Below are 48,413 nucleotides of genomic sequence, written 5' to 3'. Positions count from 1 at the left end.
GTAGATACCATCTCTCATTTTAAGCTTCAAGGTCGTATTTAACTTTCTTGGAGCTTAAACGCTTCTTGGTTTTTTATTACACCAAAACATATATGAATGAGCTTTCGCATATTTGCACACACAGCTTGCATCGGTGTTTTACCATTATTTATTAACGTTAACTTATGTCGTTTTATTGTTTTATTCCATTGCCCTGCAACAATGGCCGCCATATAAAGTTTACATCGAATTCTGGCTGGCCCAAGTTTACTGATTGATGTTCGCCCTTTTAATTTACCCGATTCATTATGCCGTGGAATTAATCCACAATAAGCCGCCGCTTCTTTGGCTTTATTAAATTTTTTAGCCGCAAATAAATACGTCAGCTCTCTCGATAATACGGGCCCTATGCCAGGGATAGACTCAAGTAGTTTCCTGTTTCTTTTTAAATCAGGTTCATTATCTATGTGGTTATCAATGTCAGATTTAAGCTGTTTAATTTCGTCATCTAAAAACGCGATAGTTACTTTTATCGATTGGCAAACACGCGCGGAAACGTTGCTGAATTCACTTGCTTCTAATCGGTTAGCTTCTCGTTGTCGGTTACTCTCAAGCGCATCTAAACGACGGATAAGGGCTTTAAGCTCTCTAACTTCTAATGCATCAGGTTGCCAATAACTAACGACTGCGTGCTTAGCACAGCCGTAATGAGCAAGCATCGTTGCATCAGATTTGTCTGTTTTATGAATTATGTTTAAAGCGTCTGCATACTTTTTAGCTTTACCGGGATTCGCTAAAATAATATTAAAGCCTTGCTCGTGTAAAAAATACATCAGTGCTTCATGATAAACACCCGTTGGTTCGAGGGTGATAACGAGCTCATTAGCAGCGCTTTTAGTTGTATTTAAAAGCCATTTTTCTATTGCTAAAAAGTCTTGATGCTTGTTTTTAAAGACTTTTGTTTTAATTTTGTTTGTAAGCTGGTCTCTCAACCACGATAAATCAATCTTCTCTTTACTAATATCAATGCCGATAAACATCATCTCTACTTACTCCCCTTGTACATACAGCATCTACTTAAAAAAAGTGTGCTTGGATACCATTCAGTTTGTGAGAATAGAAAGTCAGGGCTTTATCTACGGCGCAGTATTAAATACTAGGCGTAAAGGCAAGCTCACTGACTTCGATGTGATAAATGATAGCTAATCATTAATCAATGAGAGATACAAGGTGTGAAGCTTGCTCACGTTAAAAGCGTCAGCTTTTGGTTTCTTAACGCCACATGTAATAACAGGCACAAGCCCCTCAAAAACCTATTTTCCACACTCTTTACACTCTAAATCTTTAATCACTTTAAAGTGCTGTTGTTTTAAAGTAAGCGCATCAAAGGTTATAAACACAGCCCCCTCTGCATGCCCCAGCAATAAGTTGAGCGTGAGTTGCGCCTGCATAGAGCCAATTACACCCAGTAGCGGGCTGATAACCCCTGCGTTACTGCAATTTATAACGGGTGTAGCTTCGCCCTCTGAAAAAACACAGCCATAACACGGGCTATTACTTTGCCTAAAGTCAAAGCCCATTAACTGCCCTTTAGTTGCGAGTGCAGCACCAGAAATTAACGGTGTTTTATTAGCAATACAATAACGATTTACACTATAGCGAGTACTAAAGTTATCAGAGCAATCAAGTACTATGTCAGCCCCTTTTAGCATGTAGGCTGCATTACTCTCATCTAATTTTTTACAATGCGTTACTATATTTATTTGATTATTAAGACTCGCTAATACTTTACCCGCTGCGGCGACCTTGTTTTGCCCCAAGTGGTTTATTTTATAAAGCACTTGGCGCTGTAAATTTGAAAGTTCTACCTCATCATCGTCAATTAAAATAAGCGTTCCAATACCCGCCGCAGTTAAATACAAAAGTACTGGGCTACCTAACCCGCCTGCCCCAACAACCGCAACCGTTGAAGTTTTAAGCGTTAATTGCCCTTCAAGCCCTACTTCTTCAAGCAATAAATGGCGGCTGTATCGTAGGGTTTCTTTATCGCTTAGCTCATTCACTTTTACTGACCATATTAAGATTAGCCTTGTTAGTATTACCCTTGTTAGTATTAATGTGCACTGCTTATGGCCACTTGCAGAGCGCTTATGGCCTCTACGTAATTATCAGCCTCGGTAATCGCACGCACTACGGCAGCACTGCCTACGCCGGTTTTAGCTACCTGCTCAGCACGGCTTAAATCTATACCGCCTATTGCTACTGTTGGGTAACTTTGCATAAGTGGTACAAACTTAATCAGCTTTTCAAGACCTTGTATTTGACCTGTCATGTCTTTTGTTGTGGTTGGGTAAATAGCACCAAATGCCATGTAACTAGGGCGATAATTATGCGCACGCAGCATTTCATAAAAACCATGAGTCGAAAGCCCAAGCCTTAACCCTGCCTCTTTAATAGCGGCTAAATTAGCAATGTCTAAATCCTCTTGCCCTAAATGCACACCATATGCACCGTGCTTAATAGCTAACTGCCAGTAGTCGTTTATGAATACCTGTGCGTTGTATTGCTTTCCCAGCTCAACGGCTTGCTTAATGAGCCCATCAAGCTCATCTTGGGTTTTATTCTTAACGCGCAGCTGAGCTGTTTTAATGCCTTGTTGTAAGCACTTTTCTAGCCAATCGGTACTATCTACAACTGCATATAAGCCAAGCGATTTACTTTCGCACGTTGCAAAATCAGCAGCCATATTAAAATCAAGCGGCACATCAAAATCGAGTTCATCGCCAAGCCAGCTACCTGGCTCAATCACTTGTGGGTAATCTGCTAAATTAGTGGGGAATGAAGTCTGAGCAACCGGTCCAATTCCCTCGCCGTAGCGTACAGACTGTTTTAACCCTTGGTTTATATATGCTTTAGCTAAAATAAAGGCATCTTTTAATGGGTAGTCTTTAGCTAAACACGCAGCAATTACCGAAGCCATGCTACATCCGGTGCCGTGGTTATGCGGTGTTTGTATTTTTTGATTGCCAAGCCAATACTCTTCACCATTTTGCGTAAAATTATTTACACAATAATCAATACAATAGCCGCTTGGGTAATCCCAATGCCCGCCTTTAATAACAACGGCTTTTGCACCCCAGCTTAATAGCTTATTAGCCGCTTCTTTTATTGCAGCTGGGCCAATTAAATACACACCGGTTAATAACTGTGTTTCGTGGGTGTTTGGGGTTATTACATCCACCAGCGGCAGTAAACATTCTTTAATTGCGCTTACCGTATCTTCTTCTGTTAGTAAGTCACCGCTTGAGGCAATAGCAACAGGGTCATATACAATAACGGGAGGCACTGGCCACTTAGCTTTATAGTGACTTATATGTTCGCTGATCAACTGAATTTGCTGCACGTTGGCTAACATACCAATTTTAATCACTTTGGCTTTCATGTCTTTTTCAAGCGCTAGTAACTGCGATTCAATAATATCGGTAGACACTGCATTAATAGCTTCTACACCTAAACTATTTTGCGCAGTAAGCGCCGTAATTGCCGTGCAACCATGCACACCAAAACTTTGCATTGCTTTTATATCAGCTTGAATGCCTGCACCGCCGCCCGAATCAGAGCCAGCAATGGTCCATACTACGTTATTCATATTTTTTCCTTACTGCTGATGCCAAAATGGCATCCCCATTGTTGGGGTTGATGGGGCTGCAACGTCTTTTTCCGGCATCGCTTTTGCTTTGTATGCAAAGCGCCCCGCTTCAACTGCGGCTTTAAATGCGCGGCTCATGGTAATTGGGCAACCCGCCCCTGCAATGGCTGAATTTAATAATACCGCATCATACCCCATTTCGAGTGCTTGGCAGGCATGCGATGGCAAACCTAAACCTGCATCTACTATTAGTGTGGTATCGGGTAAGCGCTCTCGAATAGTTTTTAAGTTATAGCTATTTAACAAGCCTTTGCCTGTACCTATTGGTGCTCCCCACGGCATAAGAACCTCACACCCTAGCTCATTTAAGCGCTGGCAAAGTACTAAGTCATCGGTACAATAAGGCAGTACTTTAAAACCATCATTAATTAATATTTTTGTCGCTTCAAGTAACGCAAAAGGGTCAGGCTGTAAATTGTAATCATCGCCAATCAGCTCTAGCTTTATCCAATCGGTGGCAAATACCTCTCGGCACATTTTTGCAAGCGTTATGGCTTCTTTAACACTGTGGCACCCGGCGGTATTAGGCAGTATTTTTAAGCCTGTATTTTTTATTAACTGCCAAAAGTCATCACCTGCTGTTGCACTTTGCTGACGCCTAAGCGATACGGTTACAATTTCAGCACCAGAGGCGACTATCGATTGGGTCATAATATCAGGCGACGGATAAAGCGCAGAGCCTATTAATAAACGGCTATTTACTTGCTCACCATAAATAGTTAAACAGTCTTTAGTTTGCATGAGCTTTATCCGCCTTGAATGGGTGACAGCAACTCAACACTGTCGCCTTCATTAAGTACATAGTTACTGTGCTGACTTTGTGGAATAAATTCGCTATTAACAGCAACAGCAAAAGGCGCGGCTGCACCAAAACTTTGAAGTACCTCAACGAGCGCTTTGTTATTAACATTAAGTAGCTCGCCATTAATTGTAATGTTCATTTTATTCTCACTCTATTCGTGAAACTGCTTGTGCCACTAATGCCGGCGCCAACATATAACCATGTCGATATAAGCCGTTAATGCTAATTACATTACCAACTTGTGATACTTCTGGGCGGTTATCGCTAAATGCGGGGCGTAATCCGGTTTGAATATTAAGTAGTCGTGCTTCGGCAAACCCGCTATGTACGGTATAAGCGGCTGAAAGTAATTCAAGGGTTGAGCGCACTGTTGCCGCGCCGCTGTCTTGAGATTCGATTTCGGTCGCACCAATTACATATTCATTATTGGGTTTAGGCGCTATATAAATTGGATAACGCGGGTGCATTAAACGCACTGGTCGCGTTAAACTTACCTCTGGTGCGTATAACCTTGCTACTTCGCCGCGCACACCTCTAAGCGGTTTATCAACTTGAGTATTTTTAGCACCAAGCCCACGGCAATCAATAATGTAATCGAATGGTCGATTATTTATTTTGTTGTCGCTAATGGTTACGCGCTGATTAAATACAAACTTTACTTTGCGTTTGTTGAGCTGTGCAAAGCTGGCTTTATAAAATGCTTGGTTATCTATTTGCCCCTCGCAGGGTAAAAATAAGCCTTGATTAAAGCGCCCTGCAAGTTCAGGTTCAAGCTTTGTAATTTGTTGAGCATTTATATGTTCGGCAGTGTGATCAGCTAGCGGTTTTATACGCTGTGCAAAGCTTTGTAAATCGCCTTTGTCCTGTTGGTGCGCAATGACCAAAGTGCCTTGCTGCTGAAAAAAAACGTCACTTTCAAGTTCAGCAATAATACCCGGCCAGCGCTTCATTGAATCAAGGCCCATTAATGCTAAGTCAGCCTCGCATAATACCGACTCAGCCAGCGGTGCCAGCATAGCTGCAGCCACTTTACCGGCGCTATTTGGGGTTTGCTCATCGTCAGCTTCAAACACCGTTACATGATGCAACTTACTTAGCTCAAGGGCAGCTAAGCGCCCAGCTAAACCAAAACCCACCACAGCAATGTTATAAAACATAAAACCTCCAAAGCAGTTATTAGTAGGTGCGAATTCACTCGCACTTCTTCAACTTTTAAAGAAGCGAGGTATAAAACCTCACCTACGTCTGCATCTAACTTTTAGCTATACCGCTTTGTGGTAAATCTCTGAGCCTGTTTGCTTAAACTCAGCTGATTTAGCTTTCATTTCGGCTTCTACATCAACCATTTTGATTTCAATAGCCTCGCCAGCATCATTTGGATCAATACCGCGTGTTTCTAAATCTTTAGCGTAATCGCGTACTTCTTGGCTAATTTTCATAGAGCAAAATTTAGGACCACACATGGAGCAAAAGTGAGCTACTTTGCCTGATTCTTGCGGCAAGGTTTCATCGTGATATTCACGAGCACGGTCAGGGTCTAAACCAATATTAAATTGGTCATGCCATCTAAACTCAAAGCGTGCTTTTGATAAGGCGTTATCGCGCTCTTGCGCGCCTGGGTGCCCTTTTGCTAAATCAGCGGCATGCGCTGCAATTTTGTAGGTAATTAAGCCTTCTTTAACATCTTCTTTATTTGGCAGACCTAAATGCTCTTTAGGTGTTACATAACACAGCATTGCACAGCCGTACCATGCTATTTGAGCCGCCCCAATACCCGAGGTAATATGGTCATACCCTGGTGCAATATCAGTCGTTAGCGGGCCTAATGTATAAAATGGCGCTTCGTCGCAATGCTTTAATTGCTCGTCCATATTGGCTTTAATCATGTGCATTGGTACATGACCAGGGCCTTCAATAAATACCTGTACATCGTGCTTCCACGCAATTTTAGTCAGTTCACCTAATGTGCGTAGCTCACTAAACTGCGCTTCATCGTTAGCATCAGCAATCGAACCAGGGCGAAGTCCATCACCAAGTGAAAAACACACATCGTATTGTTTTAAAATTTCGCAAATGTCTTCAAAGTGCGTGTATAAAAAATTTTCTTTATGATGCGCCAAACACCACTTAGCCATAATTGAGCCACCGCGCGACACAATGCCGGTCACGCGTTTAGCCGTCATTGGTACATAACGAAGTAATACACCGGCGTGAATAGTAAAGTAATCAACGCCCTGCTCGGCTTGCTCTATAAGCGTATCGCGGAAAATTTCCCACGTTAAATCCTCAGCCACACCGTTTACTTTTTCAAGCGCTTGATAAATCGGTACTGTGCCAATAGGGACAGGCGAGTTACGTACAACCCATTCGCGCGTTTCGTGAATGTAGCGTCCCGTTGATAAGTCCATCACGGTGTCTGCACCCCAGCGGGTAGACCACACCATTTTTTCTACTTCTTCTTCAATAGATGAGCTAACCGATGAGTTACCAATGTTGGCGTTAACTTTAACTAAAAAGTTACGCCCTACAATCATAGGTTCGGTTTCTGGGTGGTTTATATTATTTGGTAAAATAGCGCGACCACGGGCTATTTCGTCGCGTACAAATTCTGGGGTAATAAATTCAGGAATACTCGCACCAAACGACTCGCCTTTATGCTGAGCGGCTAGTAATTCTTTACGAATTTCTGCACGCCCCATATTTTCGCGAACGGCTACGTATTCCATTTCAGGAGTAATAATCCCTTGGCGTGCGTAGTGCATTTGCGTTACGTTTTTACCCGCGATACCACGGCGAATTTTTGGAAGGTGATCAAACCGAATATGATCCAGTCCTTCATCTGCCATGCGCTGCTGCGAAAACTGCGACGTCACTGATTCTAAAACCTCAGTGTCACTACGGCTTTCAATCCATTGCTCACGAAATTTTGGTAAGCCTTTGCGTACATCAAGTTCAAAATTAGGATCTGTATAAGGACCCGACGTATCGTAAACACGTAGCGGATCATTTGACTCATAAACAGGGTTTTCATCTGTGCCGCCAATAAACGTATCACTTAATGTGATTTCACGCATACCAACGCGCACGCCAGGTTGAGTACCTTCAACGTATACTTTATGAGAATTTGGGAACGGTTGACCCGTTAAGTTATAAATATATTCAGACGCGGCAGCACGAGTTTCTCGGCGTGACGCTTTATTTGTAGTATTTGACATGACTTGCCTCATTGCTTAAGGGTTGTCTTGTCAGATATTCCGAGGAATAGAGAAAGATCGTAAAGTAGCGTACATGCTACTTTGCAGCCTAAAAAAACAAAATCACTTTATTGTGCGCATAAAAAAAGACGCACAAGCGTCCTGATTTAGGCAGCTTGTTCCCTACGCAGGTATTAACCTGATCAGGTTCACGGATCCCGCTTTCGCGATCTCAGCCACAAACTAATTACTTAGCTTTGGCACTCCGACAAGTATTGATATATAAATTCTGTTCGTTGATTTGAAGGTATTACCCAACAAATCTGCACTGAGTGTACGTCAGTTAAAAACTGCCCGCAAGGGGCTGTTTTTCAAAAACTTAAAATTATTTAGGGATAAACACAAATGTTTGCTCGCCTTGCATGACTAATTGCTGGTCTTGCATTTTAAGCTCGGCACCTTGCTTTAAGGCTTGTAATAACTGCTGCTCAAACTCATCAAGGTCTTCGCCGCACGACTTGCGCGTCATTCCTAGTTTACTTACGGTAAGGTTACTTTCTTCAAGCGAGCCCTCACCAAAAAATTTGTTACAGCCAGCAAAACCGTTTACTTGCAGTGCTTCAATAAAACTCATTGATGCATTAAACGAAGGTGGAATTGCTAAACCATCAACACGTGATAATTGCCATTGGGTGTATTTAAGCTGCTCACTGGTAACCGTCCCTGTTGATGCGCAACCAACACATAAACCGACTATAAGCATCGGTATTGCTGCTAATTTCATGCTACTACTAACTAATTGTCTAATTAATATAATTGTAACAATATTTATGCCCTTTATCCGTTAAAAATGCATGTTTTAAATGTAAATTTTTGTTCTATGATAGTTTAAAAGTTATACAATTAAGCACTAAGTTGTAGTTTTGAATACGTTATCTATTTGCTCTGGTAAAAACGGCCTACCTTTTTCATTAACGGACGTTCCTATAACCAGTGCATTGAGCATTACTTTTTCATCGCTTTTACGTATAACCGTTTGCTTAAACGCAAATTTTAAACGACTAATACGCTGCGGCTCTACAGCCACATAAAATTCATCCCCAGGTAATAGTGAATGTTTATAGTCCATTTCGCTGCGCATCACGACTAGGTTAATTTTATCTTTCGCTAATTGAGCAAAATCAATACCGTGTGCGGACAAAAATTCATGGCGAGCATGCTCTAAATAATTAAAATAAACACTGTTATTTACGATACCTTGTAAGTCACATTCGTAATCACGTACTTTGAAGTCAACTTTAAAGGTCATATTAGTAATCCTGATTATTTAACGTATAATTGCCGCGTTTATAGCACATGTGTTTAAATAATTGCTACCATACGAGTCCCTAAAATGGAGTTAAGTAACCCAATGAACTTACGTTTGTCTTTAATTACTGCCGCACTTTTACCGCTGCTTGGTGCACCAATTGCAGCTAACGCTGATGATAGCGACCTAGAAAGAATTGTTGTAACCGGCGATTTTCAGCGCGAAAACATTCAAACTTTAAGCGCGAGTGCGAGCTTATTCAGCGAAGATGAAATTAATCAACGTGGTGCAAGTTACTTAGACGAAATGTTAGGCAGTGCCGCCAATGTAAATTTTGCATCTGGTGCGTCGCGTGGTCGTTACATCCAAATTCGTGGCGTGGGACTTCGCTCACAATTTGTAGACCCTATTAATCCATCTGTAGGCTTAGTAATTGATGGCATTAACTATTCTGGACTTGGTGGCAGCTCATTATTATTTGATATAGACCAAGTAGAAATTTATCGTGGCCCACAAGGTACACGCTTTGGCGCAGACGGTATGGCCGGTATGATCCAAATGGGTTCAGCTAAAGCCACGAGCGATCCAAGTTTAAAATTACAAGTAGGTGCTGGCACATACAACACACGTGAAGCAGGCATTGCAGCAAGCACAGGCTTAACAGATGACACTAGCGCACGCGTTAGCTACTTTCGCAGAAAGTCAGACGGTTACGTAGATAACTTGTATTTAAATGACGAAACACAAAATCAAGACGAACAAGTAGCCCGCTTTAAAATAAACAGTCAGCTTACAAAGCATTTAAATACTGAGTTAAACCTTCACTATATTGATATAAACAACGGTTACGATGCATTTACGCTTGATAACAGCCGCAATAGTGTTGCCGATGAGCCAGGGCAAGATAATCAAGAAAGCTACGCAATCGGTGTTAATAATACTTACACGGGTTTTGACGCTTTTGATGTAAATCTAAACCTCTCGGCTATCGATACCGAATTACTTTACAGCTTTGACGAAGACTGGGTATGTAACGATACAAGTGAGCCAAAGTTATGTGCTGCAGGCTTACACCCTGATGGATACAGCTCAACCGATCTTTACAGCCGCGATCGCGACGATCAGTCTGTAGATTTACAGTTTAACTCTAAAACAGGTAACTGGGTTGCGGGTATTTATTACCAAAACCGTGACGTTGACTTAGAGCGCCAATACACATGGCTAGCAAGCCCATTTTCTTCAACTTACGAAACGAGTAACGTTGCAGTATATGGTCAAGTAGCTACTCCAATTGGTCCTAAAACAACATTAATTACAGGTTTACGTGTAGAGCAATACCAAGGCGACTACACCGATAGCAATGGCTTTATACAAGACACTGACGACGTAATGGTTGGCGGTAAAATAGCGCTAGAGTATCAAGTAATTGATCGTACGATGATCTACACCAGTATCACGCGTGGCTACAAAGCTGGCGGTATTAACTCAGAAGCACTAGCTAAAGCGAAAGATGAAGGCTTAAACCTAAGCGCTGATTTTTTCCAGCAACACACCAGTTTCGACCCTGAATATTTATGGAGCGGCGAATTTGGTGTTAAAGGCTCATCGCTTGATGACAAATTTACACTTCGCTTAGCTGCATTTTACATGCACCGCGACGATATTCAGTTAAAAGCATGGCAAGTAGAAGGCCAGCAATTTACCGGTTATGTTGATAACGCAAGCTCTGGTAGCAACTACGGACTAGAAGTTGAGGGAAGTTACCAACTAACTGATAATCTATTTTTAACGGGTAGTGCTGGTTACTTAAACACTGAAATAGACGACTTTGTAACACAATCAGGCTTAAATCAAGACGGTCGTGAGCAAGCGCAGTCACCTAAATACCAGTATGCGTTTACTGCACGTTACAACTTTACTAACGCATTTTACGGCATGGTGGGTATTGAAGGTAAAGACGATTACTACTTCTCTGATAGCCACAACTCACAAGCACCAAGCAGCAACTTAGTTAATTTAAGCTTTGGCTACGAAGCAGACATGTGGGCAGTTCGCGCATGGGCTCGTAACGTGTTTGATGAAACGCTCCCTACACGTGGCTTTGAGTTTGGTAACGATCCGCAAGATGGTTACCAAACGCATACCTATACACAACTCGGTGAGCCTCGTGTAGCAGGTGTTACGTTTACGCTTAATCTGTAAGGCATAATAGTTGGCTTTCAACTAAAAGCTTTCAGCAAGCAATAAAAAACACCGCGTTTAAATTAAACGCGGTGTTTTTATATAAGAAGTAAAAATTTGTTGTAGACGTAGAGCTTGCTCACGTGAGAAGCGAAGCTTCTGATTATTTAGAGTTAAGTATAATCGACATATAATCAAACAACTTTTTAAAGCTTCGCTTTCACGCGCCAGCAAGCTGTCCGCCTAAAGAGAATTCATAGCACCGAGTTCAATTTTATGGCTGTGTTGTAGGCGTCGAGCTTGCTCACGTGAGAAGCGAAGCTTCTTATTACTTTAAACTAACCAAATAAAAAGCCCTTAAAGCTTCGCTTTAACGCGCCAGCAAGCTGCACGCCTACAGGCTAAGCATCACGCTCTTTGCACATCAAATAAGTAACAATAAAACATGTGGTAGACGTCGAGCTTGCTCACGTGAGAAGCGCTGCTTCTAATTACTTTAAACTAACCAAATAAAAAGACCTTAAAGCTTCGCTTTAACGCGCCAGCAAGCTGAACGCCTACAGAGAATTCATAGCACCGAGTTCAATTTTATGGCTGTGTTGTAGCCGTCGAGCTTTCTCACGTGAGAAGCGAAGCTTCTTATTACTTTAAACTAACCAAATAAAAAGACCTTAAAGCTTCGCTTTAACGCGCCAGCAAGCTCTGCACCTGCAGGCCAAGCATTACGCTATTTGCACATCAAACGCTATTACGTCTTTAATTTTCTCTTTGTTTGTTGCAAGCATTATCAACCTATCAATCCCCAAAGCAACACCAGCGCACTGTGGTAATCCATGCTCCAGCGCTTTAATTAAACGTGTATCCATTGGTACTTGCTTTAAACCGTTTTCAGCGCGGTATGCATTATCTTCATTGAAACGTTTAGCTTGCTCACTAGCATTTGTCAGTTCGTTGAAGCCGTTAGCCAATTCCATATTTTTGTAATAAAGCTCAAAGCGCCCTGCTACTCGCTCATCGTGTTCACAAATTTGAGCAAGTGCCGCTTGAGAAGCTGGAAAATGATACACAAAACATGGCTTAGCCTGCCCTATTGTTGGCTCTACTTTCATACAAAATAATAATTGCAGTAAGGTATCTTTATGCGTTTCATTTTGGGCTATATCAGCAAACCCCTGCTCACAAGCAAGCTGCCTTAATTGCTCTATATTTGCGGTTAGCGGGTCAAGTCCGAGTGCTTGTTCAAACGCTTCTTGATAAGTAAGTCTAGTTGCAGGCTCGACACCTAAAACAAGCTGCATAAGCTCATCCATTTCATCCATAAGTGCAAATTCATCAAAGCCTGGGCGATACCATTCCAGCATAGTAAATTCAGGATTGTGATGACTACCCGCTTCTTCATTTCTAAATGCTTTACAAAGCTGAAAAATAGCGCCTGAGCCTGCTGCTAACAAGCGTTTCATGGCAAACTCTGGAGATGTTTGTAAAAATAAAGGAAGCCCACCAGCATGCCCTGGACCTACAAATGTGGTATTAAAACTAGCTAAGTGCACATCGGTTACACTGGCAGCACTTAAGCTTGGCGTTTCTACTTCTAAAACATCACGTGCATAAAAAAATTCACGAATGCGACGTAATATCGCTGCGCGTTGTTTTAGTGTTTCAATGCTTGCGCTTGGGGCCCAAAGATCTGCTGACATATTTTCTCCAAAAAAAATCCCAGCGTAAGCTGGGATTTTATAAACAATGTTAAAGCTTACTTAACACGGCTTACGTATTCACCGTTACGGGTGTCTACTTTAATTACTTCGCCAATTTGTACGAACAATGGAACTCGTACTACAGCACCTGTGCTAAGCGTTGCTGGTTTACCACCAGTACCCGCTGTATCGCCTTTAAGGCCAGGATCTGTTTCAGTGATCTCAAGCTCAACAAAGTTAGGTGGTGTAACAGCAATAGGGCTGCCATTCCATAATGTAATTGTGCATAAATCATTTTCAACTAACCATTTTACTGAATCGCCTAGTGCTTTTTCGTCAGCAGCAATTTGCTCAAATGTTTCGTTGTTCATGAAATGCCAAAATTCGCCATCTGTATATAGATACGCTAAATCAGTATCCATTACATCAGCACCTTCAACTGATTCACCCGATTTAAAGGTTTTTTCAAGCACCTTACCAGAGATAAGTTTACGGATACGAACACGGTTAAACGCCTGGCCTTTACCAGGTTTTACCATTTCATTTTCTAAGATACTGCAAGGCTCGCCGTCCATCATAATTTTTAGGCCGCCCTTGAACTCGTTGGTGCTATAATTCGCCATCGTTTCCTCTATTTATATTTTTTCGAGTAATCTACATGCCAATGATACAAAGAAATGAAGCAAATTTGCATAAAAACTGGCAAAAAGAATTAGCAAATGTAGTTACCTGCCCAAAAACCTTGCTTGAAATGGTCGGTTTATCGAGCCAAGTCCATGAAAACGACCTAAAAGCCCGTAGTTTATTTCCGGTACGTGTGCCTATCCCTTTTATAAAAAAAATACGCAAAGGCGATCCAAACGATCCTCTTTTGCTACAAGTTATGCCACGCCATCAAGAATTTTTGACTAAATCGGGTTTTAATAAAGATCCTCTACTTGAGCAAGATAACGACCAACCAGGCCTTTTACATAAGTATAAATCACGTGTTTTAGTGATGTTTAAAACCGGCTGTGCTGTAAATTGTCGTTACTGCTTTAGAAGGCATTTTCCGTATCAAGAAAACCAGCTTAATAAAAAAAGCCTGCTAGAAACACTGAGCTACATAAAATCAGATGCCAATATAAACGAAGTGATTTTAAGTGGTGGCGATCCACTCATGGCCAAGGACGATGCAATAAGCTGGTTTTTAGATGAACTTGAGCAATTACCACAAATTAAACGAATGCGAATTCATAGCCGTTTACCAGTAGTTATACCTGCGCGAGTGACCGATGAGTTATGTGAACGATTAGCAAAATCGCCATTAAAAATTATTTTTATTAATCACATAAACCACGCAAACGAAATAGACGCTGATTTTAAAGCCGCTATGCAAAAGCTTAAACAAGCAAACGTAGCGCTTCTAAACCAAGCTGTAATTTTAAAAGATGTGAATGATACGCTCGATGCACAAATAAATTTAAGCGAAGCGTTATTTGACGCAGACGTATTACCGTATTATTTGTATTTGCTAGATAAAGTTGAAGGGGCCAGCCACTTTGATATTAATGAAGCGCAAGCAATTGAAATAATGGCAGAGCTATTAAAAGCTCTGCCTGGATTTTTAGTGCCTAAATTAGTAAGAGAAATCGGTGGTCAAAAAAGTAAAACACCTATCGACCTTAAGCTAATTTAAAGCAGCATTTAAACATATATATTTACGTTGTTACCCAGTGATGCAGTCGCCGATTTAGCCGGTGTTTGCGCACTTGACGATTGCGCTGCACCTTCAATAAGTGCAAGCGCCGCAGCGCCATCAGCTAATTGCTGTTTTTTAGACAAAGCAGCAGTGTAAAGCTCACTGCCTTGGCCTGAACCAGACATAGCTGGTAAATTTCCACCTGATATATTCATAATTATAAGCCTTAATCAACCTGACTTTTAAATGTAATCCACGTATTATGTCGGCCATGCAGCACAAAGCTTTAGGAAAACCATGGATTCTATTATTGAACAACTCAACACTAACTTAAAAATTGTTTATCGTCAGGCACTTGATGCCGATAAAAAATTAGACGAATTACAACAACAAGGCCATGGCAAATTTAAAGCCTTATTTGCACAAGATGCCGGTTTTAGCTTTGAAGCTAAACGTTTTAAGCCTTATGTTCTTGATGTAGCCGCTGACGTAGAAAGCTTATCTAACGATGGTTTTGATGAAGAAAAGCTTAAAACAACCGTTATTAAGTTACAGCAAATACTAACGCTGTTAGCTACTTTTAAGTAATATAATCAGCTTAAAAAAATGCCGCTATTTAGCGGCATTACTATTTTAAGTTAATCTAAACTTGGTAATATTTGTTCACCAAACCACTCTGTTAGTAAGCGTTTTTCGTAATAGAATGATTCGTCGCGGCCCATTTTAATTTTATCCATAAAGCCCATATCTTTAAGCTCCACATCAGTATCTTTACTTAGAACTGTACCGTCTTTATCGGTTAACGAATAATCTAGCTTAATGCGTGGAAAATAAATGGGTTTCACTACACGAATTTCATCCATACCGCCATAACGCACATCACCCGCTAAATCTAAATCAGTAAACTCTACGTTTAATTTATAATCTTTTGGCAATTGTTCGGCTAGTTTAGCCATATGCTTTTCGAAACTTGCTGCCACACTTTTGTGATATGAGCTCTTAGTTTGATTTGACGCTCGCACATCACGATAATCATTAAAGTCATGCCATTTAACAACAGACTCGCCCGCATGGGCAAGTGCAGGCAATGCGATACACATTGTTGCTGCTATTTTTTTAACTAAATTCATATCTTTCTCCAAAGAGGTAGACCAATCACAAAGGTGTAGATTGGAATAAACCTAGCATTAGCTATTACTAAACCCAGTTTAGCACTTGTTTATTAACTATAACTTAATCTTACGTATAAAGTGTTACTTATAGCGAGCGAAATGTAATCAAAATTATTAATATTAATTCATATAAATATCATGATTTACTGTAAATAATAAAAGTCACAGATAAAGCATGTAAACCATCTCAATTTATGGTGAAATTAGCTTAATTGATAAAAGGTACCCACGGAGCTTTCATGACTATTTTAGTAACCGGTGGCGCAGGCTATATTGGCTCGCACACTGTTTTAGAACTTTTACAGCAAGGTAACGATGTTGTTGTTATTGATAATTTAAGTAACTCATCACAAGAATCACTTGCGCGCGTAAAGAATATTACAGGCAAAGAAGCCACTTTTTACCAAGGCGATATTCTCGATAAACCCTTTTTAGATTCAGTATTTGCAAAACACACAGTTGATAGTGTTATACATTTTGCGGGTTTAAAATCAGTGGGCGAGTCGGTTGCAAAGCCTGTTGAGTACTATCAAAACAATGTACAAGGTACGCTTACGCTTGTTGATGCAATGCGCGACGCAGGCGTATTTAAGTTAGTATTTAGCTCGTCAGCCACGGTATACGGCGACCCTGCAAGCTTACCAATTAAAGAAGACTTCCCTGTAGGTGGTACTACTAACCCTTACGGCACATCTAAGTTAATGGTTGAGATGATGCTACAAGATATCGCTAAATCAGATGAGCGCTTTGCGTTTGCTATTTTGCGTTACTTTAACCCAGTGGGTGCACATGAGTCGGGCTTAATTGGTGAAGATCCTAATGGTATCCCAAATAACCTTTTACCGTTTATCGCACAAGTAGCGGTAGGTAAATTAAAGCAACTCGCTGTATTTGGTGATGACTACGACACAGTTGATGGCACAGGCGTGCGCGACTACATCCACGTTGTAGATTTAGCTATTGGGCATTTAAAAGCGCTTAATAAAATTGCCAGCAGTACGGGTGCATTAGTTTATAACCTAGGTACTGGTAACGGGTATTCTGTACTACAAATGGTTAATGCATTTATCAAAGCAAGCGATCAGGCCGTTCCCTATCAGGTTTCGCCTCGCCGCCCTGGTGATATTGCAGCGTGTTATGCCGCACCAGAAAAAGCACTTAATGAACTTGGTTGGGAAGCAGTACGCGGTATAGACGAAATGATGCAAGATACGTGGCGTTGGCAGTCAAATAACCCAAATGGTTATAAAGGTTAATTAAAAAAAGCTTCGCCCTTAAAATAAGTCCGCGGTATCGAGCCGCGCATACCGAGTATCTTAAACACCGAATTCAATTTGTGGCTGCGTCGTAGGAGTAGAGCTTGCTCACGCGAAAAGCGCAGCTTTTAATATTCAAACTGATTGTTACCTACTTTTGGCTCTCTAAAGCGCAGCGCCCTCTTAATCTCTTTGTGAATAAATCACTTAAAATCTTATTTACAAAGAGAACTAAAAGAGGAGTAAATGAGAAGACACCAAAGCATATAAATTACGAGCTTCGCTAGTCACGCTAGCAAGCTGGGCGTCTACAAGTAATTTAACCACAGCGTTAAATTTTGACTGTAGGCATGAAGCTTGCTCACGCGAAAAGCGCAGCTTTTAATTATTAAAACTGATTGTTACCTACTTTTTGGCTTCTCTAAAGCACAGCGCCCTCTTAACCTCTTTGTGAATAAATCACTTAAAATCTTATTTCACAAAGAGGAGTAAATGAGAAGAGACCAAAGCATATAAATTACGAGCTTCGCTCGTCACGCTAGCAAGCTGGGCGTCTACAAGTAATTTAACCACAGCGTTAAATTTTGACTGTAGGCATGAAGCTTGCTCACGCGAAAAGCGCAGCTTTTAATTACTTATATTTAGTTACTTATATCTAATATCTAATATCTAACAACAACTATTTTTTATGTCTGCGCCCACTGTCTTAGCAAGTTATGATAAACCCCTGTTAATTGAATAATCTCTGGGCTATCTTCTACTTTGCTGCGCAAACTTTGAATCGACATATCTAAATCAAATAACAAACCACGTTTTTCGTCGCTGTTTACCATGCTCTGTAACCAAAAGAATGAGGCTAATCTACGCCCACTCGTTACAGGCATTACACGATGTAAACTCGTTGAAGGGTACAACACCATACTACCTGCTGGCAGCTTTACACTATGTGAGCCATAAGTGTCTTCAATAACAAGTTCACCGCCCTCATAATCTTCGGGGTCATTAATAAATAAGGTCATTGATACATCTGTACGGATTTTTACTGGCGTGCCCGGCACTTGTCTAATCGCATTATCTACATGCACACCAAACGATTGCCCACCTTGATAACAGTTAAAAAGCGGAGGGAAAATTTTTGCAGGAAGCGCCGCCGACATAAACAAATTACTGCGCGCAAGTGCTGCCATTATAATGTCGCCAAGCTCTTGGCATTCAGGGCTATTTTCAGGTAGCTGTAAGTTATTTTTTGCTTTGGTTGATTGATGCCCTGCGGTAATACTGCCATCGGCCCACTGGGCTTTAAGCAAAACCTCATGACAATAAGCCACTTCTTCTTTCGTTAATAGCTCTGGAATTTTAACTAGCATGTGCGCCCTCTCACATTTTCATCAAATAATTAAGGGCAGAGTTAACTCTGCCCTTTTATGCCGTACTTATTTTACTCTTAGAAAGAATAGCTCGCTGTTAAACTAAACTTACGACCATCACCTGGTACAAAGTGTCCACCACCTAACTGATCCACGTAATCTTTATCACCTAAGTTTTCACCATTAAACTGCAGGCTCAAATCTTTTGATATGTCATATGCAACCATCAGGTCAAAAATAGTATAACCTGGCGCACGAGAGCGTGTTGACGTAGTGCCGTTGTAACGCTCACCTACATATTGCGCACCTAAACCAAACGATAACTTATCCGACATATCGTATGTAGTCCAAACACTTGCGCTATTTTTAGGTGTACGTGCAAGCTCGTTACCAATTTGAGTTGCGTCGTCGCCTAATGCTTTAGTTACTTCGCTATCTTGGTAAGTGTATGAAGCAATTACAGTCCACTCTTTAGTAATTAGGCCAGTTGCTGAAAGCTCTAAGCCTTGTACGCGCTGTTCACCACCGAGTATTTCGTCACTTGAGCTATCTGCAAATGGGTCATCAGTACGGGCATTGGTTTTTTCAGTACGGAAAAGTGCAGCATTAGTTTGCAGGCGACCATCCATTAGGCTCCATTTAGTTCCTAATTCATAACTGCGGCTTTCTTCTGCGTCTAAATCAGCTGCATTTGAACGCGTAGATACCGTTAGCCCTTCAGCCGATGGGTTAAATGAATTACCTGCGCCTAAATATACACTGCCATTTTCTGCTGGTTTATAAACTACTGCTGCATTCCAGCTAAATAAATCGTCACTTGTAGAAATTAAAGCACTTGGGTTAGCGTAATCGTTATGGTAATCCGTAGTAAAGCTATCAAAGCGAATTCCGCCCGTAACTTCCCATTGCTTGTTAAGTGTTACTGTATCAAATGCATAAATAGCTTGGTTTTTAGCTTTAGCTTCAATGCTCGTACCGTCACGGCCATACACACCCGTAAATGCAATTGTTGCGTCAGGGTTGTATAAGTCGTTGCGTATTCCATCTTCAATTAGGTTATCAGGTGTAGTTGCAACAAAGTTATGACGTGTAAACGTTTCATTTGCAAGTTCAGCACCCACTACAACATCATGAGTAAAGCCAGCAAACTCATAGTTACCAATTAAATCAACTTGAAGTGCAGCAAGTGAATTTTCTGTATCACGTGTTTTTTCATCTGCAAAGGTAATATCAGTGTCTGTTGTAACCGAGAAATAACGCGGTGCAGTTGTTACTGACTCACGCTTAACTTTACCTAAACGACCTTGCACACGTAATGTAGTATTTTGAGAAAAATCATACTCATAACGAGCTGTTGTTGAGTAGGCTTCAATATCTTCGTAATCACGGTAAATATTACCGTAAAAGTTATCAAAATCGACAGGAGAAGGTGAGCGCGCGCTATCTGCAAGTTCAGCTACAGGCGTATCGCTGTAAACCCACGGAATGCCGTAATCTGGTAAATTATCTTGGCGTTGATACTCTAGGTTTAAATCAAAACGGCTGTTTGTACCAAGTCCTGTTGCAAATGCAAACGCAACAGCATTTGTTTCATTTTCAACATGGTCGCGACCTGCAACATCACCTTTATCAGTAAGAAGGTTTATACGTAGCGCGCTTGTATCGTTTACTTGAATGTTAGTATCAAAACGACCACGGTAATCGTTTTCTGTGCCTAAACGTAGCGAAACGTCGTTAAAGTTGTCTAACTTCGCCTTTTTACTTTCTAAATTAACACTACCACCTGTTGCACCACGACCAGAAACTGCTGAGCCTGGGCCTTTTGCAACTTCAACGGCTTCAATGTTGTAAATATCACGTGTGTAACCTGCAACATCGCGAATACCATCAACAAAAATATCATTTGTTGCACTAAAACCACGAATCGACATGCTATCGCCAGTAGGTGAGCCACCCTCACCTGCAGCTAAAGAAATACCTGAAACATTACGTAAAGCATCACGTAGGCTATCTACGTTTCTATCTTTCATTACCGCTTGGTTAATTACCGTTACAGTTTTAGCTGTATCGAGTAGCGGTTGAGTGTATTTATGCGACGTTGATTTTTCTACAACATAGCTAGACTCAGTTTTAGTTTCTGCTTTGGTTACCGATAGTTCTTGAACATCCTGTGCACTTGCCCAAGTTGAAAGCGTAGCTGTAACAACCGCTGCAATTGGCTTCACGTACGCATTTCCTTTATTCGATGGCTTACTCATGGTTACTCCGTAGTTTTTATTAAGCACTTAACTATTGTTAATTTAAGGTACATATTTAATTTCGGCGAAATCCTACCACTCAAACAACGCAATGTAAACGATAACTGTTATCAATTGCATTGTCATGTGAATTCCTATATTGTATACACACTCAAAAATTAACAGTAATTACGTCCTTGTAATTACTTGTCGTAACTTTCAGGATTGTTGTTAAGTAATGCGAAGCTTAATTAAACCAATTAGCGTAGTTATCGCGCTTTGTAGCACCATGGCAGTAAAAGCCGACACAGTTAGTGAGCTAGAACAACTCGTTAATAAATGGCTACAAATAGAAAATCAAAACACAGAATTAAATACTCATTGGCTTGAACAAAAAAGCAGCATGGAGCAAACCTTAACGCTTCTTAATGCTGAGCAGCAGCAACTTAGCGAGCTTAATCAGCGAAGAAAAAAAAGCACCAGTGAGCTTACCCAAAAACGCGAACAGCTTGTTACTCAGCAATCAGAACTTGAAAATGATCAACAGCAATTGAACGACCAACTAGCACGTATTTCTGGGCAATTACTTTCATTACAAGTGCAATTACCTCCGCCACTTTTAAGTAGTTGGAAAAACACTGGTGATTTAAGCGACTCACAACTCAGTACAACTGACAAATTACAAACAGCGCTAAAAATGCTGACCCTACTTAATGATTTTCAACAACGTATTTCAATTCACGAAATGGCTATTAAACACCCTGACGGGCAAGAAGTGTGGGTAAAGCAGCTTTACTTAGGTGCAGCTCAAGCATGGTTTGTAAGTGAAGATTTAAGTTACGTAGGTATTGGTTTTCCAAGTGACTTAGGTTGGCAGTGGGAATTTGACCCAAGTATTAATGCTGAGCAAGTTGCACTGGGTATTGCTGTACAGCAAAAAAAGCGCGCTGCTGATTGGGTAACACTCCCAATATTAAGTTATGTAAATAAAAACCAGCAAGGGGCTAAATAATGGCTACTAACAGCATAATTGCAGCATTTAGCGCCACAGTGTTACTTTTTAGTGCAAATATTTCTTTTGCAGCTAGCAGTGATGATGCTAAACAAAGTATTTTAAGTGATATTAAAACAGCGCAACGTACTCTAAATAAAACTCAAAATAGTATTTCAAAAGAGCAAGCTACCCTTGCAAAGCAAATTTTTACCAAGCAGCAATCGCTCAGTAAATTACGCGCGCAAGCAGCCGTTAATCGCCGCCTAGCTGACGAAAATACGTTAAGCCTCGATCAGTTACAAACCCGATTAGACACTTGGCAACAGCAGCAGCAATACCAATTAAACTTACTTAGCCGTTTTGTGCGCCAAAATACCAGCAATAGTGCTAGCAGTAACGAGTCGATTAATAATCAGAACGAGTTATTAAGCCGCGTTATATCGCAAATTAATAATCAAGAACAGGCACTTTACCCACACTTTAATAAGCAATCGATTGTGCTCAGTAATGGCGAATTAAGCCAAGCTAATACCCTTCAAGTAGGTCCTGTTGCATGGTTTAGTACGCAAACACCTAAACTTATGGGCTTATTAAATTTGGATGATGAATCTAATGCATTAAAAGTAGCGTTAGTGCAATCAACAAGTAACGATAACCCACTCGATAATACTTTAAATCAAAATGGTGCAGGCTCAACATTACTTACTTTTGATCCTAGTTTAACGCACTTAGTCACGAGCCAAGCTCAACAAGAAAGTCCGCTTGAACACTTAGAAAAAGGCGGCTTATGGGCTATCCCTATTATTTTGTTTGCCTGCTTTGCACTAACTATTGCGCTATTAAAAGCCGCACAACTACTGCGTTTAAGTAAAATTAAAATGCACTCTCAAATGCAATTACAGCAATTTTTTAAAGCTGAAAATAGCAGTGAATTTGCAGGCATGCAGCAGCAGTTATTTAACTTAACGCTGCAAAGCGAAAAAGGCCAAGTACGAGACGATCAATTATTTAATCAGTTAATTCACGATAAGCATAAACTCGATAACTTTATTGGCGCTATTGCCGTTACAGCTGCGGTAGCTCCACTACTTGGCTTGTTAGGTACTGTTAGCGGCATGATCGAAACATTTAAAATGATGACCTTGTTTGGCTCAGGCGACCCAGAAGTTGTATCGGGCGGTATCGCACAAGCACTTATAACAACTGAATTGGGTTTAGTCGTGGCCATACCTGCTCTGGTATTAAATGCACTGCTATCGCGTAAAGCAAAAGCGTATTACAGCCAACTAGAAGGCTTTGGATTACAGCTTAGTCAACTAGAAAAAGGAGAAACCAATGTTTGAGAAAATCGTTAGTAACCCTATTTGCTGGTGTATTCTTTTACTCGCTTTATTTGTATACCAGCTAATTTTTCATGACCTACTGCACCTTAAACAATACCAAGCGCAGCGCAAAGGTTATTGGCAAGAAGTTAGCTCTATTTTAACAGCAGCGCTTCCGCTACTTGGTTTATTAGGCACCATTGTTGGTTTGCTTGATACATTTAAAGTAATGGCGCTGGGCCATAACGAGTTAATGAGTGACGCCATTGGTGATGCATTACTAACAACTCAATTGGGCCTTGTGTGCGCTATTCCTGCGTGGTTAATGCAAGCATATTTAGCGTATTCTCAGCGTAATCCTAAATTACATACATTAAGTAAGCAGTTAGGGTAACACTATGCAATCACGTTTAAAGCACAAGCTAGAGCAAGAAGCGGGGCAACATATTGATATGTCGCCACTACTTGATGTGGTATTTATATTGCTAATATTTTTTATTGTTACAACCGTATTTGTACGCGAAAGCGGCGTTGAAGTTGATAAACCACAAGCCGTATCGGCCAGTCGTCTTGAGCAGCAAGTTATATTTTTAGCAATAACCGACTCTCAACAAGTATTTTTTGATGGTAGCCAAATTGGTGTTGCTGGCGTGCGTAGTAGTGTCGAGCAAATGTTAAAACAGCAACAACGCCCTGTGGTTATTCAAGCTGATAAAACAGTACCTACTGAGTTACTTGTTCAAGTAATTGACGAAGCAAAGCTGGCAGGCGCGGCGCAAGTTAACTTAGCGACCAAGCAATAATATGCACACGATTAACCCGCTTCAAAAAACAAAAAACAATCGCCATCCACTTTTTGCATTTGGCCTTAGCTTAATTGTACTTAGCGCTGCATTACTGCTTTTATGGCTTGGGCAACTTGCAGAGCATCATATAAAAGACAAAGTAGTTGTGCGCGAAATTGCCATGGTGGCACTGCCACCACCTCCTCCACCATCAATATCGCAACAGCAAACAAGTGAGCCAATGCAAAGCTTATCGGTAGAAGGTGCAGGCGCGTCTATTCAAGCCGTAAAAATTAAGATCACCAGCAATTTAAGTATTGTAAAACCCGATACACCCAACGTAAAAGTAAACGCGCCACAATGGCAATCAATGAGTGTAAATTGGGATGCATTTAGCTTAAATCAACTCGATGGTCTCCCAACTTTGCTTACTCCTGTTAAGGCCGTTTTACCAAAAAGCTTAACCCGTCGAGGTGTTGATGTATTTACTGTAAAACTCGATGTATTTATTGATGAAAGTGGCAAGTTAAGTTTAATTGAGGTAGTACAAAATCCATACCCTGAACTTAAACCAGCTATCGACAAAATTATTAAACAAAGCCGCTTTAGTGCACCTAAAAAAGAAGGTGAAACCGTACGCGCTCGCTTTATTTGGCCAATCGAATTTAAACCTTAAGCCTATTAAAATGAAAAACATGAACGTAATTAAAACGCTAAAACCATTAACTCGCGCAGTTATCACTACTTTAATGTGCTCACTCCCTTTATTAGGTGTAAGTAGCGTGCATGCAAGCGCCGTGAGTACACCATTAAAAAGTGCGCCACTAAAAGTAACTTTATCGCCTAGCGATCCAACATGGCAGTTAGCTATAAATAATAAATTATTAGGCCCTACAGAGGTTCTTATTGAACCGACCGAGCGCGGTTTTGCTCGCCAAGTGCAACCACTATTACAAGCCGGTAATTACAGTGAAGTCGCTGCGCTATTTAAAGGCCGTGATATAAATCAAGATAGCACTGCTTTAAACTTATTACGTGCACAAGTACTGCTTTCAACAAAGGACTTTAATAACGCTGAACTAGCTTACCTAGCGTGTTTAAAAGCTTCACCTGATTTAGTAAAAGCACATCAAGGTTTAAGCCTTTTATACATGCAACAAGCAAAGTATGCCAAAGCACAAACGCACCTAGTTCACAGTATTGAACTTGGCCAAGCTGACGCACAAAGTTATGCGCAACTTGCTTATATACACGTGCAGCACAGCCAACCTTGGAGCGCAGTAGCGGCGTACCGCCAGGCGCTAATGCTAGCGCCTGAAACAAGCCAATACCAACAAGGGCTATTGTATGCGTTAATTGAATCGGGTGATTTAAATCAGGCAAATGCATTATTAAAAGAATTACTTAATAAAAGCCCTGATAAAGCTGAACTTTGGCTACAACGTGCACAAATAGCATTACAGCTTGATCACAAAAATCAGGCGCTTGCTGCTATTGAAGTGGCCTTAAAACTTAACCCTAAAGATACCAGCAACCAGCTTTTAGCAGCCCAGTTGCATTTAAGTGAAGGCAGCACTGAACGCGCTGTTAGTTTATTAAAGCAAGGTTTAAAACACGCAAATAAAAAACAGCAAATTGAGGTTATTAATACCACGATGCAAACGCTAGCTTGGCTTGTATCGGAGCAAAAATGGAATTTAGCTAAAGAGCTAATAGGCAGCGCAAAAAGATTAACTAAGCAGCTACCCCGTGATGAACAAGCTCAATTTTCTGTATACAGTGCACAACTTGCTATGCAGCAAGGTAATACTACGCGCGCTCTTAACAGCTTAAATAACGCACTTAAAATAAGCCCGAATTTAGGTGATGCCCTACTTAGTTTAGCGAGTATTTATCGCAGTAAAAATCAGCTTACCCAAGCTAAACTTATGTATGTTCGTGCACAAGCCCTACCTGATTATCAACTATCGGCATGGCTTGGGTTATCGCAAATAGCGATTGATTCTAAAGACTATTCGAGTGCGCTCAAGCATCTTAGAAGAGCATTACAAGCAAACCCGGAGCGCCAAGACTTAATTACTAATATTCGCGCCCTTGAGAATATAGTACGCCAAGAAGGATAAGTTTAACGCCGTGGTTACATTTACTTGTAGACGCAGCGCTTGCTGGCGTGACGAGCAAAGCTCGTAATTTCTATATGCAATAAGATCTTAAGTGATTTGTTCACAAAGAGGCTAAAAAGAAGCTCACGCTTCAACGTGAGCAAGCTCGTTTACAATATATACTAAAGCGTTACCAATTTTGCATTTCGACTATGCGCGATTGCGTGCGTGCATATTCAAAGCTCAGTTTTTTACCTTTATACAAATGTTCAATGTCGGTTTGCGCATTTATTACCAGCAATTTATGGCAATCGTAAAACTCATCTACTAAGGCAATAAAGCGCCGCGCTTCGTCGTCAAAGATGTGCTCATCAAGCGTTTGTTTTTCGCGTTGATAACTATCTTCTATACCGTGAACAATAACTTTACCCGTTGCTTTAACACCCATTTGCGGCACGTTCGATACATATAACACATCAAATTGCGTTGCTAAAAACATATAATCGTTAGCACTGCGCGGGCCTGAGCATAGCGCCATAAAATCAATCATCAAGGCGTTATCTGCTTTTAATAAATAAGGTAAAATGCGGCCATGTACACTAATTGTATTTTTATATGTTACCTCTGCATAAGAAACTAAAAACTCATTTTCAAAATCGTGATTTGATAAATTAATAAAATAGTGACGACTATTTTTACCGTATCTAAAGCGGTGATCGTCCTCCCCCGCCACGCTAATTATATGGCAGTGACTATTAATTAAATCGATAGTAGGTAAAAATCGCGCTCGTTGCAGGCCGTTGTAATAAAGCTGCTCTGGCTTTGCGTTCGATGTGGCCACCAGCACAACACCTTGTTCAAACAACGCATTGAACAATCTCGCCATGATCATAGCATCGCCAATGTCGCTCACAAAAAACTCGTCAAAACACAGTACACGAATGTTTTTAGCCCACTGTTTTGCAATTAGGATTAGTGGATTTTTTTGACCTTGTAGCTGCGAAAGTTGGGCATGCACTTGCGCTATAAAATGATGAAAATGCAGCCGCTGCTTTTGCTCAGTAGGTAGGTTTTTATAAAATAAATCCATCAACATAGACTTACCTCGTCCTACGGGTCCATATAAATAAACGCCTTTTATTAAGGGCGCTTTTTGCCACCATGATGTGTGAGCTTGAAGTTGCTCGGTTAGCGTATTTAAAGCTTCCACTGCATTTTGCTGCGCAGCATCAAAACACAGTTCACCCGTGTCTACTTTTGCTTGGTAAAGGCTTAAAATTTGTGTGCTGTGCACTGTCATGGTATTTCACTATCGGCTATAATCGCGCCCATTGTAGCCGACTAAAAATGTGAACCAAAATGAAATTCCCTTGCCGCTTAGATAAGTTTATTAGCCACTTAGCTGAAATACCGCGCACGCAAGCCCGCGCGAGTATTAAGCGAAAAGAAGTAAGCGTTAATGGCGAAGTAATCACATCACATAATTTTCAGCTAGCCCAGCAAGATGAAGTACTGCACCAAGGTACGCCTTTGGTATTTTTAGGTAAGCGCTATTACATGCTAAATAAACCTGTTGGCTATGTATGTGCTAACAGTGACGAGCTACATAAAACTGTTTTTGACTTACTTGATGAGCCAAATATGAGCGACTTTCACGTGGCAGGTCGCCTTGATATAGATACTACAGGGTTAGTTATTATTACTAATGATGGCGATTGGTCACATAAAATCACGTCACCTAAAAGCAATAAATTTAAAACCTACCTAGTCGAAACTCAAGAGCCTATTACCGATGAAGCACTTGAGCAATTACGAACAGGTGTCATGCTGCATAACGAAAAAGATTTAACCCGCCCCGCTATAGCTGAGAGACTTGCTAATTACGGACTGCGTTTATCAATAAGTGAAGGTAAGTATCATCAAGTTAAGCGTATGCTTTACGCGGTAGACAACAAAGTAGTTGAGCTACATCGCGAGCAAATTGCGGGAGTTACCCTAGATGAAAACTTGGCTAGCGGTGAATATCGACTATTAACAACTCAAGAAATTAAGCTATAAAAGCGCTTTAAAGGAGCCTAAGTTTGGATATACTAGGGCGTGTTGAACTTTGTGGATTGAAATTTGTTCAATCTAGGGGCGATTTAATCGCGGCGCGAGGTTTGTAACCTAGTGGGCTAAGTAAAAATCGAGCAACAAAGAGTTAATCGCCCCTAGAAAGAACCCAAAGGGCAGAGCATGTTTGGCATTTATGCTGCGTTATCGCCTAATTATGGGGAATAACCACACTACATAGGCTCTGCCTTGCCTAAAAACCAAACATACTACTGCAAATTCAACCACCAACGTTCAACACGCCCTAACTAAAACAATATAGCCAAACTTTTACTTGAGCCTGTTGGCTTGCCCTACTAAAATAGCGCTCTTCAAAATCACTAAGGTCGGCCGTGTTAGTTAACTACAATCCCCCTATGAATCCGTATTTAACAATACTTTTCCAAGATGACGACTTACTTATCGTTAATAAGCCAAGTGAGTTATTAACTGTTCCAGGTAAAGATCCTAAACATGCCGACAGCTTAATTAATCGCGTTAATCGTGTTTTTCCAACAGCGAGAATAGTACACCGCTTAGATATGGCGACTTCTGGCATACTCTGTCTTGCCATGAATAAAGCCGCGCACAGACATTTAAGTATGCAGTTTCAAGAGCGCGAAACAGCCAAACGTTATATAGCACGTGTATACGGACAACTTGAAGCTGAAACAGGCTCAGTAGATTTACCCCTTATTTGTGATTGGCCTAATCGCCCTAAGCAAATGGTTGATCACGACAGAGGTAAACCTTCGCTTACGCATTTTAAAATACTTGAGCGTGAAGAAAATGCAACCCGTGTAGAGCTAACCCCTATCACTGGTCGCTCGCATCAACTACGTGTGCATATGTTAAGTCTGGGTCATCCTATTTTAGGTGATAGACTTTACGCCCATAAAGAGGCACTTGCTGCCGCTCCTCGCTTACAATTACATGCACAAATGCTGCAGTTGAAGCACCCAACCACTGAGCAAGTACTTACTTTTGAAGCCGAGCCTGAATTTTAACTGGCTCAAATACTTCGTAAATTATTAAACTTTTAGATAACTTTGCCGATACCTAACTAATTGTCATTAGTTAGGTGCGTTATGCTATTTTCACGGTTTTTAAAAGGTGCTTTTTATATACAGCTCAGCTGTGCGCTACTTTTAGCTAACCCTATCAGCGCGGCGGAACATATTGCCCCACCTAGCCTATCAAGTATTGAAAAGAGCGACATTGAGCGACTTCTTCCAAGCGATGAAATAAAACCAATATTAGCGGGTGAAACAGAATTTTTAAGTCTTTATAGCGAATATATGAGCGCTGATTTTAGAGGAGTAGTATTACTTATACCCGACTGGCACTCTACCCCAACCAACAACTCAGGCATGAACTACTTGCGTAAAGAGCTTAATAATTTAGGTTACAGTACCTACGCAATGACAGTGCCCGACATTGATTGGCAAACTAGTAAAATGGCAAAAACAACGCCCAGCGAAACCGAAGCTGCGCCTAGTAAAGCCGAGGAACCTGCATCACCCGACACAACAGCAAACGCCCAATCGCAGCCTGCAAAAGTAAAAGGAGAACCTCATTACGTAAATGCAATTGAAAAAGTAACCGATGACATACTTGATAACTACAAAATAAATCTCATCTCTCGTTTTAATGCGCTGTATCAAACCGCTATGGAAGATTCGAGTAATATAGTGGTTATAGCACAAGGCACGAGTGCGGGTGTGTTGTTGGAGTACTATGCAGATTTTCCAGATGAGAGACTGGATGCGTTTATAAGTTTAAGCAGTTATCTACCTAATACCAAGCGTAACGAAAGCTTGAGCCAAACGGCATCACTTGTTGCACCCGCCTTGCTTGATATTTACTACGCAAATGACAGCACAGACATTTTAATGAGCCTTAAAAATCGTCAGCGCTGGGTTAACCGAAATGCAAAATTTGATTACCGCCAACGCCAATTGTTTGGCCTGCGCGATCAACCCGATCAACACGCACGCCTAACAAAAGAAATAGACGGTTTTTTACGCCGACTTTTTTAAATACTCATAAGCAGCTTGAATATCTTGGCTCTTTTTAACAGCCAGTTCCATCATGTGTTTTGGTAGGCCTTGCGACACTAACTTATCAGGGTGGTGTTGCGACATAAGTTTACGGTACGCTACTTTTATATCACGCTGCGTTGCATCGCTATTTAAACCTAATAACGCCAATGCTTGCGCACGGTTCATGTTATTATTTGGCGGTACATGGTGCCCAGAACCTTCACGGTAACTACTACTTTGACCTTGGTTTTGTTGCTGCTGATTAAATTGCTGCTGTTGCTTTCTAAAGTTAAACTCTGCTTGGTAGCGCTTTAATACAAATGCAAAACGTGTTTTAGAAATACCTAACTGTTTACTTACTTCTGCTAATAGCTGCTTTTCTTGTTCGGCTAATACCCCGTCAGAAAATGCCATTTGAATTTGTATTTCTAAAAACAACTGTATTAGATCGTTTCGTTTAGCAAAGCGTTCTTTAAAATCGTGTACTGTTTCTTTAAGTGAGAAGTCGCTCTCTTTACCTGACTGAAATGCATGTTGTGCTTCGCGGCGTTCTTCACCTTTTAAGCCCATTTCATCCATAAACAAGTTAGCCGCTTTTATATGTACTTCGCTGACACGACCATTCGACTTGGCAATATGCCCCATAACAGCAAAGCAGCTTGAAAAGAATAAAGCTTGGCGCTCATTCACGTCGTCACCACTAAATAAGCTAGAAAAACCACCTGCTTTATCAAAGTTATTTTTTAAGCTTTTATCAAATAAATGACCTAGGTATAAACCTAAAATGGCACCAAATATTTTGCCAAACATAAAGCCAAAACAAAAACCGAGAATTTTTCCCCACATCTATAATACTGCCTTCTTAAAAAATTGAGTTGTTACGCCTCAAGGCGCTTGTTTAATTGGTTTAAACGCTCTGGTGTACCAATATCATCCCACTGCCCTATATAGAGCTCAGTTGAGACTAAATGTTCATTTAGCTTTTCACGTAAAATAGGCCCTAAAGGGCAAATACCTTGCGTTAATCCTTTAAAAAAATCAGCCTGATAGCGGCCAATCCCCGAAAATGTATATTTTTGACTATCAGGCGACAAATGGCTCAACGCAAAGTCGCCATTAGGATTATGTGGCGGGTTTTCTATCAACACTATGTGCGCCTCACCGGACTGTAAATGAAGTTGCATTAGCGCACTTACATCATAATCGGTGTATACATCACCATTTACTACAATGAACGAGTCACCCAACAGCGGTAACGCTTCAATTATACCGCCAGCTGTTTCAAGGCCACCTTCAACTTCTTGGCTGTAAAGTATATTTACACCAAATTGGCTGCCATCTTTAAAGTAGTCTTTTATTTTATCACCCTGCCACGCAAGGTTTATTACAATGTCAGTAATGCCGGCAGCTTTAAGGTTATTTATATGGTGCTCAATAAGTGGTTTTTCTGCCACTTTTAACATTGGCTTTGGCATATTTTGCGTAAGCGGCATCATACGTTGCCCGCGCCCTGCCGCTAAAATCATCGCTTTCATGAGCGCTCCTTTGCTAACTTTTCAGTCACTTTGGGCACTATGGTATTTTTTGTCCACTCACTCAATGCTTTAAGCTCTGGATAATTTGCCGCTACTTCAATAATGTAATCAAGCGTCGGTAAAATATTATCTAAATAACCTGTTTTACCGTCGCGCAAATATAATCGACAAAATATACCCGCAGCTTTTAAGTGGCGCTGTAATCCGGTTAAATCAAACCAATATTTAAACTCATCGAATGAAGTGTTAACCAGTAAATTTTGAGCCGTAAATTCTTGATAAGCAAAATCAAGCAAGCTTGTTAACTCTTGTTGAGGCAGTTTAAAGTAGCAATCGCGCAGTAGCGATACCAAGTCGTAGCAAAGCGGCCCGCGTACAGCATCTTGATAATCTATAATTGCCCACTGGCCGTTACTGTTCATAATATTACGGCTATGGTAATCGCGATGAACGGTAACAGTAGGTTGCTCACGCATGGCCTTTATTAATAGATCTGAACTTGTTTGCCACATTATTTTTTGTTCTGCACTTAGTGACTCATTAATAAAGTCACTCACTAACCACTGGCTAAATATATCAAGTTCTAGTTTTATAAAATCTGCGTTATACGCTTGCATAGCAGAAGCTGCCGGCGTTTTTGCCCACTGAGCACTTAAGCTAATTAGTGCTTGATAGTGCTCGGTGCGGTTTGCATCATCAAGCATGTCAGCTAGGTGCGTACTCCCTAAATCACTCAGAACAAAAAAGCCCTGCTTTTCATCACTTGCAATAATAGTAGGAAGTAAAAAACCTTGCTCAACAAACACCTGATTTAGCGAAATGTAAGGTTCGTTATTTACTTTTTGCGGATCTGAGTCCATCACTATTAAATGCTTATTATCGTGATTTAAACGGTAATAACGGCGAAAGCTAGCATCACCCGTGATCGCGTTTAAAGTATGCGACTTGGCATTAAGCTGTGTGTTTATAAATTGTTGTAAATTCTCAAAGCGTGTCATTTTATAAGATATCTATTTTTCACTAAGTTAATTAGGTCAATTACTGTAATTGCCATTATTTTCCTTTATTATGTGTATATTATATTAAACACACAGTATTAAGGTCGATAAATGAGCAAAACCTGGGGCATATTGATGCTAAGCGTAGTTAGCGCACCATCGCTTGCCGAAACTGAACTGGCACACAACCTTTGTGGCATTTCAATGCAAACCAGAGCTTGGCAACCACTTGAAGGCCTTAACCTTGGTGAAGTTGATATTCAAGCTGATGATGTAGAGCTACTTGGCACTCAAAGCGCTGAATTTACCGGCAATGTTGATATTAACACCCTTAAGATGAGTTTGTCCGCACAAACTGCGTTGATAGACAAACAGCGTGGTTTATTAAATGCAACGGGGCCAATCACTTATCAAGACTACGTAAGCAAAGTTAACAGCACTGGATTAAATGCCGATTTAAATAATTCAGAAGTCAGTTTGTTAGGCGCCGACTACAGCCTAACCGAACAACAAGGTAAAGGCGGCGCTGAAAAGCTTACTGTTAATCAGTCTGGCCTATTACTCATGAATGCAAGCTTTACTACTTGCCCAAGTGACACCCCAGTGTGGGAAATTGAAGCTGACGAAATAAACCTTTCACGCGAAGAAGGCTGGGGCGAAACATATAACGCCGTATTACGCATTCTCGATACACCGGTTTTATATTTACCTTATTTTACATTTCCGCTGGATGAACGCCGTAAATCGGGTTTACTTACCCCGACTATTTCAAGCTCTGACAAATACGGCCTTGAAACAATTACGCCGTACTATTTAAATATTGCACCTAATTTTGATGCCACTATTACGCCTCGTTATATGTCTAACAAAGGGCTGCAATTACAAACCGAATTTAGATACCTAACAGAGCAACACGAAGGCTTAGTAGGGATTGAATATTTAGATAGTGATGATTCTGAGCCAGATTTGAATGAACGCTACATGTTTCATTGGCAACAACAAAGCTACCTAGGTGAAAACTGGCGCGCAAACGTTGATGTAACCAATGTAAGCGATGATAACTACATCACCGATTTAAGCTCAAATTATGCTAGTAAAACCGATACTCAGTTGTATCGTACCGGTTCACTTACTCATTTAGGTGAAACATGGCGCACCGATATTAAAGTACAAAACTTTGAAGTACTGGGCGATCACTTAGAGTCTTACACTGCTATACCGCAAGTTAATTTTACGCAAACTGCCCCATGGCGTTTTGATAATTTTGACTTTAGTGTGTCAGGTGAAATTAGCCATTTTACTAATGATTCATCAGAAGTGGCCATAGACAGCGCAACTCGTGTACACGTAGAGCCTAAAGCACGCTATAACTATGCAACGCATGCATGGTCATTTTTATCTGAAGTGAGCTTACTGCAAACTAATTATAAGCAAAGCGGAAACTTAACAGGCACGCAGTACAGCGACACCGTATCGCGTACTATCCCTAAAGTACGTTTGTACTCTCAGCTTAATTTTGAGCGCGATGCATCTTACTTTTTTGAAGATGCTATACAAACGCTAGAGCCTCAAATTCAATATTTATATACGCCTAATAAAGACCAATCAGACATTGGTTTGTTTGATACAACCAAACTACAAGACGATTATTATGGTTTATTTAGAGACGTGCGCTTTTCGGGTGTTGACCGTATAGCAGCCGCGAATCAATTTACGTTAGGTGCTACAACGCGCTTGTTTGATAAAAAACAAGAAGAAGTATTTAATTTTAGTGCTGGCCAAATATTTTATTTAAGTGACGATGCCAAGCCAACAGAGCAAGGCTTAAACTCAGACACTAATTATAATGCACTATTTGCAGCTCAAACCATGTTACATTGGCACCGCCGTTGGTACCTCGCTGGAGGTATTCAATACGATACAGATGGCAAGCAAATGGTACAGTCAAATGTAACGCTTGATTATAAAGGTGATAATAATCAGCTAGTACAATTGAACCATCGCTATGCAAATGATGTCTCAGGAAATACAATCGAGCAAGCAGGTGTATTTACAAGTATTCCTATTAGCGACGAATGGCAATTTATTGCGAGCTATCATCGAGATCTTGAAAACAACAGAAGTATCGAAGTATTGAGCGGATTACAGTATGAATCATGCTGTTGGGCTATCCAAATTACTGGGCACCGCCAAATTGAAACAGATTTAAATCAATCAATAGGCCAAGAACAAGCAACTTTTGATTCAGGTATTAGTTTGAATTTTGTATTAAAAGGACTTGGCAGTAAAAGCCGTTATGATGCACAAAAATTATTACAACAAGGTATTTTTGGCTATCGTAGACCGTATTTTCTTAGTAACTAGTATCACAACAGTACTATCAGCAAGAGTAGTAAAAAGAATATGAATTTAAAAAAATTATTAACATCAGCAGTTTTAAGTGCCAGCCTTTGTCAAAGTGCAATGGCCGCACCAGTAGAAATAGATAAAGTTATTGGCGTTGTAAACCAAGGCGTAATTTTAAAAAGCGAAGTAGACACCATTATTAATCGTGTTAAAAAGCAAGCCGAAGAACAAAACCAGCAATTACCAAAAGACGAAACTCTTCGTGTACAAGCCGTTGAGCGTTTAGTAAATCAAGCCCTTATGATACAAATGGCTGACCGTATGGGGTTACAAATCTCAGACAGTCAACTAGATCAAACTCTTGCAAGCATGGCACAAGAGCAAGGCGGAACAATTGCCGATTTACGCCGTACTATTGAAGGTTCGGGCGAAAGCTTTCAAGCTTACCGTGAAGAAATTCGTAAAGAAATTACAACGCAGCAAGTAACACGTGCAAGTGTCGATCGCCGTATTTATATTAGCGAGCAAGAAGTTGATAACCTTTTAAAAATTATGGAAACCCAAGGTCAAAGTGCTGAAGAGTACGACATTGGTCATATTTTAATAGATATCCCTAACGATGCGAACGCTGACGAAATTGCTGGCGCAAAAACACGCGCAGATAAAGTTATTGAGCTACTAAACGATGGCCAAGAATTTAAGCGTATTGCTATTTCATCATCAAGCGGCTCTAAAGCACTTGAAGGTGGACAGCTTGGTTACATGGGCATTAACGAAATGCCATCGCTTTTTGCTGAAGCAGTAAAAGGCCAAAAGAAAGGCGCTATTGTTGGCCCTCTTCGCTCTGGTGCTGGTTTTCATATCATTAAAGTACAAGATGTTCGTGGCCTACAAGTTGTAGAAACAACAGAAGTGCGTTCACGCCATATACTAATTAAACCTTCGATTATTTTAAGTGAAGAAAAAGCACGCTCTATGCTTGCTGGCTTTGCAAAAGATTTACGCGCAGGAACTGCCGACTTTGGCAAGTTAGCTAAAGAATACTCAGAAGATCCAGGCTCTGCACTTAAAGGTGGCGAATACGATTGGACTGATCCAACAACTTACGTACCTGCGTTTAAAGATACTCTGCTTTCTCTTAAGCAAGACGAAATAAGCGAACCGTTTAGAACACAGTTTGGTTGGCATATTGTTCAGTTACTTGGTAAACGTGTAGCTGATAAAACTGAGCTAGCTAAACGTAACCGTGCTCACGGTATGTTGTTTAACCGTAAATTTAAGGAAGAAAGTTTTAACTGGCAGCAAGAAATGCGCGAGCAAGCTCACGTTGAAATTTTCCCTATAGACCAATAAATATGACCCTAAGAATTGCTATTACACCGGGTGAACCTGCCGGTATTGGCCCAGATTTGCTACTCACGCTTGCTCAGCAAGCGTGGGATGCTCAACTTGTAGCAATTGCCGATGGCAAGCTGTTAAAAGAGCGTGCAAAACATTTGGGCCTAACAATAAACTTAATTGAATTTGATGATAATGCACCCGCTATCGTAGCACCTGCTGGCAGCCTGTATATTCACCAAGTTGATTTAGGTACTGATGTAGAACTTGGCGTACTAAACGACGGTAACGGACAATACGTGTTAGATACCTTGCGCATAGCAAGTGAAAAAAACATGGACGGCACCTTCGATGCTGTTGTTACGGGCCCTGTTCACAAAGGCATAATTAATAAAGCGGGTATTTCATTTAGCGGGCACACTGAGTATTTTGCACAGCAGTCAAATACTGCTGATGTAGTTATGATGCTTGCAACAGAGGGCTTACGAGTTGCACTTGTAACCACGCATATTCCACTTGCGTATGTATCGCGTGCCATTACACCAGAGCGCTTAACTAAAGTAGCGGGTATTTTAAATCACGACTTACAAACTAAGTTTGGTATAGAAAAACCACGTATTTTAGTGTGTGGCTTAAATCCGCATGCCGGTGAAGATGGCCATTTAGGCCGTGAAGAAATAGAAACAATCACACCAACGCTTGAGATACTTAGAAGCGAAGGTATGAATTTAATTGGCCCACTACCGGCCGATACCTTATTTCAAGATAAATACCTATCTGAAGCAGATGCAGTGCTTGCTATGTATCACGATCAGGGATTACCTGTGCTAAAATACAAGGGATTTGGTAAATCGGTAAATATTACCCTTGGCTTACCATTTATCCGCACATCAGTTGACCACGGTACTGCACTCGATTTAGCAGGGACTGGTACAGCTGACGTTGGCAGTTTTGAATTAGCGATCCGCGAAGCAATTAAGCTCGCCCAAGAAAAAGCACAAAATCAATGACCGATAAAGTACATTTAGGACACCGCGCTCGTAAGCGTTTTGGGCAAAACTTTTTATTTGATGAGTCTATTATCGATAAAATAGTCTCTGCGATCGATCCTAAACCAGAAGACAACTTAGTAGAAATTGGCCCCGGCCTTGGCGCAATTACTGAGCCAGTAGCTGATTTAAGCGGCCATTTAACGGTTGTTGAATTAGATAAAGATTTAGCGCAACGATTAATTGAACATCCATTTTTGGGTCCTAAATTAACCGTTAACCAAGGCGATGCAATGACGTTTGACTTTGCAAGCTTGGTTCGCGATGACAAAAAATTAAAAGTGTTTGGTAACTTACCTTACAATATTTCGACACCGTTATTGTTTCATCTTTTTGAATTTTCAGATCATATTGAGCACATGCACTTTATGCTTCAAAAAGAAGTAGTAAAACGCATGGTAGCAGGCCCAGGTAGTAAAACATTTGGCCGTTTAAGCGTAATGACTCAATACTACTGTAATGCAATGCCGGTTGTTGAAGTACCACCTGAGTGCTTTAAACCAGCGCCAAAAGTTGACTCTGCTGTTATACGTTTAATACCTAAGAAGCCAGAGCAACGTACAGCAAAAAGCGTTAAAATATTAAACACAGTGTGTTTAGAAGCCTTTAATCAACGCCGTAAAACACTGCGCAACAGTTTAGGTAATTTACTAACTGCTGAAGAGCTTACTAGCATTGGCATTGATATAACGCTGCGTGCTGAGCGCTTATCTTTACAACAATTTATTGATATAGCTAACTGGATTTATGACAACAAGCAGTAATATTGGATCGCCTGTAAAGGTGTCTGTAGAAACATTTTACGTAGAGGGTCAATCTCAACCTGAGCTTGAAAAATACGTATTTGCTTACTCGGTAACAATTAAAAACCATAGTTTATGTAGTGCAAAATTACTGAGCCGCTATTGGTTAATTACCGATGCAAATGGCAAAGAAGTAGTAGTAGAAGGTGAAGGCGTTGTTGGCGAAATGCCAGACATTGGCCCAGGCGAAAGCTATAAATACACCAGCGGTGCAATTTTAGATACACCTGTAGGCACTATGCAAGGCCATTACACGTTACGCAACGAATTTGGCTCTGAGTTTCAGGCGCCTATTAATGTGTTTCGTTTGGCTTGCCCTAACATTTTGCATTAAGCACTTAGATGGCAGATTATGCGATAGGTGATTTACAAGGGTGTTTTAGTGAATTTAACACCCTTTTGCAACGGGTTGATTTTAACCCAAGCAAAGATCACCTTTATTTAGTTGGCGACATAGTTGCCCGCGGGCCAGACTCTCTAGCCTGCTTAGACTATATTTACCAACATCAAAATAGCATGACCATCACTTTAGGCAATCACGACCTCCACATGGTTGCCTGCTACTTTCTTAACAAACCTACCAATCCAAAAGATAAACTAAACCCAATATTTGAAAGCCCAAAATTAGCGCATTACATCGCTTTTTTACAAACCCAACCATTGGCCTTAGAGCTTATGAAACATGACTGTTTTATATCTCATGCAGGATTAAACCCCGATTGGTCCATTGAAAATGCACTAAAGCACGCGCAATTTGCACAAAGCTGTTATCAATCAAATAACGCGAAAGCATTTTTTGAACATATGTATCAACCTCACCCTGCAAAGTGGTCAAGCAACCTTGATGACTTTGAAAAATTTAGATACATAGTTAACTACTTTACCCGCATGCGCTTTTTAACAAATAATAACAAACTCGAGCTTAATGCAAAGGGTGCAATAACCGATAGTCAAATACTAATCCCTTGGTTTAACCATCCTAATATAGCTAAAACTAAACACGATATTATTTTTGGCCACTGGGCCGCGCTTGAAGGTAGGACAGATAATCCACGGGTTCACGCCTTAGATACAGGCTGTGTATGGGGTAACACCATGACCCTAATGGAGCTAAGTACAAAAAAAGTTGTTGTAGAAAAATCCCACCTTTCGTCTAAATAAACTGAAAAAAAACAATACATCTGTTAGATTTATAAATTAATAGTTAAAATTAGTTAAAGTAATTGATTTTAATTACTTAACTTATTGGTACAAACGCCGATAAGTTTTAATTGAAGTACTTTTGAGTGGAAACCTTATGAACCTGACAGTAAGCCAACGTATTTGGGGTGGTTTTATATTTATCACACTATTATTATTAATAATTGGTGGTAACTCCTTAATAAAAATTGCAAATATTGACCGTTCCACTCAAAAAGTGAACCAACTATCACTCCCTGCATTAAATAAAAGCTCTGAGCTACAAGCCGAATTTATTTTAATGAGTAAAGCCGCTCAAGCTAGCTTTTACACGACATCCGCCAATGAGCTTGCGCCAATAAAAGCACAGGTCCTTGAGCAAAAACAATTATTCAACACGCTGCACCGTGAACTTCAAGACGTAGTAAAAAATGATGCAACGCTTAATCAAAGTAGCCAAAACGTAGAAAAAACCTACTTAAGCTTTTTAAGCACCGTTGAAAACTTATTAGAAGATAAAAGCAAACAGCTAGCATTAAATAAAACATTAAAAGCACAATTAGAAAATATAGAACTAAGTGCAGAAGATGCTAACTCTGTTGTACTCGATATTACCGACATTGACGGGTTTGAACAAAACCACCCTCGCGCTTATCAAGCTGCAAACAATTTAGAAAACAACTTTATGTCGGTGGTAAGCAACAGCACTGATATGCTAACCGTTAAAACGCTTAATACTCTCGATATTGTTAAAAACGAGCAAACTTATTACCTAGAAGAAGTAACGCGTACTATTGCATTAATTAAACCTGCGATTGAGCAAACTCACAGCGATTTATATTCAAGCTTAAAAGAGTATGTTGATACTTTAGAAAACAATATTAAAGGTAGCAGCGGTTTAGCTGCAAACAAAAAACGATTAATTGACTCGATTACGCTTACGCAATCAGAGCTTGCCCAGTCAGAGCAAGCCACCAAAATGGCACTTAACCAAATTGATGAGTTAGTTAATCAAGCAAGTGATGTTGCGTTTAAATTACAGCAAGGCGTACGCAGCGACGTAGACTCAGCAAACTTATGGACGTGGGTTGGTATGATTATAGCCACCCTTTTAGCTGTAGCGATTGCTATTATTACTGTTAGCCGCATTACTAAACCACTTGCTGAAGTTAACCGAATTTTAGATATTGTTGCCAGTGGCGACATGACACAACGTTTAGACGACAGCGCTAAAGACGAATTTGGCGAACTATCTAAAAGCTGTAACACGCTAATTGACAGCCTACGCAGCCTAATTAAAGGTATTATTTCGCGTTCCACTCAACTTGCAGCTGCATCAGAGCAAACATCGGCCATTACCTCAGAATCAAGCCAAGCAATTCGCAACCAACAAGCACAAGTTGAACAAGCCGCAACCGCAACAACCGAAATGAGCAGTACATCGCAAACGGTTAGCAACAGCGCTCAACAAGCACTTAGCGAAATTAAAAATGCGGATAAAGAAGCTGAACGCGTTAAAGGTATTTCGAATAACAACAAAGCCACGATTGAGCAATTAGCACGTGAAGTAGACGACGCTTCACAAGTAATTAATAAACTGCATCAAGATAGCGCATCAATAGGCAGCATATTAGATGTAATACGCGGCATAGCGGATCAAACTAACCTACTTGCATTAAATGCCGCAATTGAAGCTGCACGTGCAGGTGAGTATGGCCGAGGCTTTGCGGTTGTAGCAGACGAAGTACGCTCTCTAGCGAGTAAAACTCAAGAGTCGACCCAAGAGATACAATCAATGATTGAATCGCTACAAACAGGTGCAGAAGCTGCAGTAACGGCAATGAGTAAAGGTAAACAACGTGCTGTATCGTGTGTTGAGCAAACCGACCTAGCAAGTAGCGCACTTGATTCAATTACATTTGCGGTTTCGCAAGCCCACGACGTAAGTGAAGAGATTTCGACCGCAGCACTTGAGCAACAACAAGTAGCACAAGAAATTAGCGAACGCCTTGAGTCGATTGTAGCCATCGCAGAGCAAACAGCCGAAGGCGCAAACCAAACTAATATCTCAAGTTCAGAAGTAGCAAAACTTGCTGAAGAGCTTCGCTTATCGGTAGACGAATTTAAAGTTTAAGTTTACTAAAACGATTAAAAAACCCCGATGGTACAATGTACCATCGGGGTTTTTGTTTATCAGGACTTTAAAAGTGAGATGTAAAACTTTACCTACAACATACACACACCCTATCGATGCGAATTTACTACGCGCTAATCCAATTTAACCTTACCAAAAGTGAGGTAATAAAACCTCACCTACAACATGCACACCCTATCGATGCGAATTTACTTCGCGCTCATCCAACTTAACATTACCAAAGCGATATATAAAACCTCACCTACAACATGCACACACCCTGTAGGTGCGAATTTACTTCGCGCTCATCTAACTTAACTTTACCAAAGCGAGGTATAAAACCTCACCTACAACATGCACACACCCTGTAGGTGCGAATTTACTTCGCGCTCATCTAACCTAACTTTACTTCGCGCTCTCTTAATTTGAAACCTCTGCTACCTTTAATAAAAAGTATTGAAAGACTGTAAAAATGTATCGTTCTGATTTATTGCGAAAAGGCAGAGTATCATTAACAAATCGATTTTACTCAATCACACTAGTGGCGCACAAAAGAGAAAACATATTTATTTCTATGGATATTAATCGTTTGATAATCACAGAAATGAAAAAGATAGAAACGCAAGAAGCAGCTAAAACAATAGCATTTGTAATTATGCCAAATCATATACATTGGCTAATTCAATTAGGAAATAAAAAAGCGCTGTCCGATGTAATTAAGTTATTTAAAGGCCGCTGTTCTAAAGTAACCCGTGACGACTTAGGTATGTATAAATTATGGCAACGTAACTACTATGATCACATGATTAGAAATGAAAATGATTTACTGAACAATGCTAGATATATTATTGCTAACCCTTTGCGGGCTAAAATTGTCGATAAAATTGCTTCATACCCTTACTGGGATTGTATTTATATAAAATAAAAAGCGAGGTATAAAACCTCACCTACGATATATGTACCCTGTAGGTGCGAATTCACTTCGCGCTTATGTAATTTAATTTAATTTAATTTTACCAAAGCCAGATATAAAACCTCCCCACAACTTATATACGCCAATTACTAACCACTAATATATCGCTTTTTTCTTCCTTACTTAGGCGTTTATTGCTAACCTCGCGTTAACGTTTTTACTTAAACAAATTTTTTGCTAACGGAATAATTATGCTCAAAAAAATATCACTGTTTATCGGGATGGCAGTCAGTGCAAATGCTGTTGCTAAAGGTGGCGTGTCACCTTATTTACCTTTAAATCAAGCCCCAGAACTTGAGCACCAAGTACAACGACTTTTAGCCGTAAGTAAAAACACACATATTATGAGCAAGCCTTATAAAGCTCACGATATTTATAGAGTGCTGCAAACGGTTAGGCATACTTACCCAGAACTATATCAAACACTTTCGTACCAACTTAGCCCTTATATTCAAAGCGATGCGGGTACATTTGCAAAAGTAACGCTTGCTGCTGGCACAAAAGATAAAACACTGCCGAACCAACGCGGCCAAACCACTAAAACCAACTTGATAGTTGAAGGCGGCGCTTACGCTAACTTCGGGCGTTACTTTGGTGTAAGTGTTGCAGGCATAGCCAACGAAGACGAAATACTGCCTACACAAAGTTTTTTTTACCTTGGTAATAAATACGCGCAGTTAGATGTAGGTTACCGCGAACATTGGTACTCACCTTTTAACGACAGTGCCATGCTATTAAGCACACACGCTAAAACAACGCCTTCTATAACGCTTAGTAATGTAGAGCCAATAACCAGCTTTAATATTCGTTACGATATGTTTATTAGTAAAATGACAGAGCAACGTGGGATTCTTGAAAGCACTAAGCAGACAGGTGTTATTCGTGAGTACAAACCAGGTAAGCCATATTTATTTGGCTTGCACACTAGTTTTGCTGCAACCGATAATTTGACAATAGGTTTAAGCCGCTTAATGCAGTTTGGTGGCGGCCCTCGAACAGTTACTTTAAAAGACTTTGCTGAAGGTTTTTTTACTCCAGGGAGCAAAGATAATATAACTCGCTCAGATGCGGATGAAGTTGATGCAGACTTTGAGCTTGGGGATCAACTAGGCTCTATAACATTTGCATATAATAACAGTATATACGCGCTTCCTTATGAGTTATATGGTGAAGTAGCACTTGAAGACACATTAGGTGGCTCTCGCAATAATGCATATAGCTTTGGGCTATATTTACCTTTTATTGCTAACAACCACAGTTTACGTTTTGAGCACAGTAACTGGCAAAAAAGCTGGTACAAGAATAGCATTTACTTAGATGGTAACCGAAATTCTGGCAATGTAATTGGCCATTGGGCGGGCGATGAACATGACTACACCGACTACACTCCGGCTAAATCAATGAGCGTAAATTGGCATTGGCAATTGAGTAAAATAGAAAGCTTAAATACCACCATTCGCATGCTTGAAAATAAACGTGATGGTTATAAAACAAGTTATGAGTTACAAACAGCTTATACGCGGAAATTAGGCAAACCAATAATGGGTGCTAAAAGTTGGGGAGCTGAGCTGTATCAAGGAAAGGATGTATACGGGGAAACATTTGCTAGGTTAGGTGTATTTGCTAATTTTTAATACCTTGTAGGTGCGAATTCACTTCGCGCTAATGTAATTTAACTTTACCAAAGCGAGGTGTAAAACCTCACCTACAATATATGCCGCCCTGTAGGTGCGAATTTATTTCGCGCTAATGTAATTTAACTTTACCAAAGCGAGGTATAAAACCTCACCTACAATATGCCACCCTGTAGGTGCGAATTTATTTCGCGCTCATCTAACTTAACTTTACCAAAGCGAGGTATAAAACCTCACCTACAAAATATACACACCCTGTAGGTGCGAATTTACTTCGCGCTCATCTAACTTAACTTTATTAAAAGCCAATAAAAAACACTGTCTCAAATTGAAACAGTGTTTTTAAATGACTTACAAGTTGTAACCTTTATTTATAAAAGTCTTTATACCACTTAATAAGCTCACTCACACCTTGCTTAACCCCAACCTGCGCTTTATAGCCTGTTGCATTAAATAAGTCTGTAGTATCAGCATAAGTTTTATAAACATCGCCGGCTTGCATTTCACGGAAGTTCTTTTTAGCTTCAGTACCTAGTTCAGCTTCAATGGCTTCAATAAACTTCATTAGGTTTATTGGGCTACCGTGGCCAATATTATAAACCGCATACGGAGCAGAGCTAGAAGCTGGCGAACCAGTTTCAACTCTCCAATCTGGGTTTGCAGCAGGTATAACATCAGCAGCACGAACAACACCTTCTACTATGTCATCAATGTAAGTAAAATCACGCCACATATCGCCATTGTTGTTTATATCAATAGTGTCGCCGGCAAGTATTTTTTTAGTAAAAATATACGGTGCCATATCTGGGCGACCCCATGGGCCATAAACGGTAAAAAAGCGTAAGCCTGTTGTAGGTAAACTATATAAATGAGAATAGCTATGCGCCATTAGCTCATTCGCTTTTTTAGTAGCAGCATAAAACGACACTGGGTGATCAACACTGTCGGTTGTTTCAAACGGTGTTTTTTCGTTTAAACCATATACAGAGCTAGATGAAGCATAAACCAAGTGCTTAACTTTATTATTACGACACCCTTCAAGCACATTTAAGTGCCCTACTAAGTTAGAATCGGCATAAGCATCAGGGTTTTCTATTGAATACCTAACACCGGCTTGTGCTGCCAAATGTATTACTTTATCAAACTGCTGTGTTTTAAATAGCTCGCTCATTACTGGGCGCTCACTTATATCCAGCTTAATAAATGTAAATGCTTCATGGCTTTCAAACTGCGCTAAACGAGCTAGTTTTAAATTTACATCGTAATAGTCATTAAGGTTATCAATACCGACTACTACATGGCCCGCCGCTAACAATTTTTGGCATGTTGCCGCACCAATAAAACCAGCCGCACCTGTTACTAAATATTTCATAATTTCCTAATCTTTAAGCTGATAAAGTTGAAGGTTGAAAGTTGAAAGTTGAAAGTTGAAAGTTGAAAGTTGAAAGTTGAAAGTTGAAAGTTGAAAGTTGAAGACTAAAAGCCTAATCCCAAGTTTCAATAGTTTTCATTAAGGCAGATATCATTTTTGATAACTGCCTAGACTCTTCTATCCAGATTTCTGCTGTTTTTGTATCAACCTCTCCAATTTTTAAGGCAATATATATTTGTGAGCGAAGCTCACCACAACTACCTTTAGAGTAAGAGAGAAAACGGCAGTAATCTTTAGCTGTCTTTCTCTCATAACCCTCAGCAATATTTGATGAAATTGATAATGCAGAGCGTGTAATTTGATCTTTTAAACCAAATTGCTTACTTGCCTTAAAATAAATAAAAACTTCACAAGCTAAATCGGCAGAGCGTTGCCATACATTTAAGTTCTCAAACTGCACAACGCCCCCTAATATAAATCTGCTTAAGTTTTTAACTTATAACTTAGTCTTTAATCTTTAATCTTTAATCTTTAATCTTTAGCCTTTGTTTATTAATCACTACCAAATAAGTCGCGAGTATAAACTTTGTCAGCAATATCGCTAAGCTCTTCAACCATACGATTAGACACAACAACGTCAGATATTTGCTTAAACTCATTTAAATCTTTAATGACACGTGAGTGATAAAACTCATTTTCTTCAAGTACTGGTTCGTAAACTACAACCTCAATACCTTTCGCCTTAATGCGCTTCATAATGCCTTGGATGGCAGAGGCTCTAAAGTTATCAGACCCTGTTTTCATTACTAAACGATACACACCAACTACTTTAGGGCTGCGTTTAATTATTGAGTCTGCAATAAAGTCTTTACGTGTAGTATTAGCATCAACAATAGCACCAATAATATTGTTCGGTACATTTGCATAGTTTGCACGTAGCTGCTTAGTATCTTTTGGTAAGCAGTAACCACCGTAACCAAACGATGGATTATTGTAATGGCTACCTATGCGAGGGTCTAAACTAACACCCTGTATAATTTGCTTACTGTTTAAGCCATGAGCTTCAGCGTAGCTATCAAGCTCATTAAAATAAGCCACACGCATTGCTAAATAGGTGTTAGAGAATAACTTAATAGCTTCAGCTTCAGTTGAGTCGGTAAACAGTACTTCAATATCTTCTTTTATAGCGCCTTGCTTAAGTAAGCTTGCAAACACACTTGCACGCTTACTTTGCTCACCAACTACAATACGTGATGGGTATAAGTTATCGTGTAGTGCTTTACCTTCACGTAAAAATTCTGGCGAAAATATTAAGTTATTAATGCCGAGTTTTTCTTTTATACCTTGCGTGAAACCAACAGGTACCGTCGATTTAATGACCATAACTGCATTTGGGTTATGCGCTGTAGCATCTTTAATTACAGCCTCTACAGAGTTTGTATTAAAGTAATTATTTTCAACATCGTAATCAGTGGGTGTGGCAATAATTACAAAATCTGCATTTTTATAGGCTGCTACTTTGTCGGTAGTCGCTGTAAAATTTAAATCACTACGTGTTAAAAACTCACTAATTTCGGTATCAACTATTGGTGATTTTTTATCATTCAATAGCGCTATTTTTTGTTCGTCTATATCTAATGCGACCACTTCATTGTGTTGTGCTAGCAACATAGCGTTAGAAAGGCCTACATAGCCTGTACCTACTACGGCAATTTTCATATTAATCCTTTAAGGTTAGTTAATAAGTAATAAAATGATTCTATCAGAGTTATAAATTAGGCTCTAGCTAAAAGACTTTAGCTAGAGTGTAATATCGAATATATTACTAAATATTTTTTGCAGAATAATATAAGTAAGAGAAGGATGAACATATTGAAATATACACCAAGTAGTAGATGCTAATTACCTTCATTCTTATGTTATTTAACCTCATTAAAAGCGAGGTATAAAACCTCACCTACAACATATGCCACCCTATAGATGCGAATTTACTTCGCGCACATGTGATTTAACTTTACCAAAAGCGAGGTATAAAACCTCTCCTACAATATATACACCCTGTAGGTGCGAATTTACTTCGCGCTCATCTAACTTAACTTTACCAAAAGCGAGGTATAAAACCTCTCCTACAATATATATACCCTGTAGGTGCGAATTTACTTCGCGCTCTCTTATTTTAAAAACCTCTGCTACCTTTAAACAAAAGTACTGAAGGCCCGTAAAATGTATCGTTCAGATTTATTGCGAAAAGGCAGAGTATCATTAACAAATCGATTTTACTCAATCACACTAGTGGCGCACAAAAGAGAAAACATATTTATTTCTATGGATATTAATCGATTAATAATCACAGAAATGAAAAAGATAGAAACGCAAGAAGCAGCCAGAACAATAGCATTTGTAATTATGCCAAATCATATACATTGGCTAATTCAATTAGGAAATAAAAAAGCACTATCAGACGTAATTAAGTTGTTTAAAGGCCGTTGCTCTAAAGTAACCCGTGACGATTTAGGTATGTATAAATTATGGCAACGTAACTACTATGATCACATGATTAGAAATGAAAATGATTTACTAAACAATGCTAGATATATTATTGCTAATCCTTTGCGGGCTAAAATTGTCGATAAAATTGCTTCATACCCTTACTGGGATTGTATTTATATAAAATAAAAAGCGACGTATAAAACCTCACCGACAATATATGCCCCCTGTAGGTGCGAATTTACTTCGCGCACATGTAATTTAATCCTACAAAAAGCGACGTATAAAACCTCACCGACAATATATGCCACCCTGTAGATGCGAATTTACTTCGCGCACATGTAATTTAATCCTACAAAAGCGACATATAAAACCTCACCTACAATATATGTACCCTGTAGATGCGAATTTACTTCGCGCACATGTAATTTAACTTTACCAAAAGCGAGGTATAAAACCTCACCTACAATATATATATCCTATCGATGCGAATATACTTCGCGCCCTTGTAATTTAACGTTACCAAAGCGAGGTTAAAACCTCTCCTACAATATACACACCCTATCGATGCGAATTTACTTCGCGCTCTTGTAATTTAACGTTACCAAAGCGAGGTTAAAACCTCTCCTACAATATACACACCCT

General features: G+C 40.1%; 45 protein-coding genes and 1 riboswitch. Of the genes, 23 read left to right on the top strand and 22 right to left on the bottom strand.

Translation table 11 applies throughout. The annotated features are described in order from the left end of the window. Nucleotides 1–38 precede the first annotated feature (38 nt). The 9 genes from L656_RS0118770 to L656_RS0118730 form a co-directional block, all read right to left on the bottom strand. Nucleotides 39–1,022 (bottom strand): IS110 family transposase, encoded by a 984-nt coding sequence (locus L656_RS0118770; RefSeq protein ID WP_024599096.1) that lies wholly within the window; start codon nucleotides 1,020–1,022, stop codon nucleotides 39–41. A 270-nt stretch (nucleotides 1,023–1,292) separates the two neighbouring features. Then, a complete protein-coding gene (locus tag L656_RS0118765; protein ID WP_024600339.1) occupies nucleotides 1,293–2,042 on the bottom strand; it encodes a HesA/MoeB/ThiF family protein in 750 nt (249 codons plus the stop codon). Between the two features lie 50 nt (nucleotides 2,043–2,092). Further along, nucleotides 2,093–3,628: a thiamine phosphate synthase gene (thiE, locus tag L656_RS0118760; protein WP_024600338.1), complete on the bottom strand. Its 1,536-nt coding sequence runs from the start codon at nucleotides 3,626–3,628 to the stop codon at nucleotides 2,093–2,095. A 9-nt stretch (nucleotides 3,629–3,637) separates the two neighbouring features. After that, nucleotides 3,638–4,429, bottom strand: coding sequence for a thiazole synthase (locus L656_RS0118755; protein ID WP_024600337.1), 792 nt, complete (start codon nucleotides 4,427–4,429; stop codon nucleotides 3,638–3,640). A 5-nt stretch (nucleotides 4,430–4,434) separates the two neighbouring features. Further along, complete coding sequence (gene thiS / locus L656_RS0118750) at nucleotides 4,435–4,629, bottom strand: sulfur carrier protein ThiS (RefSeq protein ID WP_024600336.1); 195 nt, start codon at nucleotides 4,627–4,629, stop codon at nucleotides 4,435–4,437. Nucleotides 4,630–4,636: 7 nt separating this feature from the next. Continuing rightward, entirely contained in the window at nucleotides 4,637–5,647 is a 1,011-nt protein-coding gene (locus tag L656_RS0118745; protein ID WP_024600335.1) for an FAD-dependent oxidoreductase, read from the bottom strand. A 105-nt stretch (nucleotides 5,648–5,752) separates the two neighbouring features. Then, a complete protein-coding gene (gene thiC / locus L656_RS0118740; RefSeq protein WP_024600334.1) occupies nucleotides 5,753–7,705 on the bottom strand; it encodes a phosphomethylpyrimidine synthase ThiC in 1,953 nt (650 codons plus the stop codon). Between the two features lie 142 nt (nucleotides 7,706–7,847). Further along, nucleotides 7,848–7,962: riboswitch (TPP riboswitch) on the bottom strand. Between the two features lie 107 nt (nucleotides 7,963–8,069). After that, nucleotides 8,070–8,468 (bottom strand): META domain-containing protein, encoded by a 399-nt coding sequence (locus L656_RS0118735; RefSeq protein ID WP_010555269.1) that lies wholly within the window; start codon nucleotides 8,466–8,468, stop codon nucleotides 8,070–8,072. Between the two features lie 126 nt (nucleotides 8,469–8,594). After that, the gene (locus L656_RS0118730) at nucleotides 8,595–8,993 is read right to left on the bottom strand and encodes an acyl-CoA thioesterase (RefSeq protein ID WP_024600333.1); all 399 of its coding nucleotides are present in this window, start codon (nucleotides 8,991–8,993) and stop codon (nucleotides 8,595–8,597) included. An 84-nt stretch (nucleotides 8,994–9,077) separates the two neighbouring features. Between L656_RS0118730 and L656_RS0118725 the strand changes: the two genes are divergently transcribed. Beyond that, nucleotides 9,078–11,195: a TonB-dependent receptor gene (locus L656_RS0118725; RefSeq protein WP_024600332.1), complete on the top strand. Its 2,118-nt coding sequence runs from the start codon at nucleotides 9,078–9,080 to the stop codon at nucleotides 11,193–11,195. A 701-nt stretch (nucleotides 11,196–11,896) separates the two neighbouring features. Here L656_RS0118725 and epmA read toward each other — a convergent pair. Further along, entirely contained in the window at nucleotides 11,897–12,871 is a 975-nt protein-coding gene (gene epmA / locus L656_RS0118720; protein ID WP_024600331.1) for an elongation factor P--(R)-beta-lysine ligase, read from the bottom strand. A 56-nt stretch (nucleotides 12,872–12,927) separates the two neighbouring features. Further along, entirely contained in the window at nucleotides 12,928–13,494 is a 567-nt protein-coding gene (gene efp / locus L656_RS0118715; protein WP_010555265.1) for an elongation factor P, read from the bottom strand. A gap of 41 nt (nucleotides 13,495–13,535) precedes the next feature. Between efp and epmB the strand changes: the two genes are divergently transcribed. Further along, nucleotides 13,536–14,549 carry an EF-P beta-lysylation protein EpmB gene (gene epmB / locus L656_RS0118710; protein ID WP_033037183.1) on the top strand — a complete coding sequence of 338 codons (1,014 nt, stop codon included), beginning with the start codon at nucleotides 13,536–13,538 and terminating at the stop codon, nucleotides 14,547–14,549. A gap of 8 nt (nucleotides 14,550–14,557) precedes the next feature. Here epmB and L656_RS0118705 read toward each other — a convergent pair whose 3' ends face one another. After that, on the bottom strand, nucleotides 14,558–14,767 hold the full coding sequence (locus L656_RS0118705; protein WP_024600329.1) for a hypothetical protein: 210 nt from the start codon (nucleotides 14,765–14,767) through the stop codon (nucleotides 14,558–14,560). Between the two features lie 82 nt (nucleotides 14,768–14,849). Here L656_RS0118705 and L656_RS0118700 point away from each other — a divergent pair, with 82 nt between their 5' ends. Continuing rightward, complete coding sequence (locus L656_RS0118700) at nucleotides 14,850–15,140, top strand: hypothetical protein (RefSeq protein WP_002960798.1); 291 nt, start codon at nucleotides 14,850–14,852, stop codon at nucleotides 15,138–15,140. A gap of 50 nt (nucleotides 15,141–15,190) precedes the next feature. Here the strand turns inward: L656_RS0118700 and L656_RS0118695 are convergent, their stop codons facing one another. Next, the gene (locus L656_RS0118695; protein ID WP_024600328.1) at nucleotides 15,191–15,682 is read right to left on the bottom strand and encodes a DUF3016 domain-containing protein; all 492 of its coding nucleotides are present in this window, start codon (nucleotides 15,680–15,682) and stop codon (nucleotides 15,191–15,193) included. Between the two features lie 281 nt (nucleotides 15,683–15,963). Between L656_RS0118695 and galE the strand changes: the two genes are divergently transcribed. Continuing rightward, the gene (galE, locus tag L656_RS0118690) at nucleotides 15,964–16,980 is read left to right on the top strand and encodes a UDP-glucose 4-epimerase GalE (protein WP_024600327.1); all 1,017 of its coding nucleotides are present in this window, start codon (nucleotides 15,964–15,966) and stop codon (nucleotides 16,978–16,980) included. A 686-nt stretch (nucleotides 16,981–17,666) separates the two neighbouring features. On the opposite strand, the gene L656_RS0118675 is transcribed toward galE, so the two are convergent. Together L656_RS0118675 and L656_RS0118670 are read right to left on the bottom strand one after the other, a co-directional pair. Next, a complete protein-coding gene (locus tag L656_RS0118675; RefSeq protein ID WP_007585050.1) occupies nucleotides 17,667–18,347 on the bottom strand; it encodes a Fe2+-dependent dioxygenase in 681 nt (226 codons plus the stop codon). A gap of 77 nt (nucleotides 18,348–18,424) precedes the next feature. Then, nucleotides 18,425–20,605, bottom strand: coding sequence for a TonB-dependent receptor (locus L656_RS0118670; RefSeq protein WP_024600325.1), 2,181 nt, complete (start codon nucleotides 20,603–20,605; stop codon nucleotides 18,425–18,427). Nucleotides 20,606–20,822: 217 nt separating this feature from the next. Between L656_RS0118670 and L656_RS0118665 the strand changes: the two genes are divergently transcribed. From L656_RS0118665 to L656_RS0118640, 6 genes are read left to right on the top strand one after another with little or no spacing between them, the layout of a single operon-like run. After that, nucleotides 20,823–21,596 (top strand): DUF3450 family protein, encoded by a 774-nt coding sequence (locus L656_RS0118665; protein ID WP_024600324.1) that lies wholly within the window; start codon nucleotides 20,823–20,825, stop codon nucleotides 21,594–21,596. Next, nucleotides 21,596–22,921, top strand: coding sequence for a MotA/TolQ/ExbB proton channel family protein (locus L656_RS0118660; protein ID WP_024600323.1), 1,326 nt, complete (start codon nucleotides 21,596–21,598; stop codon nucleotides 22,919–22,921). Before L656_RS0118665 ends, L656_RS0118660 begins: the two co-directional genes overlap by 1 nt. After that, complete coding sequence (locus tag L656_RS0118655; RefSeq protein WP_002960812.1) at nucleotides 22,914–23,294, top strand: MotA/TolQ/ExbB proton channel family protein; 381 nt, start codon at nucleotides 22,914–22,916, stop codon at nucleotides 23,292–23,294. Before L656_RS0118660 ends, L656_RS0118655 begins: the two co-directional genes overlap by 8 nt. Nucleotides 23,295–23,298: 4 nt before the next feature. Beyond that, nucleotides 23,299–23,703: an ExbD/TolR family protein gene (locus L656_RS0118650; RefSeq protein ID WP_010555259.1), complete on the top strand. Its 405-nt coding sequence runs from the start codon at nucleotides 23,299–23,301 to the stop codon at nucleotides 23,701–23,703. A gap of 1 nt (nucleotide 23,704) precedes the next feature. Continuing rightward, on the top strand, nucleotides 23,705–24,361 hold the full coding sequence (locus L656_RS0118645) for an energy transducer TonB (protein ID WP_024600322.1): 657 nt from the start codon (nucleotides 23,705–23,707) through the stop codon (nucleotides 24,359–24,361). 19 nt (nucleotides 24,362–24,380) lie between these two features. Then, nucleotides 24,381–25,808: a tetratricopeptide repeat protein gene (locus L656_RS0118640; RefSeq protein ID WP_024600321.1), complete on the top strand. Its 1,428-nt coding sequence runs from the start codon at nucleotides 24,381–24,383 to the stop codon at nucleotides 25,806–25,808. Between the two features lie 169 nt (nucleotides 25,809–25,977). On the opposite strand, the gene zapE is transcribed toward L656_RS0118640, so the two are convergent. Further along, the gene (zapE, locus tag L656_RS0118635; RefSeq protein ID WP_024600320.1) at nucleotides 25,978–27,087 is read right to left on the bottom strand and encodes a cell division protein ZapE; all 1,110 of its coding nucleotides are present in this window, start codon (nucleotides 27,085–27,087) and stop codon (nucleotides 25,978–25,980) included. Between the two features lie 59 nt (nucleotides 27,088–27,146). Here zapE and rsuA point away from each other — a divergent pair, with 59 nt between their 5' ends. The 3 genes from rsuA to L656_RS0118620 all read left to right on the top strand — a co-directional run bounded on the left by rsuA (nucleotide 27,147) and on the right by L656_RS0118620 (nucleotide 29,917). After that, a complete protein-coding gene (rsuA, locus tag L656_RS0118630) occupies nucleotides 27,147–27,845 on the top strand; it encodes a 16S rRNA pseudouridine(516) synthase RsuA (protein ID WP_024600319.1) in 699 nt (232 codons plus the stop codon). Between the two features lie 386 nt (nucleotides 27,846–28,231). Further along, complete coding sequence (gene rluA, locus L656_RS0118625; protein WP_024600318.1) at nucleotides 28,232–28,885, top strand: bifunctional tRNA pseudouridine(32) synthase/23S rRNA pseudouridine(746) synthase RluA; 654 nt, start codon at nucleotides 28,232–28,234, stop codon at nucleotides 28,883–28,885. 81 nt (nucleotides 28,886–28,966) lie between these two features. Further along, the gene (locus L656_RS0118620; RefSeq protein ID WP_024600317.1) at nucleotides 28,967–29,917 is read left to right on the top strand and encodes a DUF3530 family protein; all 951 of its coding nucleotides are present in this window, start codon (nucleotides 28,967–28,969) and stop codon (nucleotides 29,915–29,917) included. Here L656_RS0118620 and djlA read toward each other — a convergent pair. From djlA to L656_RS0118605, 3 genes are read right to left on the bottom strand one after another with little or no spacing between them, the layout of a single operon-like run. Further along, nucleotides 29,900–30,766 (bottom strand): co-chaperone DjlA, encoded by an 867-nt coding sequence (djlA, locus tag L656_RS0118615; protein WP_024600316.1) that lies wholly within the window; start codon nucleotides 30,764–30,766, stop codon nucleotides 29,900–29,902. The two genes, L656_RS0118620 and djlA, sit on opposite strands and share 18 nt — an antisense overlap. A 32-nt stretch (nucleotides 30,767–30,798) precedes the next feature. Further along, nucleotides 30,799–31,455 (bottom strand): N-acetylmuramate alpha-1-phosphate uridylyltransferase MurU, encoded by a 657-nt coding sequence (murU, locus tag L656_RS0118610; RefSeq protein WP_024600315.1) that lies wholly within the window; start codon nucleotides 31,453–31,455, stop codon nucleotides 30,799–30,801. Then, entirely contained in the window at nucleotides 31,452–32,453 is a 1,002-nt protein-coding gene (locus L656_RS0118605; RefSeq protein ID WP_024600314.1) for an aminoglycoside phosphotransferase family protein, read from the bottom strand. The genes murU and L656_RS0118605 overlap by 4 nt, the downstream gene beginning before the upstream one ends. Before the next feature lie 111 nt (nucleotides 32,454–32,564). Between L656_RS0118605 and lptD the strand changes: the two genes are divergently transcribed. The 9 genes from lptD (at nucleotide 32,565) to L656_RS0118560 (ending at nucleotide 43,909) form a co-directional block, all read left to right on the top strand. Then, the gene (gene lptD, locus L656_RS0118600; protein WP_024592325.1) at nucleotides 32,565–34,817 is read left to right on the top strand and encodes an LPS assembly protein LptD; all 2,253 of its coding nucleotides are present in this window, start codon (nucleotides 32,565–32,567) and stop codon (nucleotides 34,815–34,817) included. 39 nt (nucleotides 34,818–34,856) lie between these two features. Then, nucleotides 34,857–36,152 carry a peptidylprolyl isomerase SurA gene (gene surA / locus L656_RS0118595; protein ID WP_024600313.1) on the top strand — a complete coding sequence of 432 codons (1,296 nt, stop codon included), beginning with the start codon at nucleotides 34,857–34,859 and terminating at the stop codon, nucleotides 36,150–36,152. 2 nt (nucleotides 36,153–36,154) lie between these two features. After that, complete coding sequence (gene pdxA, locus L656_RS0118590) at nucleotides 36,155–37,147, top strand: 4-hydroxythreonine-4-phosphate dehydrogenase PdxA (protein WP_024600312.1); 993 nt, start codon at nucleotides 36,155–36,157, stop codon at nucleotides 37,145–37,147. Beyond that, entirely contained in the window at nucleotides 37,144–37,950 is an 807-nt protein-coding gene (rsmA, locus tag L656_RS0118585) for a 16S rRNA (adenine(1518)-N(6)/adenine(1519)-N(6))-dimethyltransferase RsmA (RefSeq protein ID WP_002960838.1), read from the top strand. Before pdxA ends, rsmA begins: the two co-directional genes overlap by 4 nt. Then, entirely contained in the window at nucleotides 37,934–38,323 is a 390-nt protein-coding gene (gene apaG / locus L656_RS0118580; RefSeq protein ID WP_007585091.1) for a Co2+/Mg2+ efflux protein ApaG, read from the top strand. The genes rsmA and apaG overlap by 17 nt, the downstream gene beginning before the upstream one ends. 8 nt (nucleotides 38,324–38,331) lie before the next feature. Continuing rightward, entirely contained in the window at nucleotides 38,332–39,150 is an 819-nt protein-coding gene (locus L656_RS0118575; protein WP_024600311.1) for a symmetrical bis(5'-nucleosyl)-tetraphosphatase, read from the top strand. Nucleotides 39,151–39,286: 136 nt separating this feature from the next. Further along, complete coding sequence (locus L656_RS0118570; protein ID WP_024600310.1) at nucleotides 39,287–41,302, top strand: methyl-accepting chemotaxis protein; 2,016 nt, start codon at nucleotides 39,287–39,289, stop codon at nucleotides 41,300–41,302. A 472-nt stretch (nucleotides 41,303–41,774) separates the two neighbouring features. Next, entirely contained in the window at nucleotides 41,775–42,227 is a 453-nt protein-coding gene (locus tag L656_RS0118565) for an REP-associated tyrosine transposase (RefSeq protein WP_024589803.1), read from the top strand. A 239-nt stretch (nucleotides 42,228–42,466) separates the two neighbouring features. After that, nucleotides 42,467–43,909, top strand: a complete 1,443-nt coding sequence (locus L656_RS0118560) for a capsule assembly Wzi family protein (protein WP_024600309.1) — start codon at nucleotides 42,467–42,469, stop codon at nucleotides 43,907–43,909. A 367-nt stretch (nucleotides 43,910–44,276) separates the two neighbouring features. Here the strand turns inward: L656_RS0118560 and L656_RS0118555 are convergent, their stop codons facing one another. The 3 genes from L656_RS0118555 to L656_RS0118545 form a co-directional block, all read right to left on the bottom strand. Next, a complete protein-coding gene (locus tag L656_RS0118555; RefSeq protein ID WP_024600308.1) occupies nucleotides 44,277–45,281 on the bottom strand; it encodes an NAD-dependent epimerase in 1,005 nt (334 codons plus the stop codon). Between the two features lie 112 nt (nucleotides 45,282–45,393). Then, nucleotides 45,394–45,741, bottom strand: coding sequence for a four helix bundle protein (locus L656_RS0118550; RefSeq protein WP_024600307.1), 348 nt, complete (start codon nucleotides 45,739–45,741; stop codon nucleotides 45,394–45,396). Nucleotides 45,742–45,833: 92 nt separating this feature from the next. After that, nucleotides 45,834–47,000, bottom strand: a complete 1,167-nt coding sequence (locus tag L656_RS0118545; protein WP_024600306.1) for a nucleotide sugar dehydrogenase — start codon at nucleotides 46,998–47,000, stop codon at nucleotides 45,834–45,836. A gap of 504 nt (nucleotides 47,001–47,504) precedes the next feature. On the opposite strand from L656_RS0118545, the gene L656_RS0118540 reads away from it, so the two are divergent. Further along, nucleotides 47,505–47,957, top strand: a complete 453-nt coding sequence (locus L656_RS0118540; RefSeq protein ID WP_024600305.1) for an REP-associated tyrosine transposase — start codon at nucleotides 47,505–47,507, stop codon at nucleotides 47,955–47,957. The last annotated feature ends 456 nt before the right edge of the window (nucleotides 47,958–48,413 follow it).

Source organism: Pseudoalteromonas sp. TAE56, from assembly GCF_000497955.1.
Taxonomy (GTDB): Bacteria; Pseudomonadota; Gammaproteobacteria; order Enterobacterales; family Alteromonadaceae; genus Pseudoalteromonas.
This window is presented reverse-complemented; position numbering and strand designations above follow the sequence as displayed.

What these genes read in the sequence shown, in the direction of transcription:
- L656_RS0118770 (WP_024599096.1), bottom strand. Translation starts at nt 1,022, where the DNA reads ATGATGTTTATCGGCATTGATATTAGTAAAGAGAAGATTGATTTATCG.
- thiE (WP_024600338.1), bottom strand. Translation starts at nt 3,628, where the DNA reads ATGAATAACGTAGTATGGACCATTGCTGGCTCTGATTCGGGCGGCGGT.
- L656_RS0118755 (WP_024600337.1), bottom strand. Translation starts at nt 4,429, where the DNA reads ATGCAAACTAAAGACTGTTTAACTATTTATGGTGAGCAAGTAAATAGC.
- thiS (WP_024600336.1), bottom strand. Translation starts at nt 4,629, where the DNA reads ATGAACATTACAATTAATGGCGAGCTACTTAATGTTAATAACAAAGCG.
- L656_RS0118745 (WP_024600335.1), bottom strand. Translation starts at nt 5,647, where the DNA reads ATGTTTTATAACATTGCTGTGGTGGGTTTTGGTTTAGCTGGGCGCTTA.
- thiC (WP_024600334.1), bottom strand. Translation starts at nt 7,705, where the DNA reads ATGTCAAATACTACAAATAAAGCGTCACGCCGAGAAACTCGTGCTGCC.
- L656_RS0118735 (WP_010555269.1), bottom strand. Translation starts at nt 8,468, where the DNA reads ATGAAATTAGCAGCAATACCGATGCTTATAGTCGGTTTATGTGTTGGT.
- L656_RS0118730 (WP_024600333.1), bottom strand. Translation starts at nt 8,993, where the DNA reads ATGACCTTTAAAGTTGACTTCAAAGTACGTGATTACGAATGTGACTTA.
- L656_RS0118725 (WP_024600332.1), top strand. Translation starts at nt 9,078, where the DNA reads ATGGAGTTAAGTAACCCAATGAACTTACGTTTGTCTTTAATTACTGCC.
- epmA (WP_024600331.1), bottom strand. Translation starts at nt 12,871, where the DNA reads ATGTCAGCAGATCTTTGGGCCCCAAGCGCAAGCATTGAAACACTAAAA.
- efp (WP_010555265.1), bottom strand. Translation starts at nt 13,494, where the DNA reads ATGGCGAATTATAGCACCAACGAGTTCAAGGGCGGCCTAAAAATTATG.
- epmB (WP_033037183.1), top strand. Translation starts at nt 13,536, where the DNA reads ATGATACAAAGAAATGAAGCAAATTTGCATAAAAACTGGCAAAAAGAA.
- L656_RS0118705 (WP_024600329.1), bottom strand. Translation starts at nt 14,767, where the DNA reads ATGAATATATCAGGTGGAAATTTACCAGCTATGTCTGGTTCAGGCCAA.
- L656_RS0118700 (WP_002960798.1), top strand. Translation starts at nt 14,850, where the DNA reads ATGGATTCTATTATTGAACAACTCAACACTAACTTAAAAATTGTTTAT.
- L656_RS0118695 (WP_024600328.1), bottom strand. Translation starts at nt 15,682, where the DNA reads ATGAATTTAGTTAAAAAAATAGCAGCAACAATGTGTATCGCATTGCCT.
- galE (WP_024600327.1), top strand. Translation starts at nt 15,964, where the DNA reads ATGACTATTTTAGTAACCGGTGGCGCAGGCTATATTGGCTCGCACACT.
- L656_RS0118675 (WP_007585050.1), bottom strand. Translation starts at nt 18,347, where the DNA reads ATGCTAGTTAAAATTCCAGAGCTATTAACGAAAGAAGAAGTGGCTTAT.
- L656_RS0118670 (WP_024600325.1), bottom strand. Translation starts at nt 20,605, where the DNA reads ATGAGTAAGCCATCGAATAAAGGAAATGCGTACGTGAAGCCAATTGCA.
- L656_RS0118665 (WP_024600324.1), top strand. Translation starts at nt 20,823, where the DNA reads ATGCGAAGCTTAATTAAACCAATTAGCGTAGTTATCGCGCTTTGTAGC.
- L656_RS0118660 (WP_024600323.1), top strand. Translation starts at nt 21,596, where the DNA reads ATGGCTACTAACAGCATAATTGCAGCATTTAGCGCCACAGTGTTACTT.
- L656_RS0118655 (WP_002960812.1), top strand. Translation starts at nt 22,914, where the DNA reads ATGTTTGAGAAAATCGTTAGTAACCCTATTTGCTGGTGTATTCTTTTA.
- L656_RS0118650 (WP_010555259.1), top strand. Translation starts at nt 23,299, where the DNA reads ATGCAATCACGTTTAAAGCACAAGCTAGAGCAAGAAGCGGGGCAACAT.
- L656_RS0118645 (WP_024600322.1), top strand. Translation starts at nt 23,705, where the DNA reads ATGCACACGATTAACCCGCTTCAAAAAACAAAAAACAATCGCCATCCA.
- L656_RS0118640 (WP_024600321.1), top strand. Translation starts at nt 24,381, where the DNA reads ATGAACGTAATTAAAACGCTAAAACCATTAACTCGCGCAGTTATCACT.
- zapE (WP_024600320.1), bottom strand. Translation starts at nt 27,087, where the DNA reads ATGACAGTGCACAGCACACAAATTTTAAGCCTTTACCAAGCAAAAGTA.
- rsuA (WP_024600319.1), top strand. Translation starts at nt 27,147, where the DNA reads ATGAAATTCCCTTGCCGCTTAGATAAGTTTATTAGCCACTTAGCTGAA.
- L656_RS0118620 (WP_024600317.1), top strand. Translation starts at nt 28,967, where the DNA reads ATGCTATTTTCACGGTTTTTAAAAGGTGCTTTTTATATACAGCTCAGC.
- djlA (WP_024600316.1), bottom strand. Translation starts at nt 30,766, where the DNA reads ATGTGGGGAAAAATTCTCGGTTTTTGTTTTGGCTTTATGTTTGGCAAA.
- murU (WP_024600315.1), bottom strand. Translation starts at nt 31,455, where the DNA reads ATGAAAGCGATGATTTTAGCGGCAGGGCGCGGGCAACGTATGATGCCG.
- L656_RS0118605 (WP_024600314.1), bottom strand. Translation starts at nt 32,453, where the DNA reads ATGACACGCTTTGAGAATTTACAACAATTTATAAACACACAGCTTAAT.
- lptD (WP_024592325.1), top strand. Translation starts at nt 32,565, where the DNA reads ATGAGCAAAACCTGGGGCATATTGATGCTAAGCGTAGTTAGCGCACCA.
- surA (WP_024600313.1), top strand. Translation starts at nt 34,857, where the DNA reads ATGAATTTAAAAAAATTATTAACATCAGCAGTTTTAAGTGCCAGCCTT.
- pdxA (WP_024600312.1), top strand. Translation starts at nt 36,155, where the DNA reads ATGACCCTAAGAATTGCTATTACACCGGGTGAACCTGCCGGTATTGGC.
- rsmA (WP_002960838.1), top strand. Translation starts at nt 37,144, where the DNA reads ATGACCGATAAAGTACATTTAGGACACCGCGCTCGTAAGCGTTTTGGG.
- apaG (WP_007585091.1), top strand. Translation starts at nt 37,934, where the DNA reads ATGACAACAAGCAGTAATATTGGATCGCCTGTAAAGGTGTCTGTAGAA.
- L656_RS0118575 (WP_024600311.1), top strand. Translation starts at nt 38,332, where the DNA reads ATGGCAGATTATGCGATAGGTGATTTACAAGGGTGTTTTAGTGAATTT.
- L656_RS0118570 (WP_024600310.1), top strand. Translation starts at nt 39,287, where the DNA reads ATGAACCTGACAGTAAGCCAACGTATTTGGGGTGGTTTTATATTTATC.
- L656_RS0118565 (WP_024589803.1), top strand. Translation starts at nt 41,775, where the DNA reads ATGTATCGTTCTGATTTATTGCGAAAAGGCAGAGTATCATTAACAAAT.
- L656_RS0118560 (WP_024600309.1), top strand. Translation starts at nt 42,467, where the DNA reads ATGCTCAAAAAAATATCACTGTTTATCGGGATGGCAGTCAGTGCAAAT.
- L656_RS0118555 (WP_024600308.1), bottom strand. Translation starts at nt 45,281, where the DNA reads ATGAAATATTTAGTAACAGGTGCGGCTGGTTTTATTGGTGCGGCAACA.
- L656_RS0118545 (WP_024600306.1), bottom strand. Translation starts at nt 47,000, where the DNA reads ATGAAAATTGCCGTAGTAGGTACAGGCTATGTAGGCCTTTCTAACGCT.
- L656_RS0118540 (WP_024600305.1), top strand. Translation starts at nt 47,505, where the DNA reads ATGTATCGTTCAGATTTATTGCGAAAAGGCAGAGTATCATTAACAAAT.